Here is a 52,672-nt window from a genome sequence, read left to right on the forward strand (position 1 = left end):
GCTCTCGGCGTGCCGGGTGCAAGCCCTCGTACTGGATGTACTTGGGCTTGTGCCCGGTGCGGCGAGAGTGCGTGCCGGGCGACGCGACGGGGCGAACGTTGCCTGACGCGGCACTAGGTCAGTGGCCCACGATGGCCCGGGCCGTGTACGACCGTTCCAGCTCCTCGATCTCCTTCTCGCTGAGGGTCAGTTCCACCGCCGCCACCGCGTCCTCGATGTGCTGCGGCCTGGCCGCGCCGACGATGGGGGCCACCACCGGGTCGCGGTGCAGCAGCCAGGCCAGGGCCACCTGGGCGCGGGGGACGCCGCGGTCGTTCGCGACGCGGGTCACGGCCTCGACGATCGTGCGGTCGCTCTCCTGGTAGAGGTGGCTGCCGAAGTCGTCGCTCGCGCTGCGTCCGGTGACGGTGCCCCAGTCGCGGGTGAGGCGGCCCCGGGCCAGCGGGCTCCAGGGCAGGACGCCGACGCCCTGGTCCACGCACAGGGGCAGCATCTCGCGCTCCTCCTCGCGGTAGAGGAGGTTGTAGTGGTTCTGCATGGAGACGAACTTGGTCCAGCCGTGCCGCTCCGCCGTGTACTGCATCTTGGAGAACTGCCAGGCGTACATCGAACTCGCGCCGAGGTAGCGCACCTTGCCGGCCTTCACGAGGTCGTGCAGCGCCTCCATGGTCTCCTCGACCGGGGTGTGCGGGTCGAAGCGGTGGATCTGGTAGAGGTCGACGTAGTCGGTGCCGAGGCGGCTGAGACTGTGGTCGATCTCGGTCATGATCACCTTGCGGGAGAGGCCGCCGCCGTTGGCGCCGGGCCGCATCCGGCCGTGCACCTTGGTGGCCAGCACGTAGTCGTCGCGCCGGGCGAAGTCGGCGAGCGCCCGGCCCACGATCTCCTCGCTGGTGCCGTCGGAGTAGACATTGGCCGTGTCGAAGAAGTTGACGCCCGCTTCGAGCGCCTGACGGATCAACGGACGGGACGCCTCCTCGTCCAGCGTCCACTCGTGCACGCCTCGGTCGGGCAGCCCGTAGGTCATGCAGCCCAGACAGATCCGCGACACGTCCAGGCCCGTCGAACCGAGCTTCACGTACTGCATCGTTGCTGCTCCTGCCTTCGGGGTCGCTAACGAGGCGAGCGTACGTCGTCCGGGGTGGGGCGCATTGCTGCCCACAGGTGACCGTGCGGCGTGGGAGCGGCAATTCGGCCGTACCGGCGGCGCATTCTCGGTGCGGACGACCGGCGCCGGCCGGTCGCGAGCGTGCGGGAGGTTCGCGGTGCGGATGCGTCTGATCAGGCTGAGGACTCTGCTCGGGGCGGCCGCGCTGCTGCCGCTCGGTGTCGTCGCGCCCGCGTGGGGCGCGCCGGACCCGTCGCCCGCGCCCGCGGCCGAGGGCCCCGCGACGCTCTGCGTGCCCGCCGGGACCCTGCAGGGGCCGGGCGGACAGCGGGCCTCGGTGTCGCTGTGCCTGGGCGGCGGTACGCCGATGATGGCGGTCTCGGCGCCCGCGACCTGCCGCCGGGCCGCGCTGTCCGCCCGTCCGGTGTGCCTGACCTCGGGCACCTGGACCGCGCGGCGCGCCGGTCAGGAGGTCGCCTCCGGCACGCTGCCCGGCTCGCGGGAGTACCCGGGACCGGGCACGTACGACGTCGAGGCGGACGTCCGGGTCCGCTCCGACCCCGCCGGGGTGGACCTGCGCGGGACGGTGCGGGCCACGCTCACGCTGAGTGCCCCCAAGGCCGCGCCGACGCACCGGGTCGAGGTCGACCGGAGCACCGTGCGGCGCGGTACGGCGACGACGCTGACGTACACGGTGTACCGCGACAGCGAACACGGTGACGGCAGTGCGCGGTTCGGGCTGATCGGGGAGGAGGCTTCGGGGGTGGAGCTGGCCACGGACGACGCCCGGTGCGTCAATCCGCTGGTCGGCAGCCACCCCGCGACGACCCGGAACCTGTACGCCCTCGACTGCGCCCTGACCGACCTCCAGCCCGGCCGCCCCGCCACGGTGGTGGTCCGCGTGGCGCTGCGCGACACCTGCTCCACCGTCGTGTCCAAGCTGGGCTACTGGATGCCGAAGGGACAGGCGCTCTACACGGGCGGCATGCTGGCGGGGCCGACGGTGGAGTGCGCCGAGGCCCGCAGCGGGTCTGGGCCCTCAGCGGGTCGGTAAGTGCGTGGGTGGGCAGGCGCTGGGCGAGCGTGGCGCGCCGCTCGGGGGCGAGGAAGGCCCCGGGGCTTTCGTGGTGTCCGATCAGGGCGGCGGTTTCCGCGTCCGGCTCGGGGTGGGCCGACGAGCCGCCAGTCGGGCAGCGCGGCCGCCGTGCGTTCCAGGAAGCCGGTCAGCACCTTCTCCGGACCGGGCGGGCTCCGGACCGGGGGGGTCGGCCTGGTCGCCACCGCGGAAATCGTGCGTCCCTGTGCGGCCGGGCGAGGTGATCGGGGCCGTGGTCCGGTCCCGGCTCCCCGGGCACACCGTGTGGTCCGGTCAGCCGCCTCGTTCAGCCGGGAAGCCGGGACGCAGGCCCGCCACTCCCCCGCCGAGGACGACGACGTCGTAACCAGTCATACAAGGTCCCCGTCCAACTCCGCGGCGCGCGCCAGGAGTTCCTCGCGGCCGATGGCGTCGGTGCGGGTGGACGGGACCGTGCAGGCGTAGGCACCGGCGACGGCGCCGTAGCGGGCGCACCGGTCGGGGTCCTCGCCGGCCAGCCAGCCGAGCAGGAAGGCGGCGGCGAAGGCGTCGCCGGCGCCGTTGGAGTCGACGACCGGGGCGTGCGGCTCGACCGCGGGCACGTGCGTGAGCGCGCCGTCGGCCAGCAGGTAGGCGCCCTCGGCGCCGGCCGTGGCGACGACGACACGGGCCCGGCCGCGCGCGGCGACGTCCCGCATGGTCGCCTCGTGGTCGGCGAGGGCGGTGGTGGACACGAAGACGACGTCCGCGGCGAGGGCGAAGGGCTCGTGGTAGGGGTTGACGCCGTCCCAGTTGTGCAGGTCCGTCGAGACGGTGAGTCCGGCGTCACGCAGCACGGGCAGGGCCTGGGAGCATGGGTGGGTGATGACGACGTGCGCGTGGCGGGCGTGGGCGGCCAGCGCGCGCAGCGTCTCCTCGGGGAACCGGTCGTCCGGACGGGAGCGCGTGTCGTCGTAGAGGGACAGCCGCCGCCCGTCGGGGCCGACCAGGTTGACCGCCCGCTTGGTGCCCGCGGGCTGCGGTACGGCGGTCAGGGCGATGCCGTGCTCCTGGTGGAGGGCGCGGACCAGGTCGCCCTCCGGGTCGTCGCCGATCATGTCGAGGTGGTGGGTGCGCAGGCCCAGGGCGGTCAGGCCGACCGCGACGAAGTCCCCGCTCTGTCCGGCTCGGGTCTTGATGCCGGGTCGGATCATGTAGCTGTCGGCGTACGGGAGGGGCAGTTCGGGGACGTGGACGATCGTGTCCACGCCCGCGCCGCCCAGGACGAGGACGTCGGTCTCGATGCTCATGGGGTTGCCTCGTTCCTCTCGGCTCAGGGAGGTGAGTCAAACAGCCCGGCAGGGGTACTGCAAGAACTTGCAGGAAATTTCGGCAAGTTGGTTTCAGCTGGTGGCGTCGGTCTCGCGCGCGGGGACAGGTCGCGGCGGACTTCGGCGACCGCGCGCGGGCCGCGGTGCCCGGTCAGTTCCTCCAGCGGAAGCGGACGGCCGTCCGGACCGGCCGCGGGAAGGCGCCAGTCGGGGTACTCGTCGATGATCCCGGGCAGGTTCCGTTGCGACACCTCGGCACCGGTCTCCGTATCACCGACAACTCTGACGCCCGTCTCCTCGGCGCCTACGACTCCGACGCACCGAAGTCGGTGAGCCGGCCCTCCCGTTCCCGCGCCGCCTCCGCCCGCGCCTGTTCGGAAGGATGGGTGCGCAGTCCGAGGCTGCCGTGCTCACCCCCCGGCTGTTCCATGCAGCGTCACGCCGCCCGAGCGAGCAGGTCCAGCGCCCGTTCCCAGCCGAAGTCCGGCCGCGTGCCGTCCGGTTGGGGCTCGCCGGTGTAGGGCTCGCCGAAGCGCACGCCCATACCGCGCAGCCGTAGCAGGCTCTCCTGGTAGGCGGGGTGGACGGCCAGCGAGTCGGCAACGCAGGGCAGGGCGGCGACCGGGACGCCCAGGCCGTAGGCCTCGCACAGGGTGGCCACGGCGAGGGTGTCGGCTAGGCCCGCCGCCCACTTGTTGACGGTGTTGAAGGTGGCCGGCGCGACGACGACCGCGTCCGGCGGCGGGAAGGGGCGCGGGTCGGCGGGGGTGCGCCAGGCGGAGCGGATCGCGCGGCCGGTCAGCGCCTCGACGGCCGCCGTGTCGAAGAAGCCGTTCATCGCGACGGGCGTCGCGATGACCCCGACCTCCCAGCCCCGCTCCTGCGCGGCGGTGACGAGCTTGCCCACACCCGCGGCGATTCCGGCGGCACAGACGACGACGTAGAGGAAGGGTTTCCCGGCCTGTTCGCTCATCCGTGCACCCTACTCAACCGGCAGCGGCTCCCCCCTTCGCGCCCCGGGGATGCGCCGCTCGTGCTCCTCGATGCGGACGTCGTTGATGCTCGCCTCGCGCCGGGTCATCAGGCCGTGCTCGTCGAACTCCCACAGCTCGTTGCCGTACGACCGCCACCACTGGCCGTCGGTGTCGCGGCACTCGTACTGGAAGCGGACCGCGATGCGGTTGCCGTCGTAGGCCCACAGGTCCTTGCGCAGCGCGTACTCCCGCTCGCGCGCCCACTTCGCGGTGAGGAACTCTACGATCGCGGCGCGGCCGGTGAGGAAGGTGTCGCGGTTGCGCCAGACGGAGTCCTCGGAGTAGGCGAGCGCCACCTTGTGCGGGTCGCGGGTGTTCCAGGCGTCCTCGGCGGCGCGCACCTTCCGCGCGGCGCTGTCGTGGGTGAAGGGCGGCAGGGGCGGGCGGGCGGTCATGAGTGGCCTCCTGGGCGGACAGAGGGAGAACGCGCGTTCTCCACTACCATCGGCACGGTAGGAGAACGTGCGTTCTCACGTCAAGCAGCCGTCGTGCAGGGAGTGGCCGGAAATGGACAGCGCAACCGCCCGGGAGCGGGCACTGGACGCCGCCGAGGAGCTGTTCTACGGCCGGGGCATCCAGTCCGTCGGCATGGACGCCGTCCGTGGCGCCTCGGGGGTCTCTCTCAAGCGGCTGTACCAACTGTTCCCCGCGAAGGAGCAGTTGGTGGAGGCGTACCTGGAGCGCCGCGACGTGCGCTGGCGCGAACGGCTCGCCGCCCATGTGGCGCGAACCGACGACCCCGTGGAGCGGCTCCTCGCCGTCTTCGGCTGGCTGGAGCGGTGGTTCGGCGAGGACGGCTTCCGCGGGTGCGCGTGGATCAACTCCTACGGCGAGCTGGGCGCGACCTCCGACCGGGTGGCGGAGCGGGTCCGGGCGCACAAGCGGGCGTTCCGGGACTACCTCGCCGGTCTCGTCGCCGACGCGGGACTGCCGGAGGACCTGACCGGGCCGCTGTTCCTGCTGGCCGAGGGAGCCATGGTGACCGCGGGCATCACGGGGAGCACACGACCGGCCGCCGAGGCCCGGGAGGCGGCCCGGCTGCTGGTGGAGTCCCGCTGAGGTCAGGCCGCCGCGAGGGAGGTCACCGTCGCACGGGCGCGGGCGAGGGAGTCCTCGGCCAGTGGAGCGAGACCGGCCAGGTGCGGCATCCGCGCGGCCATGGTCAGCTCGGCCGCGACCAGGTGGAGGTTCTCCGCTGCGACGCCGAGATTGCCGAAGTAGGCCCTCAGGTACGGCGTCTGGAAGTCGTCTTGCTCGCGCGGCGTGCCCGGCCCGTAGCCCCCGCCCCGTGCCATGACCGCTACCACCCGCAGGTTGCTCAGCAGGCTCTCCCCGGTGTCCGGGGCGGTGAAGGCGCCGGGGAAGGTGACCCGGTCGATCCACGCCTTCAGCGCCGCAGGCACCGCGAAGTTGTACATCGGCACCCCGAGCAGCAGGGTGTCGGCGGCGCGCAGTTCCTCGATCAGGGGCAGCGTCAGCGCCCACTCGCGCTCCTCGGCGGGGCCCTCGATGAGGGCTGGCACCTTGTCCGGCGCTACCAGGCCGGCCCGCTGGACGCGCCGGCCGAGGGTGGCCTGGGCCGCGGTCAGCGGGGGCACCGGGTCCGCGCACAGATCGCGGTGCCGGTGCCGGCCGGTGCCGTGCGTGGCGCGCCAGGTGGTGGCGAACAGCGCGGTGAGCCGCCTGCTCACGGAGTCGGCGGCGGTGTCGGCGCTGGAGTCGATGTGCAGCAGGTTCATCACGGTCACCTCTGTCCGGCGGGATGCGTCACAGAGGTGACAGCACTCGACGAGGAAAGGTGACCCATGGCCGGGGACGAGAGGCTGGCACGGCGGTTCGAGGCGGAGCGCGGGCGCCTGCGGGCCATCGCCGGCCGGCTGCTGGGCTCGCCCGACGAGGCGGAGGACGCCGTGCAGGAGGCGTGGCTGCGGCTGGTGCGCACCGGCGACGACGGCATCGACAACCTCTCGGCCTGGCTGACCACGGTCGTCTCCCGGATCTGCCTCGACATGCTCCGCGCGCCCTCCGCACGGCGCGAGGAGCCGTTCGGGGTAAGGCCGCCGGAGCGGGACGCGGACACCGGCGGCCCGGAGGACGTGGCGGTCCTCGGCGACTCGGTGGGCCTCGCCCTCCTGGTCGTCCTGGACCGGCTGGGCCCGGCCGAGCGGGTCGCGTTCGTGCTGCACGACCTCTTCGGCGTGCCCTTCGACCGGATCGCCCCGATCGTGGGCCGTTCGCGGCCGGCGGCGAAGAAGCTGGCCAGCCGCGCCCGCCTCAAGGTGCGGGGCACACCGGTGGTGCGCGGCGCCGAGCTCGACCGGCACCGACGGGTCGTGGAGGCCTTCCTGGCCGCCGCCCGGGGCGGGGACGTCGGCGCCCTGCTCGACGTCCTCGCCCCCGGCGTGGTGCGTCACGCGGACCCCGCCGCGCTGCCGCCCGGGATGGCGTCCGAACTGCGCGGCGCCCGGGCCGTGGCGGAGGGAACGGTGCTGCTGCGGGACCGCGCCCGGTGGGCTGCGCCGGCCCTCGTCGACGGCCGGGTCGGCCTCGTCGTCGCCCCGCGCGGCCGGCTGCTGCTCGCCCTGAGGGTGCGGGTGGAGGGCGAGCGGATCGCCGGGTACGAGGTGATCGCCGCCCCGGAGCGGCTGCGCGACGTCGAGGTGGCCGTCCTCGATCCCGAGGGAGCCGCATGGGACCACCGGGACGGGTGAAACGGCCACCCTCGGCCTGGAAAGGGCCGCATCGGACCACCTGAAGGATTGAGTCGCCGTGGCCGCCCTCGGCCCGAAGGAGCCGCATCGGACCACCGGGACGGATGAACGCCAAGACGGCCACCCCCGGCCCGGAAAAGGCCGCATCGGACCACCCGACGGATTGAGTCGCCGTGGCCGCCCTCGGCCCGAAGGAGCCGCATCGGACCACCCGACGGGTCGAGTCGCCGTGGCCGCTCTCGGCCCGAAGGGACCGCGTCGGACCACCTGACGGGGGGATGTCGAGATGACCGCCTTCGGTCTTGAGAGGGCCCCCTCGGACCACCGGGACGGATGAAACGCGCACGCATCTGTGTTGAAGGGGATTGCCAGTCGCACGAACACGACGATGGGACCGATGCCATGCCTCTCGAGGGCGAGTACGAACCCAGCCCGACCCAGTGGGTGCGCGAGCAGGTGGAGCTGTACGAGAGCTCCGGCGGCACCCGGGGGACGACCCTGCGGGACACCGGCCTGCCGGTGATCCTGCTGACCACCCGGGGTGCCAGGAGCGGCAAGCTCCGCAAGACGCCCTTGATGCGGGTCGAGCACGAGGGCCGGTACGCGGCGGTCGCCTCGCTGGGCGGGGCGCCCAAGCACCCGGTCTGGTACCACAACGTCAAGGCCGAGCCCTTGGTGGAGCTCCAGGACGGCCCGGACAAGCGGGACATGACGGCCCGTGAGGTCACCGGCGCGGAGAAGGCCGCGTGGTGGGAGCGCGCGGTCGCGGCCTATCCGCCGTACGCGGACTACCAGCGGAAGACCGACCGCGAGATCCCGGTGTTCGTGCTGGAGCCGGGCGAGGGCGACTGACCGTCCCCGGAAAAATCTTGTTCCGGGGACGCATGAACCCGTGTCCGCCGGGCACCCGCGTGTCAGGCCCCGCCGCGTTCCCCCGTCGCGGCGGGGCTTTCCGCTGCCTCCTGGGCGGCACGGTCGGTGATGTCCAGGAAGATCTGCTCGGCCTCCGGTACGGCGTCGGCGACGGACCGCTTGATCCGCACGGCGACCTCCTCCACCTCTTCGCTGTCCAGCCCCGGCATCAGGTCCACCCGGGCGGCCACCAGGACCGTCTCCAGACCGGTCTTCATGGTGAACAGCGCCTCCACGCTGTCGATCTCCGGCTGTTCCCGGAGCAGGGACCGGATCCGGTCCGCGGCCTCGGGGTCGGCGGCCTCGCCGATCAGCTGGGCCCGGGCGTCACGGCCGAGCCGGTAGGCGACGTAGACGAGCAGCGCCCCGATCGCGAGGGAGGCGGCGGCCTCGTAGACGACCTGGCCGGTGACCATGTGCAGGGCCATGCCGGTCAGGGCGAGGGTCACGCCGAGTACCGCGGTGCCGTCCTCGGCGACGACCGTGCGCAGCGCCGGGTCGCGCAGGCCGCCCGCGGTGAGGCCGCCCTGCCGTTTCGCCTGGTACAGGGCCCGGGCCAGCGAGGCCCCCTCGGCAAGGAGGGCGACGGCGAGCACGATCATTCCGGCGACATAGCCCTCCAGCTTCTCCTCGGTGCCGTTCCGCAGGGCTTCGAGGCCCTGGAAGAAGGAGAAGCAGCCACCCATGACGAAGATCCCCACGGCGGCGAGCAGCGACCAGAAGAAGCGTTCCTTGCCGTAGCCGAAGGGGTGCCGCCGGTCCGGGGGGCGGCGGCTGCGGCGCAGCGCGGCGAGCAGGAAGACCTCGTTCACGCTGTCGGCGACCGAGTGGGCCGCCTCCGACAGCAGGGCCGGTGACTGGGCGAGCAGCCCGCCGACCGCCTTGGCCACCGCGATGACCAAATTCGCCGCCAGCGCCACCAGCACGGTGACCCGCGTCCTGTGGTCCGCTGTCCTCTCCTTGTCGCTCATTCCCGCCGGATGCCCTGCGAGGAGCCGATCACACCGTGCCGTCGGCCGAAAACGGGGGACCCGGGGAGTGTCCGAGAGGGAGGAGCACGTCATGCCCGACGACGGCAACGCGGCCTACGGCCACAAGTCGTTCACCCGGTCCAAGAGCCATTTCGCGGACCGGATCACCGCCGACGGCCGGGACGGCTGGCCGGTGGAGGCGGGCCGCTACCGGCTGGTCGTCAGCCGTGCCTGTCCCTGGGCGAGCCGGGCGGTGATCTCCCGGCGGCTGCTCGGCCTGGAGGACGCGCTGTCGCTGGCCGTGGCCGACCCGATCCAGGACGACCGCAGCTGGCGCTTCACCCTGGACCCGGAGGACCGTGACCCGGTGCTCGGCATCCGTTTCCTCGCCGAGGCCTACGACGCGCGCGAGCCGGACGCGCCCGGCGGGGTCAGCGTGCCCGCGATCGTGGACGTGCCGAGCGGGAAGCTGGTCACCAACGACTACCAGCGCATCACCCTGGACCTCGCCACCGAGTGGGCGGCCCTGCACCGGAACGGGGCTCCCGATCTGTATCCGGCCGGGTCGCGGGAGGAGATCGACCAGGTGATGGCGGAGGTGTACGAGGACGTCAACAACGGCGTGTACCGGGCCGGGTTCGCGGTGGAACAGGAGGAGTACGAGGCGGCCTGCGCGGGCGTGTTCCGGCGGCTGGAGCTGCTCTCGCGGCGCCTCGGGAAGCAGCGCTATCTGGTCGGGGACGCCATCACCGAGGCGGACATCCGGCTGTTCACCACGCTGGTGCGGTTCGACGCCGTCTACCACGGTCACTTCAAGTGCAACCGGTGGAAGCTGACGGAGGACCCGGTGCTGTGGGCGTACGCCCGGGACCTCTACCAGACGCCCGGCTTCGGTGACACCGTCGACTTCGATCACATCAAGCGGCACTACTACCAGGTGCACACCGGTATCAACCCGACCGGTGTCGTGCCCCTCGGACCGGACCTGTCCGGCTGGCGGAGCCCGCACGGGCGCGAGAAGCTGGGCGGTCGACCCTTCGGCACGGGAACACCGCCCGGGCCTGTACCTGCGGCGGAGCGGGTAGCGGACCGAGGACGACCCTGAGGCCTGAGGACAACCCCGAGGGCCGAGGACGACCCTGACCATCAAGGAGGCAGACGTGGCCAAGCAGAAGCAGCAGAAGCTCAAACTCCCCCTGGCCTACAAACCCATGGGATTCGCGATGGGCTGGGCGGGCGGCGCGCTCGCCGGACTGGTCTTCAAGACGACCTGGAAGGCGATCCGGCACGAGGACGACGCCCCCGACGCCCTGGACCGGGAGCGCGGCTGGGGCGAGGTCCTCCTGGCGGCCGCGATCCAGGGCGCCATCTTCGCGGTGGTCCGCAGCGCCCTGAACCGCACCGGCGCCAAGGCCGTCGAACGGTCCACGGGCGTGTGGCCCTCCGGCGACGAGATCAAGAAGGCCAAGGCCAAGGCCGAGGCGCATGCCTGAGGCCTGGCTCTAGCCCTGTTTCGGTGCCGTGGGTGTCACCTTGCGCAGGGTGAAGGAGTGGCCGGCCGGGTCGGCGTAGCCGCGTTCCTCGAAGGGACTCGAGACATCCTTGGTGTCCAGCGGCCGCCCGCCCAGGCCGACCACCCTGCGCTCGGCCTCGTCCAGGTCCTCCACCACGAAGTCCAGGTGGGCCTGAAGGGAGTTCTCCGGGCGGGGCCAGCTCGGCGGCGTGGCGTTCACATCCCGGCGGAAGGCCAGCCGGGTGCCGTCGGCGCCCCGGATCTCCACCCGGTTGGCGTTCGCGTCCGTCTGCTCACCCTCCAGCAGTTCCGTGTAGAACACGGCGAGCTTCTCGGGCTCGGCACAGTCGAGCACCAAGACCCCCGCTTTCACCAGTGCCATGTCTCCTCCGTAGGTATCCGGACGCGAGGCCGAACTGCCTCGCCGCCCTTTACCGTCCGGATATCCCGGCCCGCCGAAATCAGTCCGCGCCCCGTCAGTCCGCGACCAGCCACGCCCCGTCGCGCATCAGCTCGCGCCCGGCGAGCTCGTTCGCCTCGCGCCACGCCTGGACACGCAGCGGCCGGACCCGGAAGTACAGGTAGGCGGTGGTGAGTTCGCGCGGGTCGAAGCCGGTCGCGGCGGCGAACCGGTCCCCCTCGCCCGCGCGCAGCTCGGCCGGCGTGAGCGCCTCGACACCGCCCTCGATCATCACCACGTCCCGGGTCGGCCCGAGCCCCAGCCGCACCACTCCGGTCGCCTTCAGGTTCCGGCCCGTGGGGCTCGCGGCCGGGGTGGCGAGGAGCAGCGTCTCACCGTCCCACAGGAAGGACAGGGGTACGAGATAGGGCGCTCCCCCGTCGGGGGCCGCGGTGGCGACCCACACGTCCTCGTCGTGCTCCAGGCGGTGCAGGGTGTCGAGCTTGCGCTGCTTCGCGGGACGTGCGGGCGGTGGGGTCATCGCGGGACTGCCTCCAGACGAGAGCGTGTTCGGTGCGGACCAGTCTCGCAGCGGATGATCACGCACGTCCCCGGATTTCCGCCAGTTCCGCCGCCGCCGCGCTCAGCAGCAGCTCCAGCGCCGCCGGATAGGAGCTGCGCCGCATGTCGGCGACGAGATGAGGGGCGGTCGCGGCGATGTGCGGGTGGGTGTCCGCGGGCAGCCGCGCGTACGTCGCCTGCCATACGGCGTACTCGGCGTCCCGGGCCGCCTGGGGCAGGGCCGTGCTGGCGGAGTCCAGGGCGCCGAAGGCGAGGGCCTGGTCGACGAAGGCGTGGTAGACGCGCACCGCGTCGGCGTCGGGGAAGCCGGCCAGGCGCAGCACGCCGAGCCCCGTCTCCACGGCCTTGATCTCGTGCGCGCGTCCGGTCACCCGGTAGGCGCTGAGCACGGCGGCCCGGGGATGGGCGAGCGCGCCGGCGTGCATACGCAGGCCCAGGTCGCGCAGGTCGGCCCGCCAGTCGCCGGTGCGCCGCCAGGTCCGCAGCGTCCGTCCGATCAGCTCGTCGGCGATGGCGAGCATCAGGTCGTCGGTGTGCCGGAAGTAGCGGTAGAGGGAGCTGGGGTCGGCGCCGAGGGCGCGGCCCAGGCGGCGCACGGACAGGGCCTCGGCGCCGTGTTCCTCGATCAGCCGCAGCGCGGTGGCGACGATCAGCTCCTCGGACAGCACGACGCCCTGTTTGGTGGGGCGCCTGCGCCGCCGGTCGGCGGCCGGGACGACACGGTCGGTCATGCTGCCTCCCTCGGTCGGTGGCCGCACCTTATGACAACACCGTTGACCTGTGAAGTGGCCGGCCAGTTTCATGTGCGGTCACCGGGGCCGAACGCGGCCCCCTGGTGCGAGCGGAGCCCGCCATGACCGACACACCCCCAGCCCAGGACCCACCCGCGCTGCGCAGATCCCTCGGCGTCCTCGACGGCGTCGCCATCGCCGCCTCCAGTACGGCGGCCACCACCAGCATCGGCATCGGCCTCGGGGTCACCGCCGGAGTCGTCGGCCTGCATCTGCCAGCGATCATGCTGCTGGCCTTCCTGCCGGTCCTGGGCATCGCGGGCGCCTACGCACGCCTCAACCGGGTGGAGCCGAACGCGGGCAACGGCTATGTGTGGGTGGGCCGTTCGCTGAATCCCTGGCTCGGCTTCATGGTCGGATGGGTGACCCTCGTGGCGACGGTGGCCTTCCTCGCCTACACCACGGCGGTCACCGGCTCGGCGATCATCCAGCTCGCCGGGGACGCGGGCGTGCACCGGATCGGCGGCCTGGACCTGGACCCGGGGTCCACCGCGCAGACCACCGCGGTGGGCATCGGCGTCCTGGCGGCGGTCACCGTCACGGCCGTCACCGGCGTCCGCAAGGCGGCGCGCCTCCAGGGCTGGCTGCTGGTCTTCGAGTACGCCGTCCTGCTCGGCTTCTGCGGCTACGGCATCGTCACCGGGCCGCACGACTTCAGCCTGAGCTGGTTCGACCCGTTCGCCCTCCCGTCACCGACGGCGCTCGCCCAGGGTCTGCTGCTGTCGGTCTTCTGCTACTGGGGCTTCGAAGCCGCTTTCACCGTCAACGAGGAGGTGCGCGACCCCCGGGAGGCGTCGAAGGCCGGCTTCACCACCCTGTTCACCATGCTGGCGCTGTTCCTGCTCGGCTCGGTCGCCTTCCAGCGCGTCCTGTCCGAGGAAGAGTTGGCCGGTCATGGCGCCGAGGGCCTGGCCTTCTTCGGTGAGCGGCTCGCCGACCAGCCGCTGGCGGCGCTGCCGTTGGTGGCGCTGATGTTCTCCGCGGTGGCCTCGCTCCAGGCGGGCGTGATCCCGGCGGCCCGGGGGATGTTCGCGATGAGCCGGGACCGTACGCTCGGACCGGTGTGGTCCAAGGTCAGCCCCCGGTACGGGACTCCGGCCGCCGGGACGCTGCTGATCGGCGCGCTCGCGGCCGCGGTCGCGACGCTCGCCCTGGTCATCCCGCGGCTCGCGGACATGATCATGGCGACGGTGAGCGCCGTGGGCATCGTGGTCGCCCTGTCCTACGCGCTCACCGCGCTCGCCGCCGCCGTCCGCTTCCGCACCCTGCTGCGCGAGGACTGGCGGCAGGGGATCCGCGCGGTGGTGCTGCCCACGCTCAGCGCGCTGACCCTGCTCGGGCTCGGCGGCTATCTCGGCTGGTCCTTCGCCACCTCCGCCGACCACTTCGAAGTCAGCGCGGACAACGGCTGGTTCCTGCTGGCCACCCCGCTGGCGATGATCGCCTCCGGCTTCCTGGCCGCCGCCTGGGCACGCTTCGTGCGCAGATCGCCGTACTTCCGCACCGGCCGGGGCACCGACTCCGAGGCCCCGCAGTTGATCCCGACCCACCACTAGGTGCTCCGCCGGGCGGGTGCGACCCACGGCGGACTTCACCGACCCAACCCAGGAAACGGAAAATGCACGCAGATCTGATCTTCACCGGCGGCCCCGTCCTCACCCCCGAGGGCCGGAGGGCCACCGCGGTGGCCGTCAACGGCGACCGCATCACGGCCGTAGGAGGGGACGAGGTACGGGAACTCGCCGGGCCGCGCACCGAGGTGGTCGACCTCGCGGGGCGGCTGCTGCTGCCCGGGTTCCAGGACGCGCATGTCCATCCCGTTCCGGCGGGCCTCGAACTGACGCAGTGCGATCTGACCGGGGCGAAGACGGCCGCCGAGTCGGTCGCCGCCGTACGGGCGTACGCGAAGGCGCACCCGGAGCGGGAGTGGATCACCGGGGGCGGCTGGTCGATGGAGGCGTTCGAGGGCGGTACGCCGACGAGGGAACTCCTCGACGCGGTGGTGCCGGACCGGCCGGTGTATCTGCCGAACCGCGACCACCACGGCGCCTGGGTCAACAGCCGGGCCCTGGAACTCGCCGGGGTCACCCGCGACACGCCCGACCCGGCGGACGGGCGGATCGAACGGGACGCGTCCGGCGCGCCGAGCGGCACGCTTCAGGAGGGCGCGATGCAGCTCGTCGGGCGGCTCACTCCCCCGGCCTCGGCCGAGGACCGGCTCGCCGCGCTGCTGCACGCCCAGCGCCATCTGCACGCGCTCGGCATCACGGCCTGGCAGGACGCGCTCGTCGGGGACTTCCTCGGGATGGACGACCCGGCCGAGGCCTATCTGGCGGCGGCCCGTGACGGCTCGCTGACCGCGCGGGTCGTGGGCGCCCTGTGGTGGGACCGCGGCCGGGGCGCCGAGCAGATCCCCGAACTGGTCGAGCGGCGAGCGGCGTTGAGCCTCGGCCGGTTCCGCGCCGGGACCGTGAAGCTGATGCTGGACGGGGTCGCCGAGAACGGCACGGCCGCGCTGCTGGAGCCGTATCTGGACAAGTGCGGCTGCGCCACGGCCAACCGGGGCACGAGCTTCGTCGACCCGGATCACCTGCCCAAGTACATCACCGAGCTGGACGCGCTCGGTTTCCAGTGTCACTTCCACGCGCTGGGCGACCGGGCCGTACGCGACGCGCTGGACGCGATCGAGGCGGCGCGGTCGGCCAACGGGCCGAGCGACACGCGGCCCCACCTGGCGCATCTTCAGGTCGTGCATCCCGAGGACGTGCCGCGCTTCGCGGCGCTCGGCGCCACGGCGAACATCCAGCCGCTGTGGGCGGCGCACGAGCCGCAGATGGACGAGCTGACGATCCCGTTCCTCGGGCCCGAACGGGCCGGATGGCAGTATCCGTTCGGCGCGCTGCTGCGCTCCGGTGCCCGGCTCGCGGCGGGCAGCGACTGGCCGGTCAGCAGTCCCGATCCGCTCCAGGGCGTCCATGTGGCGGTGAACCGGGTGGAGCCCGGGGGCTCGGGTCCGGTGTTCCTGCCGGGCGAACGTCTGGGGCTCGCCGAGGCGCTGACGGCGTACACGGCGGGATCGGCGTATGTGAACCATCTCGACGACACCGGCCAGGTGCGCCCGGGGGCGCTGGCGGATCTCGTGCTCCTGGACCGCGACCCCTTCGCAGGGCCCCCGGAGGAGATCGCCTACACGCGGGTGGTGCAGACCTTTGTCGGGGGCGCGCGAGTATACGCAGCTCAACAGGGTTGAGCAGTAACGGAGATCACGGCATGGTCACGGTGTAGATCGTTTTCGGCCTGGGAAGCCTCGTTCCGCTTCTCGATTCAACTTGCGTATCGGGAAAGCGAGTTCGAAAGGACCCCACCCCCATGCCCCAGGACGTCAGGTTCGACCTGCCCTTCGGCACGCCCCCGGAATCGACCGGCCGACCGCCACTCGGCCGGTCGATTCCCTTGCCAGGAACACCGCTTGAAGGGAACCCGGTGTGAGATCTCGAGTCGTAGGCAGTGATCCGGAGATACCCACCGGCGGTTCCGTCCCGGCCCGGCCCGGCGTCCTGCTCCAGCCGGCGGAGGCGGGCGGCGCCCTGGCCCGCCTCTTCGCACAACACGCCAACGGGCGCACGGAGGAGTTCCGAGATCGCGAGGACGCCGCGCGGCGGCGGCTGGAGGCACTCGGCTCCCCCCACACCGGCACCACGCTGCATGTGGAGGGAGCCCTCCGGCTGGCGCCGGGCCCGTTTCTCCCGCCCGACGAGGAGGGCCACGCCAGGCTGCGCCGGCTCGACACCAGCCTGCGCCTGATCGAAGCGGCCTTCCCCCAGGTCAGCACCGATGCCGAGGTCTGCCGACTGACCTGCGCGATGCTGGAAGGGGCCTGGCGGAGCCGGGCCCTCACCCCGCCGCGCGAAGAGGAGCGGACCGACGTCTGCGACTGCGCGCTGTGCCGTCGGCTGCCCACGCCCCCCGAACGCACGCTGGCCGACTACGGCTGGCGGCAGAGCGCCGGTCGGCCCCTCGCCGTCAAGACCTGGCCGTACCACCGGGAACTCGACAGCGTCCTGACGGGCGGCTGGGTCCTGGCCCGGCTGATGAACGACCTCGAAGGGGACCTCGGCTACCGCCACCGCTTCGAGGACGACATCCTGCTCTTCCACGAGTACAAGCGCGTGATCGACACCATCGACACCGCGCACCTGACCCAGCTCATCGAAGGCCGCCTGGCGGAGAACTTCAGCACCAACACCGCACGGGCCCTGGTCTGCGGACTCTTCGCGGCCCACAAGCGGTCCGTCGACGAGTACTGGCTGCAACAGCACGAGGCGGGCAGCGTCGCACTCCCCCAGACCAACCCGCTCGGCCAGAGCACCTACTCGCTCCTGCAGATGATGGACTGCCTCTTCTGGCACGTCTCACCCGACACCGAGCTCTGGCAGGAGGAACACCTCGCCTCCCTGCTCCTGTGCCGGGTCGTGGACGACATGTCCGACGTCCGGGCCGACGCCCTCACCGGCGAGATCAGCAACTTCTGGCTCGCCGACATGCCAACCCACACCAAGGCCCTCTACGCCGCCAGTGCCATCGCCCTGATCAAGTACGGCTGCATGCCCGAGGCGCACGAGCCGATGTGGAACTCGTGGCTGATGCCCAGCACCATCGTCTGGATGGGGCTGACGGGGCGCCACGCCCTGTGGTTCGACGGCATCACCGGGGGCCTCCCGCCGGCCGAGGATTGCCCGCTGTGCGACCTGCAGCCCAACGCGTGCACCGGCATTCTCACCCACGGAACGACTCTCACCATCGCCCCGCGGCCCACCGCGCCGGCCCTGAGCCCCGGAACCTCGGAGCTGTCCGCACGCTGCCGGGTCCAACACCCCGGGACGTGGGAGCTCTTCGACGCCGAGCTCCGTGCCTTCGAAGCGCTGCACGGCCCCTGGCACGGCAACGTCGACACGACCTGGGACATCCTGCGCCGCACGTACATCGCCGCCGTGGAGGCGGCCGGCGCCGGAGCGTCCACGGCCCGCGCCCGCGAGGTCCAGGAGGACTCCGGCGCGGTCGGATCCGAGTACTACCACACCCTGCACGACCCGCGGACGGGGCGGGAGGACACCGCACTGCTCGCCTACATGTTCGGCTGCGCCCATCCGCACTTCCTCTGGAACGCCACGGGACACCGTCCCGGTGACGTGGCGGGCGACTGGCTCGACGGCTGACGCCGGGCTCTGACCCGGAGACGGGACGACGCTGCCCGGCCGGGTCATCCGGCCGGGCAGCGTCGTCCCGGTCCTATACGGCGAACTCGACCGGCAGGCTGTCCAGCGGGGACATCCAGGTGGACGCGGTCGAGGTGAGCTCCTCCGGCGGCACGGCCAGCCGCAGGCCCGGCAGCCGGTGCAGCAGGACGTCCACCGCGACCTCGATGACGGACATCCCGATGTTCTGCCCGGGGCACTCGTGGGGTCCCGCGCCGAACGCCAGGTGGGCCTGGTTGCCGTGCACCGAGACGCTCGGGTCGGGCCGGATCTCGGGGTCGAGGTTGCCCGGGGCGAGACCGAGCACGAGCAGGTCGCCCTCCTCGATGCGATGCCCGCCCAGCTCGACGTCGCTGACGGCGAAGCGCCCCGGCAGGACGGCCAGCGGCGGGGAGTTCCACATGGCCTCCTCCACCACCGCCGAGATGTTCAGCTGCCCGCTGATCAGCCCGGAGAGCCGGGAGGCGTCGGTCAGTACCAGTTCCAGCACCCGGGCCAGCAGGCTGGTCGTGACGTGCGCGGCGATCAGCACCGCGCGCAGGTGGAGCACGACCTCGTCCTGGTCGAGCGCCGCGTGATGCTCCAGCAGACCGGTGGCCAGGTCGGAGCCGGGTTCGGCCCGCCTGCGCTCGGCGAGTTCACCGAAGATCTCCCGGATCACACCGTCGTGCATGACGGCGTCCTCGCCGCCCTTCATCACCTGGGCGCAGGACTCGACCAGGCGGCGCCCCTCCGCCTCGGCGAGCCCCAGCACGCGGGCGATCACGAGCATCGGCAGTAAGTCGGCGTAGTCCGCCACCAGATCGGCTCGGCCGGTGTCCGCGAACGCGTCGATCTGCTTGTTGGCGAAGTGCGTGGCGTGACGCCGGATACCGCGGTCGGCGGCGGACTGCAGTCCGTCCTTGACGGCGCCGCGCAGGCGGCGGTGGGCCTCGCCGTCCTGGGACACGCAGTCGGGGCGCCAGGCCAGCATCGGAATCAGCGGGGAGTTCTCCGCGATCCGGCCCTCCCGCCAGTCCCGCCAGATCCGCCCGTCCCGGGCGAACTGGCTGGGGTTGTCGAGCACCCGTCGGCTGTCCCGGTAGCCCAGGACCAGCCAGGCGGGGATGTCGCCCTCCAGCAGCACCGGGGCGACGGAGCCGTGTTCCTTGCGCAGCCGCTCGTAGATGGCGCGCGGGTCGGTCGCGGCCTCGGGCCCGTACAGCCGGACCAGTTCGGCCGAACCGTGCGCGACCGGGCAGCCGCGGGGGGTGTCGGGAGTGTCGGGGTTCTGGTCGTTCATCGGGGCTCCAGGGCGACGACGGAGCGTTCCTTCAAGTGACGCATCAGAGTGATCAGCACGTCACGGCTGGAGGCCCGGTCGCGGGCGTCGCAGACCACGATCGGGGTGTGGGGGGAGATGTCCAGGGCGTCCCGGATCTCCTCGATGGGATGTTCCTTGGAGTCGGGGAAGACGTTCAGGGCGATGACGAAGGGCACCTCCTGGCGCTCCATCTCCTCGATCGCCCGGAAGCTGGAGGCGAGCCTGCGGGTGTCGACCAGGACGACCGCGCCGAGCGCGCCCTTGAACAGGCCGTTCCACAGGAACCAGAACCGTTCCTGGCCGGGGGTGCCGAACAGGTACAGCATCAGGCTGTCGTTGATGCTGATCTTGCCGAAGTCGAGACTGACGGTGGTCTCGGTCTTGTCGGCGACCCCGATGAGGTGGTCGACGTCGGCGCTCGCCTGGGTGAGGGTCTCCTCGGTGGTGAGCGGCTTGATGTCGCTCACCGAGCGGACCATCGTGGTCTTCCCGGTGCCGAACCCGCCGGCGATCATCACCTTCACCGAGCGGGTGGCCCCGGAGGCCGGCCCGTCGGGGTGGTCAAAGCCTTTCAAGTCCACTGAGTACCTCCTCAAGGAGCGCGAGGTCGGGCCCGCGGCCGGCGCCGTGCACCGGGATGGGGTCACGGGCTTCGACGCGGCCTGCCTCGAGCAGATCCGCCAGCAGCACCGCGAGAATGTTGAAGGGCAATCCGAGATGGGCGCCGAGTTCGGCCACCGACAGCGGATCGCGGCAGCGCCGGAGGATCTCCTCGTGCTCGTGCTGCATCCCCGGGACGGGAGCCGTCAGGGTCACGATGAGGGTCGCCACGTCAAGGCTGGACGCCGAACCGCCCGGTCCGCTGCGCCCCTTGGTGAGGACGTAGTAGCGCTCGAGACCTTGGGGGTCCCCCCAACTCGAGCGGAGCCGAGAGCTTGGGGGAGGGTCCGTGGGCCGGCGGGGAGCACTCATCCAGAGTGCTCCTCCAGGCGCGGAGTGGTGCCGAGCAACTCGCCCATCCTGCGCGCCAGGTCCCTCATCTGATGTCCGAGCAGCCCCTGGTCGAGGCCCTCGCGGGCGAGGACGCCGAGATACGTCTCGACGCCGGCCCGCACGACGAACAGGTGGCCGCCGTCGACCTCGATCATGGCCAGCCTGAGCTGCCCCGCGTAGGCGGGGAACTGCTCGGCGACCGGCTGGGCCAGCGCCTGCAGCCCCGCCACCACGGCGGCGAAACGGTCCACGTCGTCGGGGTCTTCGGCGCCGTAGGAGGTGATGGCCTTGCCGTCGCTGGAGGCCACCAGGGCGAAGCGGATCTCGGGGATGGACTCCACCAGATCGCGGAGCGCCCAGCTCACGTCGGTTCCCTGCTGCGTCATGCGGACTTGTCGCTCTCTTCGGTCTGGGGCTCGGTGGACTCGCGTCCCGCGGTGGCGTCGGGGCCGTCGCCGGGCACGCCCGCGTCGGGCTCGCGGCCCGCGGTGGCGAAGGCGGCCAGGCCGGCGAAGGACGCGTCCGGCGGGACGGCCGCGACCGGGGCCCCCTCGCTGCGTTCGGTGCGTTCGGCGGGCTCGTGGCGGGCCGCCTCGCTGCGCCTGCTGCGGCGCCTGGGCAGGCCACCGGGCGTGGTCTCCACGTCGTCGCCCACGTCCGCCCCGGCCGGGGCGGAGGCGACGGCGGCGCGGACCGGGAGGCCGGTGGCGGTCGCCGGGGTCCTCGGCGCCGGGACGGTCGGAGCGGCGGACGCGGTGGGTGCGGCAGGCACGGCGGAGGCGGCCACCGGGCTGAAGTACTTGTGCGGGACCACGACGACCACCGAGGTGCCGAGCCAGGGCGAGTCCGCGTAGGTGACGCGGATGCCGTAGCGGCGGGCCAGGGTGCCGACGACCCGCAGGCCGATGCTGGCGTCCTCCGAGATGCCGCCGAGGCCCGCGCCCGCGGCGGTGCCGGCCAGGGCGTGCTCGGCCTCGCGCTTCTTCTCCTCGCTCAGGCCCTTGCCGGAGTCCTGGATCTCGATGCCGACGCCGTTGGGCACCTCCTTGCCGGAGACGACCACCGGCTCGGTGGGCGGCGAGTAACGGGCCGCGTTGTCCAGCAGGTGGGCGAAGATCAGCGTGAGGTGGTCCACCAGGCCGCCGTCGACGCCGAGTTCGGGCAGATGGCGTACCTCGACCCGGTGGAAGTCCTTGATCCGGCCGATGCCGCCGCGGACCACGCTGAGCAGGCGCTGCGGCTCCTGCCACTGCCGGCCCGGGCGGTCGGAGCCGCCGAGCACGCCGACGCTGGCGGCGAGACAGTCGGCGGGGCCGATGGCCTGGTCCAGCTCCATCAGGCCGCGCGCCACGGATGGCAGACGTCCGTGCTCGCCCTGCATCTCGTGCAGCCGGCCGCGCAGCTTGCTGGTCAGGACGTGGATCCGGTTGCCGATGCTGATCACGGCCTGTTCGGCGGAGGTCGAGCGGTTGAACTCCGCCTCGACGCCGATCAGGGCGGTCCTGAGGACCTTGCGCAGCTCGGCCTGGAGCTCGGTGCTGACCTTGGCGCACTGGTTCGTGACCGGCAGCAGGTCGTCGACCGCCTCGCCGGCGCGCAGCCGCTCCAGCGCCTCGGGCAGCTGCTCCCCGGCGAGCCGGGCTACCGCGTCGTGCTGGTGGCTCAGCTGGTCCTTGAACACCTCGGCCTGGTCGGCGAGCTGGGCCTCGTAGGACTGGGCCTGGCCTGCCAGCCGCTCCTCGAACGCCCTTGCCTGCTGCGCGAGTTGCGCCTCGTAACCAGCCGCCTGCTCGGCGAGCCGGCCTTCCGCGGCGGCGCGTTCGGCGTCCTGGGCGACCCGCTCGGCGGCGAACTTCCGTTCCAGGCCCGCCACGTGCTGCTGCCACTGCTGCGAGTGCTCGGCCTGCGCGGTGCGGAATTCACTTTCGGCGCGGCCGGCCTGCGTCCGGGTGCGGATCAGCAGCCGTACGCACACGCTGCTCGCCGCGGTGGCCGCGGCACCCGCGACGGCGGCGGTTATGCCCTCGGAGCTCATGAAGGTCGCGGCGACCGTCCCGCCTCCTAAAGCCAGCGGCATCAGCCACCAGCTGTACCAGGCGACAGGGGCCCGCGCCGCCGGGGGCGGAGTGGCGAGTTCCATCTGCATCCTTCGAACCAACGCGATCGAACAGGGGGGTGTGCAAGGGGGCCGCACTCATGAGTACGCACCACGGGAGACCCACGCGACCGGGTCAACTCGCGGCGCCGTGAGGGAGCTTATCGGGTTGGAGGGCAAAAGGATCAACCATGCCCGGTCCATGGAGGTGAGGGTTCCGTCACTCTCCGCCAGGAATCGGTCATAAACATTCCTGGACAGTTGTCCGGCTATTATGGACACCTGTCCAACGACAAAGGAGTGCAATGATCATGGAAGCGGTGGCGAACGTGCTGGTGGGCCTGGTGGCCGCCCTGCACGTCTACATCCTGGTGATGGAGATGTTCCTGTGGCAGAAGAAGCCCGGACGGTCCCTGCACGGCTTCGGTCCCGACCTGGCCCGCACGACCGCTCCACTCGCCGCCAACCAGGGCCTGTACAACGGCTTCCTGGCCGCCGGCCTGGTCTGGGGGCTCATCGCGGACGACCCGACGGGATTCCGCGTCCAGGTCTTCTTCCTGGTCTGTGTGGTGATCGCGGGCGTGTTCGGCGCGGCCACCGCGAACCGCCGCATCCTGGTCGCGCAGGCCCTGCCCGGCGCGCTCGCTCTGGCCGCCGTCCTGGTCGCCGGATGAGCACGCCCCCGCCCGCGGACCCGAGGACCGCCCGCACCCGGGAACGGCTGCGCCGGGCCCTGCTCGACGAGTGCGCCGAACGGCCGCTGACCCGGGTCTCGGTGGCCGCGGTGGTACGCCGTGCCGAGGTCGGACGGGCTACCTTCTATCTGCACTACGACGGCCTGGAGGCACTGGCCGTCGACGCCTGCGCGGACATCGTGCGCGAGGCCGTGGAGGCCCTGCACGCCTGGCGGGGCCGCCCCGACCCGGTGCACGCGCCGCCCGCGCTCGTGGAGTTCTTCGCCTCCCTCGCCCCGCACACCGCGCTCTACCAGGAGTTGCTCGCCCCGGGCGGCGGCGGCCCGCTCGGCCGTGTCCTGCACCGCGACCTCAGGGCGTACAGCCTGCGCGAGCGGGAACTGGCGGGCGCGGCGGACGCCCCCCTCGTCGCGTCCGCCGTCGCCGCCACCTTCGCCGGGGTGCTGGCCGACTGGCTGCACGGCCTGATCGAGGCAACCTCCGAGGAAGTGGCCCACCAGGTCTGGCAGTTGCTGGTCGCCCTGCACGCGAGCCGCTGACCGCTACTTGCAGCCGAAGCCGTCCGCCAGCCGCGGCCAGGCCTCCACACCGTCAGGGGTGCGGACGTACACCTTCGCCGGCTCGTCCTGCACCAGCCACAACTCCCGCTCCTCGTAGCGGTATCCGGTGTCACGGGCGTCGGCGGGCATCCGGACGTCACCGTCGTAGGGGGAGGTCAGGGCGCCCGGCGGCAGTACCCCGGCGGGATCGCGGGCGTAGGTCTCGGCGTCCACGCCCCGGCCCATCGCCAGGAAGTGGGCCCGCTGCCAGTCGCAGTGGTCCGGTCCCGCGCTGCTGTGCACCGTCGTGATCGGCACCCGTCGGCCGTCCCGGTCGGTCCAGATCTCGTACCACTGGGAGTCGGTGAAGCTCGCGGGGAGTTCGGCCGGGTCGCAGGAGGCGCTGGTCTCCGGACCCCAGCCGGGCCGGTTCTCCCCGTCCTTGGCGACGACGACCGCGACCTTGGTACGGCCCTCGACGTCGAGGGAGTACAGCACCCGGTCGCCCTCCCGGCGCTCCTCGCGGTAGCCGGTGCGCGGCAGGTCGGGCTGCTCGATGTCGAAGTACGCCCGAAGCCCCTCCGCCGGGCTCGATCCCCCGTCCCCCTCGCTCCACCGGTCGGCGCCGCCGCCGGAGTAGATCTCCCCGTCGCACTCCAGGGCGCGGCCGGCGGCGCCGGACCCGACCCGGGCCGCTTCCGGGCTGTCCTCGTCGAGGTTCCGGACCGGCACGTGCAGCGGTCCGTCGTACGGCGTGGCCGGCGTCGCCCCCTCGACGACCAGGCCCTCCCCGTCGTCACCGCAGCCCACCGCGGTCACGGCCACCGCGAACGCCACCACCAACAGCCTCGCGCGCATCCCCACCCCTTGTCCGCCGTTCGGTTCCTCGCTCCTCCGACGCGGCGGCGGTCAAGAACGTTCGGCGGCGGCGGGGAACGTTCAGCCCCGGCCTGCGGACTCCTGGAAGGTGCGGCGGTAGGCCTGCGGCGAGACGCCGATCGCGGCGTGCAGGTGCTGGCGAAGGGAGGCGCCGGTGGCGAAGCCGACCTCGCCGGCGATGTGGTCCACCGGCAGGTCGCTGGCCTCCAGCAGGTGGCGGGCGCGGGCGACGCGCTGCTGGATGAGCCAGCGGCCGGGGCTGAGGCCGACCTCGTCGTTGAAGCGGCGGGCGAAGGTGCGTGCGCTCATCCGGGCGTGGGCGGCGAGATCGGCCAGCGTCAGCGGTTCGCCGAGGCGTTCCAGGGCCCAGACACGGGTGGCGGCCGTACTGGCGGCACCCGGCTCCGGGACGGGCTGCGGGATGTACTGGGCCTGGCCGCCGTCGCGGAACGGCGGGACGACACAGGAGCGGGCGACCAGATTGGCCAGTTCGCTGCCGTGGTCCTTGCGCACGATGTGCAGGCAGACATCGACGCCCGAGGCCGCGCCGGCCGAGGTGAGGATCCGGCCGTCGTCGACGAAGAGGACGTCCGGGTCGAGGTCGATGTGCGGGTAGCGGCGCCGGAAGAGGTCGGCCAGGTGCCAGTGGGTGGTGGCCTTGCGCCCGTCGAGCAGTCCGGCCGCGGCGAGGACGAAGGCGCCGGTGCAGATGGAGACGATGCGTGCCGTCGGAGGGATCAGCGCCAGGGCGGCGTCGAGCTCGTCGGTCAGCTCGACGGGGATGCGGTACGGGTCGATCGCCGCGATCACCACGGTGTCGGCGGTGGCCAGGATGTCGGGGCCCTGTTCGACGCCGATGGTGAAGTCGGCGTTGCTGCGCACCGGCCGGCCGTCGACGGAGCAGGTCAGCACCTCGTAGCGGCCCATCGCCGCGCCGAGGATCCGGGCCGGGATGCCCAGCTCGAAGGGGTAGACCCCGTCCAGCGCCAGGACGACCACACGTTCCTTTCTCATGGCACGATCCTATCGAATGATGGCCATCTTGCCATTTTCCGCGCGGGCGGCGCCCGGCACGCTGGTTGACCATGAGCACTGTGAACACCATGCGAGCCATCACCCAGGACGTCCTCGGCGGTCCCGAGGTCCTCAAGGAAGCCGAGCTGGAGCGCCCCGCGCCCCGTCCCAACGAGATCCTGGTCCGCGTCCGGGCGGCCGGGCTGAACCCCACCGACTGGAAGCACCGCGAGCACGGCGGTTTCCTCGGGCAGCCGCCCTTCGTCCTCGGCTGGGACGTCTCCGGCGTGGTCGAGGCGGTCGGTATCGGCGTCGCCCGCTTCCAGCCCGGCGACGAGGTCTTCGGCATGCTGCCGTACCCGTTCGGCCACGGCTCGCACGCCGAGTACGTCACCGGCCCGGCCCGCGCCTTCGCCCTGAAGCCCGCCGTGATCGACCACGTCCAGGGCGGCGCGCTGCCCCTGGTCTCCCTCACCGCCTGGCAGGCGCTGGTCGAGACGGCCGACCTGCGGCCGGGGCAGCGGGTGCTGATCCACGCGGCGGCCGGCGGGGTCGGGCACGTGGCGGTGCAGATCGCCAAGGACCGCGGCGCGTACGTCATCGGCACCGCGAGCGAGGGCAAGCACGACTTCCTGCGGAAGCTGGGCGCGGACGAGCTGATCGACTACCGGTCGACCGACTTCGCCGAGGCCGTGCGGGACGTCGACGTCGTCCTGGACACCATCGGCGACGACTACAGCCTGCGTTCGCTGCGGGTGCTGCGTCCGGGCGGGCTGCTGGTGTCGATCCTGCCGGTCGGCTCGGACCAGCTGTACACGGAGGCCGAGCGCCTCGGCGTGCGGGCACTGCGGATGCTGGTGGACGCCTCGCACTCCGGGATGAAGGCCGTCGCCGGCCTCGTGGAGCGGGGTGCCCTGCGCGCCACGATCGCCGGCACCTTCCCCCTGGCCGAGGCCGCCGAGGCGCACCGGCTCGGTGACACCGGCCGGACGGCCGGGAAGCTGGTCCTGGTGGTCGACTGATCTGAGCGGTACGCGGTCGGACCAGCGGCACGGGTCCGACCGCGGGCGCCCTGTGAGAGCTCTCATTCGATGGAGAGCTCTCATTCGATATTCACAGACATATGTCAATCGAACATGCTCAGATTCACTCCATCGAGGGTAACTTGCAGTGCGGGGAACGGTTTTGCTCTCACTCGGCGCCCCGGTGACGGCCCTGCGCTCGTACGCTCGCTGCACGATGTCACCCCGGCCCCCGGTGACCTGCAACCCCGCCGCCACAGGAGCAGGTTGGAGGCGATGTCGTCGTGCCGCAGGAGCCTGCGCCGCTCACCCGTCACTTGCGCGTACGCCAGGACCGCGGCCATACGGTGCTGGAGTTCCACGGCGAGATCGACCTCGCCGCGGCGGTCGAACTCCTCCCCTCCCTGGACCGGATGACGGCCCGCCCGCACGCCAGGATCGTCATCGACCTGCGTCCGGTGGAGTTCTTCGACTGCTCCGGGCTGCGGCTGCTGTACCGGGCCCGCACCCGGGTCCTGGACCACGGCGGACAGCTGCGGCTGGTCTGCGTCCATCCGCTCACCCTGCGCGTGCTGCGGCTGACCGGCCTGGCCCGGCTGCTGCCCCCGCACCCGACGCTGGACGCGGCCCTGGGCCAGCCCGAGGCCACGTCCGGGCCGGTGTGAGGGACGTCCCTACTTCACGATCCTGGTGACCTGCCCCGCTCCGACGGTCCGCCCGCCCTCCCGGATCGCGAACTTGAGCCCCTCCTCCATCGCGACGGGCTGGATCAGCTGGACGTACATCGTCGTGTTGTCGCCCGGCATGACCATCTCGGTGCCCCTGGGCAGCGTCACCACACCCGTGACGTCGGTCGTGCGGAAGTAGAACTGGGGACGGTAGTTGTCGAAGAACGGCGTGTGCCGGCCGCCCTCGTCCTTGGAGAGGATGTACGCCCGGGCCTCGAACTCCTTGTGCGGGGTGACCGATCCGGGCTTGATGACGACCTGCCCCCGCTCGACGTCCTCCCGCTTCACCCCGCGCAGCAGCAGCCCGACGTTCTCCCCGGCCCGGCCCTCGTCGAGCAGCTTGCGGAACATCTCGACACCGGTGACGGTCGTCTTCGTCTTCTGCTCGTGGATGCCGATGATCTCGACCTCGCTGTGGACGTGCAGCGTGCCGCGCTCGATCCGGCCCGTGACGACGGTCCCGCGCCCGGTGATGGTGAAGACGTCCTCGATCGGCATCAGGAACGGCTTGTCCACGTCACGCTGCGGTTCCGGCACCGCCGAGTCGACGGCGTCCAGGAGGTCGAGCACCGACTGCGTCCACTGCTCGTCCCCCTCCAGCGCCCGCAGCGCGGACACCTTGACCACCGGCACCTCGTCGCCCGGGAACTCGTACTCGGTGAGCAGCTCGCGCACCTCCAGCTCGACCAGTTCCAGGATCTCCTCGTCGTCGACCATGTCGGTCTTGTTCAGCGCCACGACGATGTACGGCACGCCCACCTGGCGGGCGAGCAGCACATGCTCCTTGGTCTGCGGCATCGGCCCGTCGGTCGCCGCGACGACGAGGATCGCGCCGTCCATCTGGGCCGCGCCGGTGATCATGTTCTTGATGTAGTCGGCGTGGCCGGGGCAGTCGACGTGCGCGTAGTGCCGGTGTTCCGTCTGGTACTCGACATGGGCGATCGAGATGGTGATGCCGCGCTGCCGCTCCTCGGGCGCCTTGTCGATCTGGTCGAACGGCGTGTACGGGTTCAGGTCGGGGAAGCGGTCGTGCAGCACCTTGGTGATGGCCGCCGTGAGCGTGGTCTTGCCGTGGTCGATGTGACCGATGGTGCCGATGTTCACGTGCGGCTTGGTCCGTTGGAACTTCGCCTTCGCCACTGCGGGCCCTCCTCGCCACGGGAGTGAGGCCGGGCCTTGCCCGGCTACCTCCTGTCTATTCGCTGCGTGGCGCGTCGAACAGGGCGCTGACGGACTCACCGTTGTGAATCCGGCGTACAGCCTCGGCGAGCTGGGGGGCGACGGTGAGCACCCGCAGCTTGTCGGTGCGCTCCTCCTCGGGCACCGGCACGGTGTTGGTGCACACGATCTCCAGCACGTCCGGCTGCTCGCCGATCCGCTTGAGGGCGCCGGAGGTGAACAGACCGTGCGTGCAGGCCACCCGGATCGAGCGCGGCCCCAGCTCCCGCAGCCGGTCGAGGAGTTCGAGGACGGTGCTGCCCTTGGCGATCTCGTCGTCCAGCACGATGACATCGCGGTCCGCGACCTCGCCGATGACGGAGTTGATGCTGACCCGGTCGTCCGCGAACCGCTGCTTGGCGCCCGCGGCCACCTGGGCGCCCAGCATCCGGGCGAAGGCGGCGGCCTCCTTGGCGTTGCCGAGGTCGGGCGAGACGACGGTCGTGCGGGTCAGGTCGTACTGGCGGAAGTGGGTGGCCAGTTCGCGCAGCGCGTGCAGGTGGTCGACCGGGACCGAGAAGAAGCCGTGCACCTGCGGCGAGTGCAGCGTCATGGCGAGGACCCGGCTCGCGCCCGCCGCCACCATCAGGTCGGCGACCAGGCGTCCGCCCAGGGAGATGCGGGGCTGGTCCTTCTTGTCGGAGCGGGCGTAGGAGTAGTGCGGCATGACCACGGTGATCCGCCCGGCGGAGGCCCCGCGTGCCGCGTCGCACATCAGCAGCAGCTCGACCAGGTTCTCCTGGACCGGGGCGACCAGCGGCTGGCACAGGAAGACGTCCCGCTCCCGGCAGTTGGCCTGAAGCTGCACCTCCAGACAGTCGTTGGCGAACCGGCTGACCCGGGTCGGGCTCAGCGGCACCCCCAGATGCGCGCAGACCTCCGCCGCCAGCTCGGGGTGGGCGCTACCGCTGAACACGGCGATGTCTCGCACGAATCCGCTCCTCGCATGATCATTTAGGCTGCCGGCCTCATGCTACTGAGCGCGCGCGGCACCTCGCCGGGCGGATGTGCCCAGGTGACCAGGGAGGGTGCCGTCCCGCTCTCGTGTGCTACGCGGTCCGCCTCACCACGACACGGGCAGCCGCCGCGGGCTCCGGGTGATCCGGCCCTCCCGCCAGTGGAGGGTCTCGGCCGTGAACTCTGCGCGCAAGCCGGGGAATCGGGCGGCCAGCCGGTTGAGCGCGAGGCCGAGCTCCAGCCGGGCGAGCCAGGCGCCGAGGCAGTGGTGGGGACCGGCGCCGAAGACCACGCTGGGGGCGGTCAGCGGCGCGAAAAGGTCGGGGGGACCGGTGCCGGGCGGAAAGACCTCGGGATCGCGGCTCGCGGAGTTCGTCTGGACGGCGACCACACCTCCCGCGGGGATCGTCACGCCGCCGATCTCGGCGTCCTCGACGGCCCGGCGGATCAGTCCGGGCAGCAGCCGGCCCTCGCTGAGCGGGACGACGCGCAGCAACTGCTCCACGGCCGTCGACGCGTCGTCCTGGTCCGCGCCGAGCCGGTCCCAGGCCTCGCGCCGGTCGGTGAGCAGATAGACCAGGATGTTGCCGAGGGCGGTCATGGTGGTCTCGTGGCCCGCCACGACCAGGGCGCAGACCAGGGAGGTCAGCCGCCGGTCGTCGACGCCGAGTCCGTCACCCGCCACCACCAGCGCGCTGACCAGGTCGTCGCCCGGCCTCCGCCGCCGCTCGGCGACCAGTTCCGCGGCGAACGCGCCGAACTCGCCTATCACGGCCGTCACTTGCTCCGGTGTGTGCGCGCCGCCGGACAGGGCGTGGTCGGCCCAGAAGCGGATCCGGTCGCGCTCCATGTGCTCCAGACCCATCAGCCGGGAGATCACCGAGACGGGCAGCGCCAGCGCGAACCCGTCCACGAGATCGGCGGGCCGGGCCCGCTCGGCGAAGGCGTCCAGCAGCTCCTCGACGACCGACGCCACCCAGGGCCGCCAGCGGGCGACGGCACGCGGGGTGAACGCCCGCTGGACGGTGCCGCGCAGCCGCTGGTGGGCGGGGCCGTCCTGGTTGAGCAGCCCGTCGGGGTCGTCGAGCAGATTCGGTACGGCGAGCAGCGGCGGCGCGTCCGGGGCGTGCAGGGACCCGCGGTCGAAGCGGGGGTCCATGAGGACCTGCCGCACCTCGGCGTGCCGGGTCACGAGCCACACCGGGGTGCCGGTGGCGAGGGTGGTCAGCCGGGGCGGGCCGGACTCGGGGAAGGGGACGCGGTGCATGGGGCAAAGGGGCCGGGAGGTGCTGTCTTGGCTCATCCGGGTCTCCTGGCCGAGGGCGGCGCGGGCTTCGGTGAGGGCGGCCCCTCACGCTAATGCGCCCCACCCGACTCCGTCAGGGGCACCAATCGGCCAACCGACCCGTCTCGCCCGGCGATTGGGGGGCATCCGAACAGTAGGAAGGAGGGCCGTCGCCATGACGACTCCCATCAGACGCCTCCCCAGGCGCATGCCCGGCTGGGCGAAGGCCGTGAGCGCCGTCGTGCTGGTGCTCGCCGTGCTGTTCGCCGGGATCGGGCTGAGCGTGATCCCGGGCCTGAAGGACGTGTTCGGCACGGAGACCCATGACCGCTCGGGTCCCGCGCTGCTCCAGTCCATCCAGGACATCAGCCGCTACGACGCCGCCTCCGGCAACTTCCAGGTCGTCGTGGACCTGGAGAAGGACGCCAAGTACCTGCCCGACGCCATCCGCGGCAGCCGCACGCTGTACGTGGGGGCGGGCACCGTGGACGCCTACGTCGACCTCGGCAAGGTCGGCGAGGACGACGTGACGGTCAACGAGGACCGTACGTCCGCCACGCTGAGGCTGCCGCACGCGGCGCTCGGGAAGCCCGCGCTCGACCCCGACCGCTCCTACGCGGTCTCCAAGCAGCGCGGGCTGTTCGACCGGATCGGTGATCTCTTCTCGGACAACCCCAACAGTGAGCAGGCCGTGCAGAAGCTCGCCGCGAAGCACATCGGTGCGGCCGCGAAGGAAAGCGCGCTGACCAAGCGCGCCGAGAGCAACACCTCCGCGATGCTCAAGGGGCTGCTGCACTCGCTCGGCTTCAAGGAGGTGAAGGTCGTCTACCCGGCCGCCTGATTCAGGCGGTCAGGACCCCGGGCAGGGCGAGCGCGCCGAGCACCACGGCGCCGACCAGCAGCCAGGCCACGTAGTCCCCGACGTGGCCGGACTGCAAGCGCCGGAGCGGGTCCGCCCAGGCCGGTGCGGCGAGCCAGGCCGGGCGGGCCACGGCGAGCACCGCGAGCACCGCGGCCAGCAGGGTCGAGATCAGGTCCAGCAGCACGCCGGCCGGGGTCCAGTGCAGGGACGGGACGACGGCTCCCGCCGAACCGGCCTCGTTCACCGCGTGCGCGACGACGTCGGCGAAGCCGGGGCCGACGCCCACGGCGAGCGCGGCGGCGAGCAACAGCGCGGGGACCGCCGTCATGGAGTCCGGGACCCGGCTGAGCCGCCGCCGGGTCTCGGGCTCCTCGCCGGAGCCGGTCGTCTCGTACGTGCTCGTGTCCTCCGGCTCGGGGCCGAGCCCGTAGAACACGCGGGCGGCGACCCGCAGTACCGCTCCGGCGGTCAGCGCGGACGCCGCGACGTACAGGACGGTGAGCGGTCCGCCGACGGCCTCCTCGGTGAGGGCCTTGCCGAGGCCGGTGCCGAAGGGCGGCAGCCCGGCGAGGGCGAGCGCGCCGATGACGAACAGGACGCCGACCGAACGCAGTTGCACGGCCCTGCCGTGCAGGGCGTGCTCGTCGACGTTGCCGTACCGGTCCAGCAGGATGCCCGCGCAGGCGAACAGGGCGGCCTTCACGCCGGCGTGGCCGATGACGTACAGCGCGACGCCGTCGTCGGCCTCGGGGGTCAGCACGCCGACGCCCATCAGGAAGAGTCCGGTGTGGGCGACGGTGGAGTAGGCCAGGAGGCGTTTGATGTGCCGCTGGTACCAGCACATGACGGCGCCGATCACCGCGGTGAGCGCGCCGAGGGTGACCAGCACCCGCTCGAAGTCGGCGGGCGGGACGCCGCCGGGGCCGGCGAAGACGGTGCCGTACATCCGCCAGACGCCGTACACGCCGAGTTCGACCATGACGCCGGAGAGCAGCATGCACACGGGCGTGGGGGCGACGGCGTGGGCGTCGGGGAGCCAGAAGTGGAAGGGGACGGCCGCCGACTTGACCAGGAGACCGGTCAGGACGAGGACGAACGCGGCGAGGACCAGCGCGTCCGGCGGGCCGTGGGCGTCGAGTCCGCGTCCGATCTGGCTCAGGGCGAGTTCGCCGGTACGGGCGTACAGCAGGGCGATGCCCATGAGCATGGCGTACGCGCCCAGCGAGGTGACGACGGCGAAGGTCAGGGCGCCCTGGACGGCCTTGGCCTCCTCGACCCGGTGACCGGTCAGGGCGTAGGCGACGACGCTCATCAGCTCGAACCAGACGAAGGCGTTGAACAGGTCGCCCGCGATGGCGAAACCGCACATGCCCGCCTGGAGCAGCAGCATCAGGGCGGGGAAGGACCCGGCGTGCCCGCGCGGCGGTTCGGCGAAGTAGCGCCAGGAGTACGCCAGGGCCGCGAGCGTCAGCAACGAGGCGAGCGCGGCCATGCCGAGCCCCACCCCGTCGCCGACCAGCACGATGCCGACGCTGCGGCCGTCGACGGGGGTCCAGCCGCCGACCCATTCGACGTACGGCGGTGAGGAGTTCAGCAGCAGCACCAGCGCGAGTCCGGCCGTAACGGCCGAGACGAGGCAGCCCAGGGTCTCGGCGGCCGCCCGGGGCAGCAGGCGCCCGCCCGCGACGAGCAGGGCGGCGCCCAGCAGCGGGAGGGCGACCAGCAGCGGCAGCAGGTCGCCCATCAGCCGCGCAGTTCGGAGAGCTCGTCGGGGTCGACCGTGCCGTGCCGTTTGGCGATCTGCACGACCAGGGCGAGCAGCAGGGCGGTGACGGTGGCGCCGACGACGACGTCGGTGAGGGTGAGCGCCTGGACGACGGGGTCGACGACCGGACGGCTGCCGGGCTCGATGTCGGAGAAGACGGGCGCGGTGGCGTCGTCGCGGTAGCCGACGGCCAGCAGCAGCACGTAGGTGGCGGACTGGCACACGCTCAGACAGCCGACCGCGTGGATCAGATTGCGGCTGGTGGCGAGGCCGTGACAGCCGATCAGGAAGATCCACGCGGCGACCAGGTAGGGGAACACGTCCATCACGTGCCGTTGTCCTCCTCGATCTCGACGGCCTGGTCCAGGAACCGGGCGAGCAGTACGACGACGGCGCAGGCGACCTCCATGCCGACGGCCGCGTTCAGCAGGGGCACGGTGCCGCCGGAGGACAGTGTGTTGAACGTGCCGTACGGCAGCAGGGTGTTGGCGAGGAAGGAGCCGGCGCCGATCAGACAGGCGAGGCCGGTGACGAGGTAGGCGGAGACGGCGAGGGCGTCGCCGACCTCGAACAGGCCGACCGGGCGGACGCGTTCCAGGGCGCGGTAGTCGGCGCCGAGGTAGAGGAGGTGCAGGGCCGTCGCCGCGACGATCCCGCCCTGGAAGCCGCCGCCGGGGCTGAGCTGGCCGTGGGCGATGACGTAGAGGCCGGTGAGCAGGGCCACGGGCAGGGCGGCGAGGGCGTAACGGCGCACCGGTCGGGCGACGACGGCGGAGGCGGGGCGGGCGCGGTGCTCGTCGCGGGTCTGGCGGAGCAGGACGACACAGCCGAGGACGGCGGCGAACAGGACGCTGATCTCGCCCAGGGTGTCGAAGGCACGCTGGTCGAAGTTGACGGAGGCGATGGTGTTGGCGGTGTCGCGGGCGAGGGACTCCTGCACCGCGCGGTCGCCGTAGGGGTGGCGGTCGCCGCCGAACTCGGGGAGGTCCCAACTGGCCGCGGCCAGCAGCGCGGCGAGTCCCGCGACGCCGACGGCGACGAGGAGGAGTCGGGTGCGCCGGTTCATCGCTCACGCCCCTTGTGGCGCGGGCGTTTGACCTTGCGGACGGTCAGGAGCATGAGCAGCGGGGTCAGGGCGGAGCCCACCGCGAGCTGCGACAGCGCGACGTCGGGTGCCTGGACCACGGTGAACAGCACGGCGAGCGCGGTGCCGAGGACGGCGAGCACCGGGGCTTGGCGGACGGGGTCGCGGACCAGGACCGCGGTGGTCGCGCAGGCGGCGACCAGCAGCAGCGCCACGACGATCATCGCACCTCCTGCGGGAAGCCGCCGGACAGGGCGCGGGAGGCGACGGCGTTGCCGACGACCAGCAGTACTCCGACGACCAGGAGTCGCACCATCTCCCGGCTCGGGCCGACGGCCGCGCACAGCACCGGCACGACGACCGCGGTCAGGGCGACCGCGGCCAGGGTCGGGCCGCGGGCGCTCGGTGGGTCGACGGCGAGTTCGTCGGCGAGCAGCCGGGCGAAGACGAGGGTGCCGACGGGGCCCAGCAGGGCGAGGACGAGCGCGAGATCGACGTAGGCGGGGCGGTCGTAGGCCTGGGAGAGGAGCAGCAGGCCGGGGCAGGCGATGGCGGTGAACAGGTTCTGGGCGACGACGCGGCGGCGCAGCCCTCCGGTGGCCACCCCGTACAGCGTGGCCGCGCCCCCACCGCCGAGGACCGCGCCCGCCGCGACCAGCCAGCCGTTCACGGCCCCGTCACCACCCTGCGCGCGGCGGTCGCGGCGAGCGCGCCGACGGCGGCGACGCCGGTCCCGACCGCGAGTTCCAGGGCGTCCACGGCGGTGACGAGGATCAGCCACAGCACGAGCAACGCGGCCCACCAGGCCAGCAGCTCGGCACCGGCGAGCAGAGCCGCCCTGCGCGTCATACGCCACCTCCTTCACCGGCGCGGCGAGATGTCCGTTTGCGCCGTATCCGCGCCATCCAAACACCGTGCCCGGCGCGGGGCGTGACGGCGCGCGGGTCCTCGCCGGAGTGCCCCGGCAGCTCGTCAGGAAACGGCCCCCGGCGAAAGGGCGGCCGCATTGTCGGGCGTTCCGCGGGTAACCGCACTGCTACTAGGGGAAGTTGAAGACTGGAGGACCGCATGGCCCGTGCAGCATTGCGTTCCCGCGCCGGTGTGCTCCGCCCGCGCGTCCGCAGGTCCGCGCCGCCGCCCGAGGCCGAGAAGGCACCCCGATCCGCCCGCGGGCTCTTCCGCCGGACCGCGCCGCCGCCCGCACCCGAGAAGGAGCGCCGGTCCGCCCATCCCCTGCGGTTCCTGGGCCGGTTACTGGCGATGGTCTGCGCGTTCACGCTGATGGTGGCGTTCGCGGTGGTGCTCGCCAAGCTGACCCTGGAGCCCTCGCCCGCCTCGGAGTCCCTGACGCACACCAACATGCGCCCGGGGAAGTCGCTGCGCGCCTATCTGGACCAGCCCGAGCTGCGCGACGCGGTCAAGCAGATCGGCGGGAACGTGCTGCTGGGCATCCCGTTCGGGGTCCTCGCGCCGGTCCTCGCGCCGCGGGCACGCGGACTGCTGCGGGTGCTGCTGCTGACGGCGACGGTGATGCTGCTGGTGGAGTTCGCCCAGGGCGCTCTGGTGACCGGCCGCGCCTTCGACATCGACGACGTCATCCTCAACACCACGGGAGCGCTCATCGGCTACCTGCTGCTGGGGCGGCGCGTGAGCCGGGCGGTGCACACGACGGAACGCCGCTCCTAGGGCGCCGCCGTCGGTCTCCCGCCGTCCGCCCGCCGGGCAGGCGGGAAACCGACGCCAGGGCCTACCCGCGCCCGCCTACGGCTCGGTGGTCCACCGGGTGGTGGGCCAGCCAGTGGGCGACCGCCGCCGAGATCGGCTGTCCGGTCTCCAGTTCGACGAACCCGAACTGGCCGCCCTGGTTGCACTCCAGGAACCACCAGACGCCGTCCTCGTCCTCGGCGAAGTCGAAGGCCGCGTACGCCAGCGAGGAGAGCCCGACGTATTCGCGCACCGAGCCCGCGATGCGCCCGGGCACGGTGACCGGCTCCCAGGCGTGCCCGGTCTCGCCGAAGCGTCCGTCGACCTGGCCGGGTTCGGCCCTCTTGCGCGCGGCGAACAGCCGCTCGCCGACGCAGGTCAGCCGGATGTCGGCTCGCTTGGGCACGTACCGCTGGAGCAACACGGGCCCGGCCGCGACGGCGGCGAAGTCCGCGTCGGGGCCGATCAGCGTCGTGGGCAGGGTCACGCCGGGCTCACCGGGCGGCGGGCCGGAGGCGGACTTCACGACCACGTCCCGATGCTCCTCGGCGAACTCCCGCGCCAGCCGCGGCGAGGTGGTGAACACGGTCGGCGGTACGGCGAAGCCGCTGAGGTGGGCGACCCGCAGCTGCCACGGCTTCAGCCGGGCCCGGTCCGCGTCGCGCGGGTGATTCATCCAGCGCGCCGGAGCGGAGTAGAGCATGCCGTACAGCGCCTGCCGGGTCTCGGCGGTCAGCCACGGCGAGGAGTTGGCCGCGTGGGCCGCCGGTTCGCCGGGCCTGCGCATCCAGACGGAGCGCAGGCCGCCCATGCTGAGCACGTGTCCGTTGACCGAGAGATGGCCGGCGAAGTCGCCGTGCGCGTAGTCGGCACTCAGCACGGCCTTGCCAGGCAGGTCCGCGGGGTTCAGGCGCAACACGGGAGTTCCGGTCCCGTGCAGCCTCGCCACCACCATGTCGGCGGTGACGTCCTCCTCGGACGTGAGGATCAGTACGGTCATGCGACGGCGGGTCCTCAGTCGTCGAAGTGCGTCTGGGAACCGGCGGTGGACGTCGTCGTACCGGCCGCGAGCAGAAGTTCCCGGTCCATGACCGCCGGACGGCCGTCGGGCAGCACGTTCAGCTGACGCGCGGCGTCGAAGCGATACGGCGTCACCATGGTCGTATGCCCGCTGGGGTGGGCGTAGTTGAGGGTGAACGGTCGCACTCGAAAAACCTCCAAGGGTCGCACGTTGTCTGCGTACATTCCCTTACGCGCCTGTTGCGTAAGGAATTCATCACTTTCGGCTACATGAGGGTGAAGGTCGTCACATCATCCGCATCAACTACCTCAGATGCACCGTGAGTTATCACCTACCCCACACATAACCCATCGGATGGCCCGCACCAGGTGTCACTTCGTCACGACGGGTGACGAGTCCCTCACGCACCCGATGAAGGGCCGGACACCCGGGTCGACAACTCCTGGTCCGTACCAAGGTATTGACGACTCCTTACCTCACGCCTTAAATCAAGAGGCGACACCTTCACCCCCCACCTCGGTCGGCGCCCACACCCCACGGGGCACCGACAGAAGGGAGAGTCGTGCCCTCTTCCCGCAGACTCCGCGCCTGGCTGCTGGCCGCGCTCTCGGCCGCCCTGGTCGCCACCGCCGCGACCGGCCCCGCCCGGGCCGAGGAGGAGACGGACACCGGCGCCACAGCGGTGACCTTCTCGGACACCTTCGACGGACCCGCCGGAGCCGCCGTCGACTCCGCCAAGTGGCAGATCGAGACCGGCGACAACGTCAACAACCACGAGCGGCAGTACTACACGGCCGGCAACCGCAACGCCGCGCTCGACGGCCAGGGCCATCTGGTCATCACCGCCCGCCGCGAGAACCCGGCCAACTACCAGTGCTGGTACGGGACGTGCCAGTACACCTCCGCCCGGCTCAACACCGCGGGCCGGTTCACCGCGCAGTACGGGCACGTCGAGGCGCGGATGAGGATCCCGCGCGGCCAGGGCATGTGGCCCGCGTTCTGGATGCTCGGCACCCCGGTCAACTGGCCGGACTCCGGCGAGATCGACATCATGGAGAACGTCGGCTTCGAGCCCTCCACGGTCCACGGCACCCTGCACGGCCCGGGCTACTCCGGCTCGGGCGGCATCGGCGCCGGATACTCCCTCCCGGGCGGGCAGGCCTTCGCTGACGCCTTCCACACCTTCGCGATCGACTGGGCACCCGACTCCATCACCTGGTCCGTGGACGGCAACGTCTACCAGCGGCGCACCCCCGCCGACCTGGGCGGCCGGACCTGGGTGTTCAACAAGCCGTTCTTCCTGATCCTCAACCTGGCGGTCGGCGGCTACTGGCCCGGCGACCCGGACGGCTCCACGGTCTTCCCGCAGCAACTGGTGGTGGACCACGTCACCGTGACCACCGGCGACACCCCCACCGGCGGCGCGATCAGCGGCCTGGCCGGCAAGTGCGTCGACGTCGCCGGGGCGAACCCCGCCAACGGCACCCCCGTACAGCTCTACGACTGCAACGGCACCGCGGCACAGCGGTGGACGGTCGGCGCGGACGGCACGATCCGGGCGCTCGGCAAGTGTCTGGACGTGACCGGGAACGGCACCGCGGACGGCACGCCCGTCCAGCTGTGGGACTGCACCGGCGGCCCCAACCAGCGCTGGACCGTCACCGCGGCGCGGGACATCGTCAACCCCCAGGCCGACAAGTGCCTGGACGTGACCGGCAACAACTCGGCCAACGGCACCAGGCTGCAGATCTGGTCCTGCACGGGCGGCGCCAACCAGAAGTGGACGGTCGGCTGAGCCGTCGCTCTAGTGACGGGTCCAGGTGAACTTGTCGCCGCCGACCCAGCGCACCACGTCCGGGTCGTCCAGATCATGGACGGTGATGCCGAACGCGGCGGCGGCCGACAGGACGTCGGTGACGGCTTTCGCCTCACCGACCACAATGCCGTCGATCTCCACGATGCGGAACGGCGGTGTGCCGGGCTGGACCCCGAGCACCATGATCCGTGGATGGGAGATGTACGGTGCTGCGATTTCGGTCATGCAATAGAGCGTAAATCGCATCCGCCGATTGCGAACCATGAGCTCCGTCCCGGTCCCACGGCAGCCTGCTCAGGGGCGGCGCCACGCGTCGCCCTGCAGGTGGGAGCCCGCCTGCGGCCCCATCCGCAGCATGCCGCCGTCCACGCTCCAGGAGGCTCCGGTGACGTAGGAGGCATCGGATCCGGCCAGAAAGGCGATGACGGCGGCCACCTCGCGCGCGTCGCCCGGCCGGCCGAGCGGGACTCCGGGGCGGGGCTCGGTGCGCACGTCGGCGTCCTCCTGTCCGGTCATCGGGGTGGCGATCTCACCGGGAGCGACCGCGTTCACGGTGATGCCGTACTCGGCGAGCTCCAGCGCCATCACCTGGGTCAGCAGACCCAGCCCGCCCTTGGCCGCGCAGTAGGGAGCCGCGCCGACCCTCGGCTGGTGCTCGTGGACGGAGGTGACGTTGACGATCCGGCCGCCCTCCCCCTGCCGGATCATGTGCCGGGCGGCTCGCTGACCGCACAGGAACGGGCCGATCAGATCGACGTCGAGCACCTCGCGGACGGTGTCCAGCTCCAGGTCGAGGAAGGGCGTCATGGTGCCCGTGCCGGCGTTGTTGACCAGGACGTCGAGCCGGCCGAGCCGCTCGCACAGCTCGTCGACCGTGTCGGCGGCGACGGGCAACCGGGTCAGGTCCATCCGGGCCACCGCGGCCCGCCGCCCGTGGGCGCGCACCTCCTCGGCGGTCTCCTCGGCGCCCTTCAGGTCGCTGTGCCAGGTGATGCCGATGTCCAGCCCCGCCTCGGCGAGCCGGACCGCCGTGGCCCGGCCGATGCCGGAGTCGGCGCCGGTGATCACGGCCACCTTGGTGCGGGAATCGGCGGGGACGGACATGACCGGCCTCCTCCTGGTCGCTCACGGGGACGGGCATCGCAGTACCCGGGCGGACGGCGGACAAACGGCGGCCGCCGTCGTGCGGCCCCCGGGGCACTGGGGAACTCTGGAGGGGGAGGTGGTCATGGATCCCGTAGAGGCACTGGAGCGGATCGCCTTCCTGCTGGAGCGGTCCCTCGCGCCGACCTACCGGGTACGGGCCTTTCGCAACGCGGCCCGGGCGCTGGGTGCGCTGTCGGATGCGGAGCTGCGGGAGCGGGCCGAGGCCGGGACGCTGGAGGCGCTCGGCGGGGTCGGCCCGAAGACGGCGCAGGTGGCCCGTGAGGCGTTGGCCGGACAGGTGCCGGGCTACCTGGAGAAGCTGGAGGGCGAGGCCGGGAAGCCGTACGCGGGGGCCGGGGCGGAACTGCGGGCGCGCCTGCGCGGCGACTGCCATCTGCACTCCGACTGGTCGGACGGGGGCAGCCCGATCGAGGAGATGGGGCGGGCGGCGGCCGCGCTCGGACACGAGTGGGCGGTGCTCACCGACCACTCCCCCCGGCTGACGGTGGCCCGCGGCCTCTCACCCGAGAGGCTGCGCGAGCAGTTGGAGGTGGTGGCGACGCTCAACGAGACCTGGGCGCCGTTCCGGCTGCTCACCGGCATCGAGTGCGACATCCTCGACGACGGCTCGCTCGACCAGGAGCCGGAGCTGCTGGACCGGCTCGACGTCGTGGTGGTCTCCGTGCACTCCAAGCTGCGCATGGACGCCCGCTCCATGACCCGCCGCATGGTGGCCGCCGTCCGCGATCCGCACTCCGACGTGCTCGGCCACTGCACCGGGCGGCTGATCACCGGCAGGGGACGGCCGGAGTCCGAGTTCGACGCGGACGAGGTCTTCGCCGCCTGCGCCGAGACGGGCACGGCGGTGGAGATCAACAGCCGGCCCGAGCGCCTGGACCCACCGCGGCGGCTGCTGCGCCGGGCCGTGGCGGCGGGCGTGCTGTTCTCGGTCGACACCGACGCCCACGCCCCCGGCCAGCTGGACTGGCAGGTGCTCGGCTGCGCCCGCGCCGAGGAGTGCGAGGTGCCGGCGGACCGCGTGGTCACCACATGGACGCGGGAGGAGCTGCTGGCCTGGACGCGCGAGCGGCGCCTGCCCGCGCGGGTCGGGGGCTCGTGAGGCGGTACGGGAATCCCGAGGTGGTACGGGGGTCCCGACGTGGTACTCGGGCGGCTGACGTGAGAGACACCAGGACGGCGAAAGGACCGGCGCATGGGACGCGCGGCCGTGTTCGACGTCGACGGCACGCTCGTCGACACCAACCATCTGCACGTGGCGACCTGGTGGGAGGCGTTCCGGCAGGCGGGCCACCGAGTCCCGATGCACGCCATCCACCGCGCGGTCGGCCTCGGCTCGGACGACCTGATCGCCCATCTGCTCGGGGACGACCGGGACAAGGACCGCGACGAGGAGCTGAGCGCCGCGCACAAGACGCTGTACGGGCAGTACTTCGACCGGCTGCCTCCCCTGGCGGACGCCGGACGGCTGCTGCGGCGGCTGCACCAGGACGGCTGGACGGTGGTCCTGGCCACCTCCGCGGGCGGCGCGGAACTGGGGGCGCTGCGGCGGGCCATCGACGCGGACGACGCGATCACGGCGACGGCGAGCGCCGACGACGTCGAGCAGGGCAAACCGGCCCCCGAGCCCGTCGAGCACGCTCTGGACCTGGCCGGGGAGACCGCCGAGCGCGCGGTGTTCGTCGGGGACACGGTGTGGGACATGCGCGCGGGCGCGCGGGCGGGGGTGCGGTGTGTCGCCCTGCTGTGCGGGGGCATTCCGCGGGCCGACCTGGAGGAGGCGGGCGCGGAGGCGGTCTACGACGATCCGGCGCATCTGCTGGCCGCGCTCGCGAAGAGCCCGCTGGCCGCGGAGGAGTGAGCGCAGCGGAGGGCCGGCCGCGAGGTGACACGCGTCACCCGAGGCCGTGGAACAGCCGGGGGTGGTTGCCCGTTGAACAAGGCGTGGGTACGGATGGGACAGTGTCCCCGGGCCTCACCTTTTGCCCACAGGGACGATCGTTCGGCTGAAGCCCTGTGGAGCCTTTCGCCGAGAGGCGACCGCCATCCGTGCCCACCCTTCGGGCCGCCCCGACCGTGATTCCCCCGTCGCGGTCGGGGCTTCTTCCTTCCCCTCCCTGGGTACTCGGGATCCCCACCCGCGGAGAGGAGCCGACGGTGAGCAGCACACAGGGCAGCAGGATCGTCGTCACCGGCGCCACCGGGAACGTCGGCACGAGTTTGGTCCGTCTCCTCTCCGAGGATCCCCAGGTCGAGTCGGTGCTGGGCCTGGCCCGCAGGCTCCCCGAGTGGTGGCCGCCGAAGACGGAGTGGTCGACGGTGAACCTGGCCGCCGAGGACACGGACTTGGCCGAGGAGTTCGCGGGCGCCACCGCCGTCGTCCATCTGGCCTGGGCGTTCCAGCCGACGCACGATCCGGCGACGACCTGGCGCACGAACGTGCTGGGCTCGATCCGGGTCTTCGACGCGGTGGCCCGGGCCGGGGTGCGGACGCTGGTGCACGCCTCGTCGGTCGGCGCGTACTCGCCGGGGCCGAAGGACGAGACGGTCGACGAGTCCTGGCCCACGCACGGCTGGCCCGACGCCGCGTACTGCCGGGAGAAGGCCTACCTGGAGCGGACCCTCGACACCTACGAGCGACAGCACCGGAAGGTTCGCGTGGTGCGGATGCGGCCGGCGTTCCTGTTCAAGCGGGAGTCGGCGAGCGAGCAGCGCAGGATCTTCGGCGGCCGCTTCCTGCCGGGGCCGCTGGCCCGCCCGGAACTGCTCCCGTTCCTGCCCGACGTCCCCGGGCTGCGGGTCCAGGCGCTGCACACCGACGACGCCGCCGAGGCATACCGGCTCGCGATCGCCGCGGACGTGAAGGGCGCGTTCAACCTGGCGGCCGAGCCTCCCGTGGACGCGGCACTGCTCGCCCAGATGTTCGACGCCCGCCCGGTGCGCCTTCCGCGTACGGCGGCTCGCTCGGCGATCGCCGCGGCCTGGGGCCTGCACCTGCTCCCGGCCTCCCCGCACCTGTTCGACGCGGTCCTGCGCCTTCCGCTGATGGACTGCACCCGAGCCCACAAGGAACTGAACTGGCACCCCCGCCACACGGCCCCCGAAATCCTGGAGGAGTTCATACGAGGCCTCCAGGAAGGCGCGGGAGCGGAGACGGAACCTCTGCGCGGCCGGAAGGCAAGCTAGTGCCGCGTCAGGCAACGTTTGCCCGTCAAGGAGCGGCGTCCGGTGCGTGCTCTCGGCGTGCCGGGTGCAAGCCCTCGTACTGGACGTACTTGGGCTTGTGCCCGGTGCGGCGAGAGTGCGTGCCGGGCGTCGCGACGGGGCGAACGTTGCCTGACGCGGCACTAGACCTCACCCGCGCGTTCCTGGGCCGCCATCACCTCGTCGCCGTGTTCGAAGGCCCACGCGCCGAACGCCTCGATCGCCGGGAGCAGAGTGCGGCCCAGGTCGGTGAGGGCGTAGTCCACGCGGGGCGGTGAGCCGGGGTGGGAGCGGCGGGTCAGCAGGCCGTTGAACTCCAGGCGGCGCAGGGTCTGCGTCAGGACCTTGGGGCTGATGCCGCCGATCCGCTCGCGCAGCGCCCCAGGGCGCTCCGGGCCCTCCCGCAGCGCCCAGATCACCACCGCGTTCCAGGTGTTGGCCAGCAGGTCGAAGGCCAGTCGGGCACGGCAGTCGGCGAGGAAGCTCTGGTCGGCGCTCACTTACCGAATGGTGCCCGAACCGGTGCCTAATGTCCTTTCCCGAGCGACGACTTGGGAGGGAAGCGATGAGAATCGGGATCATCGGAGCCGGGGCCATGGCCGAGGGGCTCGGTGAGCAGTGGGGTCGGGCCGGGCACGACATCCTCATCGGGGCGCGGGACGAGGAGCGCGGGAAAGCGGTCGCGGCGCGGATCGGCGCACGCGCCGCAAGCCCGCGGGAAGCGGTCCTGCACGGCTCGGACGCGGTACTGCTCGCCGTGCCGTACGCGGCGGCCGTCCCGGTGGTGACCTCGCTGGCCGACGGCCTCGGCGGCAGGACGCTGGTCGACTGCACCAACCCGGTCGGCGCCGGTTTCCGGCTGCGGACCGAGGGCGGGCCCTCGGCCGCCGAGCGGATCGCCGCCGCCGCGCCGGGCGCGCACGTCGTCAAGGCGTTCAACCTCTGCCACGCGAGCGTGTGGCGACTGACCCCGCCCGTCTTCGACGGCCGCCCCCTCGCGGTCCCGCTGTGCGGCGACGAGGCCACGGCCCTTCGGTCCGTACGACGGCTCGTGCGCGACCTGGGCTGTGAGCCGGTGAACGGCGGCGGCCTGGAACGGGCGGGCCTGCTGGAGGCGACGGCCGCGTTCCTGATCGGCCTGTGGGTGGGCGAGGGCGCCGACGCCCAGGCCATCGCGCCGCCGCTGCGGTACGCGGGGGTGCGGGGGCGGCCGTAGCGGGCCGCCCCTGAAGGCGACGCCGCTTCGGCCGAGGCTCAGTCGGCCGAAACGGCGTCTGCCCGCATTCTGCCGCACACCGGGGCGCACCGGCCCGGGAGTCGACAACAGGCACTCCCGTACCGCTACTTGGCCCGGTACCGCCGCATCTTCGCCCGCGCCCCGCACACCCGCATCGAGCACCAGCGGCCGCGGCCGGCGGGGCTGCGGTCGTAGTACGCCCAGTGACAGTCGGCGGCCTCGCAGGCCTTCAGGCGGGACCAGGTGCCCGCGACCAGCGACTCGGCGACCGCGGCGGCGACGCGGGAGGCCAGCGGGCCGGAATCGGCGGGGGTCAGGGAGGCCGAGCCGTCGCCCTCGTCGACCGTGACGCGGAGGGGGGCGCGGGAGAGCAGGTCCGTCAGGGGGATCACCTCGCGGTGCGGGAGGTGACCGGCGTGGGCGAGCAGCGTCGCGCGCAGGGACTCGCGCAGCTCCCGGGCCGCGGGGAGCTCCTCCTCGGTCAGCCCCAGGCGTGCCCGGCCCTCCGCCGTGTCCAGCGCGTCGGCACCCGACTCCAGGTCCAGGGTGTTGACCAGGGACTCGACGAGTTCCAGGCCGCCGGGCGCGGGCAATCGGTCGTTCATGGTTGCGACGTTACCTCCAATGCGGGAGCATGCAGTAACGGCGTTACCGGATAACACGCTTTGCCGGTAACCACTCTTCGAGGAGGAGTCATGGCTCTCGCCACACTGGACGTCGTCGTCCTGGACTGCCCCGACCCGCGCGCCCTCGCCGGCTTCTACGCGGGCGTTCTCGGCGGCACCATCGAGGACCAAGGCGACTGGGTGGACCTCAGGCTCCCGGGTGGACGGCAGCTCGCCTTCCAGGAGGCGCCCGGCTTCGTACCGCCGAAGTGGCCCTCGCCGGAGCACTCCCAGCAGTTCCACCTCGACCTCCAGGTCGACGACCTGGACACCGCCGAGAAGGGAGTCCTGGAACTCGGCGCGAAGCCCCTGGACGCGGAGGACCGCGAGCGCACGTTCCGGGTCTACGCGGACCCGGCGGGTCACCCCTTCTGCCTCTGCGCCGGCTGACCGGGCAGGGGCCGTCGCGGCCATGGCACGGTTTCCGTTCCGTGCTGATCGACTGCCCGCGGAGCGCTAGGCGTCCAGTTCCGCGATCTTCGCCCCGGACGGCTCCCGCCGCTCCTGTGCCGCCCGGGCCGTGAAGTCCGCCGTGCGCAGGACCCGCTGGACGTTGCCCCAGGTCAGCAGGGCCAGGTCGGTCTCCGTCCAGTCCCGGCGCAGCAGCTCGGCGATCAGGTGCGGATAGCACCCCGCGTCGGCCAGGTCCTGCGGATGCGCCGTGCCGACGTCGTACGTGCCGGACAGGCCCACGCACTCGGTACCGGCGACCGCGCGCACATGGTCGAGGTGGTCGGCGACGTCCCGCACCGACGGACCGGTCTGCTCGGCGGTGAGCGGCACCATGCACAGCCCCTTGGCGGCGCCCAGCTCGGCCAGCAGGTCGTCGGGGAGGTTCGCCGGGTGCGGGCGCAGCGCGCGGGCCGCGGAGCGGGTGCACATCACCGGGGTCCTGGACGCGGCCAGCGCCCGGCGGATCGTCTGCTCGGAGGCGCCGGAGAGATCGGCGAGGACACCGAGCCGGTTCATCTCGCGGACCACCTCCTCGCCGAAGCGGGTCAGCCCCGCCTCGCTGGCCCAGGAGGTCCCGGCCAGGGTGAGGACCCGCAGGCCCACACTGTGCAGGACGCGCAGGATGCCGAGCGAGTCGTCCAGCGCGGCGGCCGTGGCCGGGCCCAGCAGCACCGCGGCGCGTCCGCAGTTGCGGGCGTCGATGACCTGGCCCGCGGTGCGCGCGAGCCGTAGCCCTTCGGGGTGGGCCGCGATGACCGTGCGCACCAGGTCCAGCTGCTCCAGGGTCGCTGCGACCGCCCGGTCCGCGGCCAGCCCCTCGGGCAGGTGCAGGGAGCAGAACAGGGCGCCGACATGACCCTGCCGCAGCCGCGGTACGTCGGTGTCGACCGCGCTCTCGCCCAGTTCCAGGTCGTACCAGGGCAGGTGGCGCAGCGCCCAGGGCAGCCCGCTGTAGCCGTCGGCGACGGGGTGCGCGGCGAGCAGGGCCCGGGCGCGTTCCAGGGGCTCGGCGTCCGGGTCGGTGCCGAGCGGGGCGGGCGGCTCCACCGAAAAGGGGTCGGCCAGGGGCAGCTCGTCGAGCGCGCCTACCTCGGCGGCGGGGTGCAGGTCGTCCTGGAGGTCTGCCATGGCGGGCTCCGTACGTGCGCGGTGATCGCTGTACGGCCACCGTCGCACGCGGTACCCGGTCCTTCCTGGTGGACGGGGCGTTCGGGGGTCCGCCGGTCCAGCGACCCCCCGTGCGGGGCGGGGACGGGTTTCCTCGCCCCCGCTCCCGGCGAGTTCACGCGTCCAGTGACTCGATCGTCGCGTGGGAAGGCGCCCGCGTGGCCCGCAGGTCGCGGGCCACGTCCTCCGCCGCGCCCAGCACGCGTACGGAGTTCTGCCAGGTCAGCTTGGCCAGGTCGGCCGTGGACCAGCCGCGGTCCAGCAGTTCCGCGAGCAGGTTCGGGTAGCCGGAGACGTCGTTCAGGCCGTCCGGGGTGAAGGCCGTGCCGTCGTAGTCGCCGCCGATGCCGAGGTGGTCGATGCCCGCCACCTCGCGCATGTGGTCGAGATGGTCCGCCACCGTCGACACGGTCGCGACCGGACGCGGATGGCGCTCCTCGAAGGCGCGGTGCACCTTCATCGCCTCGGCCGTGGTGTCGAGGTGGTGGAAGCCGTGCTCGCGCATGTTCTCGTCCGCCGCGGCCGTCCAGTCGACGGCCGCCTGGAGCACGAACTTCGGCACGAACGTCACCATCGCCACCCCGCCGTTGGCGGGCAGCCGCTCCAGGACGTCGTCCGGGATATTGCGCGGGTGGTCGCACACGGCCCGCGCGGACGAGTGCGAGAAGATCACCGGCGCCAGGGTGGCGTCCAGCGCGTCCCGCATCGTCGTGGCCGCGACATGCGAGAGGTCGACCAGCATGCCCTCGCGGTTCATCTCCCGCACGACCGCCCGGCCGAACGCCGACAGACCGCCGACGCCGGGCTCGTCGGTCGCGGAGTCCGCCCAGTCCACGTTGTCGTTGTGGGTGAGCGTCATGTACCGCACACCGAGGGCGGCCAGCGCGCGCAGGGTGCCGAGGGAGTTGGCGATCGAGTGCCCGCCCTCCGCGCCCATCAGCGAGGCGATCCGGCCCTCCCGCCGGGCCGCCTCCAGATCGGCGGCGGTCAGCGCGGCCCGCAGGTCGGCCGGGTGCCGGTCGATCAGCCGCCGTACGCAGTCGATCTGCTCCAGCGTCGCGGTCACCGGGTCCGGCAGGTCCGAGCGGACGTACACCGACCAGTACTGCGCCCCGACCCCGCCCGCGCGCAGGCGACCGAGGTCGGTGTGCAGATGCGCGCTCTGGTCGGCGGCGATGTCCCGGGCGTCGAGGTCGTAGCGGACCTGCTCGCGCAGCGCCCAGGGCAGGTCATTGTGCCCGTCGACCACGGGGAACTCCCGCAGCAGTTCCCGGGCGGCCGCCACGGATCCCACGGCCGTCACTTCCCGAAGCCGAAGCCGTTGGACCCCTCGACCTTGGCGCGCAGCCGCCTGCCCTTCTCGGTCGCCTGGTCGTTCAGCTCCTGCTGGAACTCCCGCATCCGGCCGAGGAGCTCCTCGTCGGAGGTGGCGAGGATGCGGGCGGCGAGCAGCCCGGCGTTGCGGGCACCGGCGACGGAGACGGTGGCGACGGGGACCCCGGCCGGCATCTGCACGATCGACAGCAGGGAGTCCATGCCGTCCAGGTACTTCAGCGGCACCGGCACACCGATCACCGGCAGCGGGGTGACGGAGGCGAGCATGCCCGGCAGGTGCGCGGCACCGCCGGCGCCCGCGATGATCACCTTCAGACCCCGCTCGGCGGCCTCCTCGCCGTACGCCACCATCTCGCGCGGCATGCGGTGGGCGGAGACGACGTCGACCTCGTACTCGATCTCGAAGTCGTCGAGCGCCTGAGCGGCGGCCTCCATGACGGGCCAGTCGCTGTCCGACCCCATGACGATGCCTACAACGGGGCTCATTCGGTGATCGTGCCTCTCAGATAGCCGGCAGCGTGACGGGCGCGCTCCAGCACGTCGTCCAGGTCGTCGCCGTAGGTGTTGACGTGGCCGACCTTGCGGCCGGGCTTCACGTCCTTGCCGTACATGTGGATCTTCAGCTGCGGGTCGCGGGCCATGCAGTGCAGGTACGCGGAGTACATGTCCGGGTAGTCGCCGCCGAGGACGTTGACCATGACCGTCCACGGGGCGCGCGGGCGCGGGTCACCGAGGGGGAGGTCGAGGACCGCGCGGACGTGGTTGGCGAACTGGGACGTGATCGCGCCGTCCTGGGTCCAGTGGCCGGAGTTGTGCGGGCGCATCGCGAGCTCGTTGACGAGGATGCGGCCGTCACGGGTCTGGAACAGCTCGACGGCGAGGTGGCCGACGACGCCGAGTTCCTTGGCGATGGTCAGGGCCATCTCCTCGGCCCGCAGGGCGAGGGCCGGGTCGAGGTCCGGGGCGGGGGCGATGACCGTGTCGCAGACGCCGCCGACCTGCTGGGACTCCACCACCGGGTAGGCGACGGCCTGGCCGTGCGGGGACCGTACGACGTTGGCGGCGAGCTCGCGGACGTAGTCGACCTTCTCCTCGGCGAGGACGGGGACCCCGGCCCTGAACGGCTGCTCGGCCTCCTCGGCCGAGTCGACGACCCAGACGCCCTTGCCGTCGTAGCCGCCGCGGACGGTCTTGAGGACCACGGGGAAGCCGTCGCCCTCCTCCGCGAAGGCCACCACGTCGGCCGGGTCGCTCACGATCCGGTGCCGGGGGCAGGGGACGCCGATCGAGTCGAGTTTCGCGCGCATCACCCCCTTGTCCTGGGCGTGCACGAGCGCGTCGGGCCCCGGGCGCACGGGGATGCCGTCCGCCTCCAGGGCCCTGAGGTGCTCGGTCGGTACATGTTCGTGATCGAAGGTGATCACATCGCACCCGCGGGCGAAGTCGCGCAGCGTGTCGAGGTCGCGGTAGTCGCCGATGACGACATCGCCGACGACCTGCGCCGCGGAATCCTGGGGGGTGTCACTGAGGAGCTTGAACTGGATGCCCAGCGGGATGCCTGACTCGTGCGTCATACGCGCGAGCTGGCCCCCGCCGACCATGCCGACTACCGGGAACGTCACGCCCCTAGGGTATCGGCCACGCCGACGCGGCTGGTTTGCGTGCCTGTATGCCGGTCCACGGGCAATCGCGCGGAGGGGTGGTTAGCATGGCTTGGTTGACGAAACCGACCGACGGGGGCTTTCACTCCATGGGACGTGGTTCCTCCGAACTGCTGCGACGCTATGCGCACGAGGTCGCCAAATTCGGCGCCGTGGGCGGAGCGGGGCTGCTGGTCAACCTCGGCGTCTTCAACCTGGTGCGGCACGTCACCGACCTTCAGGTGGTGCGGGCCAGCGTCATCGCGACGGTCGTCGCGATCGCCTTCAACTACGTCGGTTTCCGCTACTTCACCTACCGGGACCGTGACAAGAGCGGCCGCACCAAGGAACTCTCCCTGTTCCTGCTGTTCAGCACGGTGGGCCTGGTGATCGAGAACGGCGTGCTGTACGCCGCGACGTACGGCTTCCACTGGGACAGCCCGCTGCAGAGCAACATCTTCAAGTTCCTCGGCATCGGTGTCGCGACCCTGTTCCGCTTCTGGTCCTACCGCACCTGGGTCTTCCGCGCCCTGCCCGCCCGGGAGGCGGTGGCCAGCGCCGAATCGTTCCTGGAGGAGGCGCCGCGCCAGCGCCGGGGCCGCGCTCCCCAGGCCGTGGGCCGCCGCCCCTGACGTCCGACGTCACCGTGGTCGGCGGCATCCGACGTCACCGCACGGTCGGGGTCGCGTCTCCCGTCGGTTTCGTGGGGGTGCGGGACAGGAACAGGCCGAAGACGGGGGGCGCGGCCTGGAGCATCTCCAGGCGGCCGCCGTCCGCCTCGGCCAGGTCGCGGGCCACGGCCAGGCCGATGCCGGTGGAGTTGCGGCCGCTGATCGCCCGTTCGAAGATGCGCGCTCCCAGGTCGGCCGGGACTCCCGGGCCCTCGTCCGTCACCTCGATCACGGCCTGGTTGCCGGTGACCCGGGTGCGCAGCGCCACCGTCCCGCCGCCGTGCATCAGGGAGTTCTCGATCAGCGCCGCCAGGACCTGGGCCACCGCCCCTGGCGTGCCCACCGCCTGGAGGTGGCGCTTGCCGGAGCTGACGATCGCCCTGCCCGCGCTGCGGTACGCCGGACGCCACTCCGCCAGCTGCTGCTGGATCACCTCGTCCAGGTCGAAGGTGACCGCCGAGCCCGTGCGCGGGTCCCTGGAGTTCGTCAGGAGGCGTTCCACCACGTCCGTCAGGCGTTCCACCTGCGTCAGCGCGATCGTCGCCTCCTCCTTCACCGTGTCCGGGTCGTCGGTGAGGGTGATCTCCTCCAGCCGCATGGACAGCGCGGTCAGGGGCGTGCGGAGCTGGTGCGAGGCGTCCGCCGCAAGCCTGCGCTCCGCCGTCAGCATCCGCGCGATGCGCTCGGCGCTGGCGTCCAGGACGTCGGCCACCCGGTCCAGCTCCTGGACGCCGTAGCGCTTGTGGCGCGGTCGTGGGTCCCCCGAGCCGAGGCGTTCCGCCGTCTCGGCGAGGTCCGTCAGGGGCGAGGCCAGTCTGTTCGCCTGCCGCAGGGCCAGCAGCACCGCCGCGATCACCGCCAGCAGCGCCACCGCCCCGATGATCAGCAGTGTCCGTCCGACCTCACGCGTCACCGTCGAGCGGGGCTCCTGGACGGTGACCGTCTCGCCCTCCTCGCCCGTGGCGGTGGAGCTGGTGGTGTCGCCGGTCGGCTTCTCGCCGATGGCGATGGGCTTCTCACCGGGCACCCGGATCACCGCGTACCGGTCCTTGGGCACCTGGTCGCGCAGCATGTCCGCGGTGACGGCTCCGGTCGCGATCAGCCTGCTGTCCACGATGGACGCGAGCCGCACCGCCTCGGAGTCCACCCGCTCCTGCGCGGTGCTGCTGATCGTGCGGGTCTCCACGATCACCAGGGAGACCCCGAACACGGCGATCACGACGAGCACCACGGCGAGTGTGGACTGGATCAGTCGGCGGCGCATGGAACTCGCTTACTCAGCTCTTCTCGAACCTGCCCGGCTCTCCCGGACCCGCTCAGCTCTTCTCGAAACGGAAGCCCACGCCACGCACGGTCGCGATGTACCTGGGGTTCGCCGCGTCGTCGCCGAGCTTCTTGCGCAGCCAGGAGATGTGCATGTCGAGGGTCTTGGTGGACGACCACCACGTGGTGTCCCAGACCTCGCGCATCAGTTGGTCCCGGGTCACCACCCGGCCCGCGTCCCGGACCAGCACCCGCAGCAGGTCGAACTCCTTGGCGGTGAGCTGGAGCTCCTCCTCGCCCATCCACGCGCGATGCGACTCGACGTCGATGCGCACGCCGTGCGTGGCCGGCGGCTGCTGCGGCTCCGCGGCGCCCCGCCGCAGCAGGGCCCGGACCCGGGCGAGCAGCTCGGCGAGCCGGAAGGGCTTGGTGACGTAGTCGTCGGCGCCCGCGTCGAGCCCGACGACCGTGTCGACCTCGTCGGCCCGCGCGGTCAGGATGAGGATCGGGACGCTGTGGCCCTCGGCCCGCAGCCGCCGCGCCACCTCCAGGCCGTCCATGCCGGGCAGCCCGAGGTCCAGCACCACGAGGTCGACGCCGCCCTTCATACCGGCTTCCAGCGCGGTGGGGCCGTCCTCGCGCACCTCGACCTCGTACCCTTCCCGGCGCAGTGCGCGGGCCAGCGGCTCCGAGATGGACGCGTCGTCCTCGGCGAGCAGTACACGGGTCATGAGCTGATGGTAGTCCGCCCATGACAAGAGCCGGGGCGGGATGGCGGGGAGTGATTCTCACCTCGCGCCTAACGGGCTCTTACCTTGGTATGAACCATTGGTCACCTGGTGCGATCCTGGTAATGACCTTCGAATGAGTGTGCGCGGTTCCCTCGACACCTGTGATCCGTGTCTCAAGTCCTTCCATTTCAGGCTCTGTCCTGCCGTATGGTGATTGAACGCCTGTAGCACCGCGGGGACCTTTGGCGACGTATCTGACGCTGAAGGTCTCTTTTGTGTGCGGGCCGGCTTCGGCCGGCCTCGAAAGGAATGACCTGTGGCCGGGCCTCGTAGCGCATCGTCGCGCGCAGAGGCGTGGATCCCGGTGGTCGGCGTCCTCCGCTCCGTGACCCGGAGCGGATTCCCCTGGGCGTGGGGTGGACGGTCCGGCCGTGCCGGTGCCGGCCGCCCCACCGGGCGCGCAACGCTCCAGCCGCGCGTCCCGACCAGCAAGGAACGAC

General features: G+C 72.2%; 60 protein-coding genes. 22 read left to right on the forward strand and 38 right to left on the reverse strand.

All coding sequences use genetic code 11. From position 1 onward, the window contains the following. Nucleotides 1–118: 118 nt before the first annotated feature. The gene (locus ACWDRW_RS34045; RefSeq protein WP_451730401.1) at nt 119–1,087 is read right to left on the reverse strand and encodes an aldo/keto reductase; all 969 of its coding nucleotides are present in this window, start codon (nt 1,085–1,087) and stop codon (nt 119–121) included. Between the two features lie 184 nt (nt 1,088–1,271). Between ACWDRW_RS34045 and ACWDRW_RS34050 the strand changes: the two genes are divergently transcribed. Continuing rightward, nucleotides 1,272–2,162, forward strand: coding sequence for a hypothetical protein (locus ACWDRW_RS34050; protein WP_451730404.1), 891 nt, complete (start codon nt 1,272–1,274; stop codon nt 2,160–2,162). A 392-nt stretch (nt 2,163–2,554) separates the two neighbouring features. Here ACWDRW_RS34050 and ACWDRW_RS34055 read toward each other — a convergent pair whose 3' ends face one another. The 4 genes from ACWDRW_RS34055 to ACWDRW_RS34070 all read right to left on the reverse strand — a co-directional run bounded on the left by ACWDRW_RS34055 (nt 2,555) and on the right by ACWDRW_RS34070 (nt 4,922). Continuing rightward, nucleotides 2,555–3,472, reverse strand: a complete 918-nt coding sequence (locus ACWDRW_RS34055; protein WP_451730407.1) for an adenosine kinase — start codon at nt 3,470–3,472, stop codon at nt 2,555–2,557. A 325-nt stretch (nt 3,473–3,797) separates the two neighbouring features. Continuing rightward, nucleotides 3,798–3,923, reverse strand: a complete 126-nt coding sequence (locus ACWDRW_RS34060; protein ID WP_451730410.1) for a hypothetical protein — start codon at nt 3,921–3,923, stop codon at nt 3,798–3,800. 6 nt (nt 3,924–3,929) lie between these two features. After that, entirely contained in the window at nt 3,930–4,466 is a 537-nt protein-coding gene (locus tag ACWDRW_RS34065; RefSeq protein WP_451730412.1) for a flavoprotein, read from the reverse strand. A 9-nt stretch (nt 4,467–4,475) separates the two neighbouring features. Next, nucleotides 4,476–4,922: a nuclear transport factor 2 family protein gene (locus ACWDRW_RS34070; RefSeq protein ID WP_451730415.1), complete on the reverse strand. Its 447-nt coding sequence runs from the start codon at nt 4,920–4,922 to the stop codon at nt 4,476–4,478. A gap of 112 nt (nt 4,923–5,034) precedes the next feature. On the opposite strand from ACWDRW_RS34070, the gene ACWDRW_RS34075 reads away from it, so the two are divergent. Next, nucleotides 5,035–5,586: a TetR/AcrR family transcriptional regulator gene (locus ACWDRW_RS34075; RefSeq protein WP_451730418.1), complete on the forward strand. Its 552-nt coding sequence runs from the start codon at nt 5,035–5,037 to the stop codon at nt 5,584–5,586. 2 nt (nt 5,587–5,588) lie between these two features. Here ACWDRW_RS34075 and ACWDRW_RS34080 read toward each other — a convergent pair whose 3' ends face one another. Beyond that, nucleotides 5,589–6,266 (reverse strand): FMN-dependent NADH-azoreductase, encoded by a 678-nt coding sequence (locus ACWDRW_RS34080; protein ID WP_451730421.1) that lies wholly within the window; start codon nt 6,264–6,266, stop codon nt 5,589–5,591. Nucleotides 6,267–6,332: 66 nt separating this feature from the next. Between ACWDRW_RS34080 and ACWDRW_RS34085 the strand changes: the two genes are divergently transcribed. Continuing rightward, a complete protein-coding gene (locus ACWDRW_RS34085; protein WP_451730423.1) occupies nt 6,333–7,238 on the forward strand; it encodes a sigma-70 family RNA polymerase sigma factor in 906 nt (301 codons plus the stop codon). A gap of 402 nt (nt 7,239–7,640) precedes the next feature. Further along, complete coding sequence (locus tag ACWDRW_RS34090) at nt 7,641–8,090, forward strand: nitroreductase family deazaflavin-dependent oxidoreductase (protein ID WP_451730426.1); 450 nt, start codon at nt 7,641–7,643, stop codon at nt 8,088–8,090. A 62-nt stretch (nt 8,091–8,152) separates the two neighbouring features. On the opposite strand, the gene ACWDRW_RS34095 is transcribed toward ACWDRW_RS34090, so the two are convergent. Beyond that, nucleotides 8,153–9,076 (reverse strand): cation diffusion facilitator family transporter, encoded by a 924-nt coding sequence (locus ACWDRW_RS34095; RefSeq protein ID WP_451730551.1) that lies wholly within the window; start codon nt 9,074–9,076, stop codon nt 8,153–8,155. A 136-nt stretch (nt 9,077–9,212) separates the two neighbouring features. Here ACWDRW_RS34095 and ACWDRW_RS34100 point away from each other — a divergent pair, with 136 nt between their 5' ends. Continuing rightward, on the forward strand, nt 9,213–10,226 hold the full coding sequence (locus tag ACWDRW_RS34100) for a glutathione S-transferase family protein (protein ID WP_451730428.1): 1,014 nt from the start codon (nt 9,213–9,215) through the stop codon (nt 10,224–10,226). A 106-nt stretch (nt 10,227–10,332) separates the two neighbouring features. Continuing rightward, entirely contained in the window at nt 10,333–10,614 is a 282-nt protein-coding gene (locus ACWDRW_RS34105; RefSeq protein ID WP_451730553.1) for a DUF4235 domain-containing protein, read from the forward strand. Between the two features lie 9 nt (nt 10,615–10,623). Here ACWDRW_RS34105 and ACWDRW_RS34110 read toward each other — a convergent pair whose 3' ends face one another. The 3 genes from ACWDRW_RS34110 to ACWDRW_RS34120 form a co-directional block, all read right to left on the reverse strand. Continuing rightward, nucleotides 10,624–11,016: a VOC family protein gene (locus ACWDRW_RS34110; RefSeq protein WP_451730431.1), complete on the reverse strand. Its 393-nt coding sequence runs from the start codon at nt 11,014–11,016 to the stop codon at nt 10,624–10,626. 94 nt (nt 11,017–11,110) lie between these two features. Continuing rightward, a complete protein-coding gene (locus ACWDRW_RS34115) occupies nt 11,111–11,575 on the reverse strand; it encodes a pyridoxamine 5'-phosphate oxidase family protein (protein WP_451730434.1) in 465 nt (154 codons plus the stop codon). Nucleotides 11,576–11,633: 58 nt separating this feature from the next. Further along, nucleotides 11,634–12,347, reverse strand: coding sequence for a helix-turn-helix domain-containing protein (locus ACWDRW_RS34120; protein WP_451730437.1), 714 nt, complete (start codon nt 12,345–12,347; stop codon nt 11,634–11,636). Nucleotides 12,348–12,469: 122 nt separating this feature from the next. Here ACWDRW_RS34120 and ACWDRW_RS34125 point away from each other — a divergent pair, with 122 nt between their 5' ends. From ACWDRW_RS34125 to ACWDRW_RS34135, 3 genes are all read left to right on the forward strand, one after another. Continuing rightward, nucleotides 12,470–13,963: an APC family permease gene (locus tag ACWDRW_RS34125; RefSeq protein ID WP_451730440.1), complete on the forward strand. Its 1,494-nt coding sequence runs from the start codon at nt 12,470–12,472 to the stop codon at nt 13,961–13,963. A 62-nt stretch (nt 13,964–14,025) separates the two neighbouring features. Further along, the gene (locus ACWDRW_RS34130) at nt 14,026–15,657 is read left to right on the forward strand and encodes an amidohydrolase (protein WP_451730443.1); all 1,632 of its coding nucleotides are present in this window, start codon (nt 14,026–14,028) and stop codon (nt 15,655–15,657) included. A 235-nt stretch (nt 15,658–15,892) separates the two neighbouring features. Beyond that, nucleotides 15,893–17,623: a hypothetical protein gene (locus ACWDRW_RS34135; RefSeq protein ID WP_451730445.1), complete on the forward strand. Its 1,731-nt coding sequence runs from the start codon at nt 15,893–15,895 to the stop codon at nt 17,621–17,623. A 73-nt stretch (nt 17,624–17,696) separates the two neighbouring features. On the opposite strand, the gene ACWDRW_RS34140 is transcribed toward ACWDRW_RS34135, so the two are convergent. Genes ACWDRW_RS34140 through ACWDRW_RS34160 form a run of 5 tightly spaced genes read right to left on the reverse strand, consistent with a single transcriptional unit; the run spans nt 17,697 to nt 22,098 of the window. Then, nucleotides 17,697–18,944, reverse strand: a complete 1,248-nt coding sequence (locus ACWDRW_RS34140; protein ID WP_451730447.1) for a cytochrome P450 — start codon at nt 18,942–18,944, stop codon at nt 17,697–17,699. Beyond that, entirely contained in the window at nt 18,941–19,546 is a 606-nt protein-coding gene (locus tag ACWDRW_RS34145; protein WP_451730450.1) for a GTP-binding protein, read from the reverse strand. Before ACWDRW_RS34145 ends, ACWDRW_RS34140 begins: the two co-directional genes overlap by 4 nt. Then, nucleotides 19,527–19,937, reverse strand: a complete 411-nt coding sequence (locus ACWDRW_RS34150) for a DUF742 domain-containing protein (RefSeq protein ID WP_451730453.1) — start codon at nt 19,935–19,937, stop codon at nt 19,527–19,529. Before ACWDRW_RS34150 ends, ACWDRW_RS34145 begins: the two co-directional genes overlap by 20 nt. Further along, nucleotides 19,934–20,344 carry a roadblock/LC7 domain-containing protein gene (locus ACWDRW_RS34155; RefSeq protein ID WP_451730456.1) on the reverse strand — a complete coding sequence of 137 codons (411 nt, stop codon included), beginning with the start codon at nt 20,342–20,344 and terminating at the stop codon, nt 19,934–19,936. The genes ACWDRW_RS34150 and ACWDRW_RS34155 overlap by 4 nt, the downstream gene beginning before the upstream one ends. After that, the gene (locus tag ACWDRW_RS34160) at nt 20,341–22,098 is read right to left on the reverse strand and encodes an ATP-binding protein (protein WP_451730458.1); all 1,758 of its coding nucleotides are present in this window, start codon (nt 22,096–22,098) and stop codon (nt 20,341–20,343) included. Before ACWDRW_RS34160 ends, ACWDRW_RS34155 begins: the two co-directional genes overlap by 4 nt. Nucleotides 22,099–22,364: 266 nt before the next feature. Here ACWDRW_RS34160 and ACWDRW_RS34165 point away from each other — a divergent pair, with 266 nt between their 5' ends. Continuing rightward, complete coding sequence (locus ACWDRW_RS34165; protein WP_451730461.1) at nt 22,365–22,727, forward strand: DUF1304 domain-containing protein; 363 nt, start codon at nt 22,365–22,367, stop codon at nt 22,725–22,727. Continuing rightward, nucleotides 22,724–23,287 carry a TetR/AcrR family transcriptional regulator gene (locus tag ACWDRW_RS34170; protein WP_451730464.1) on the forward strand — a complete coding sequence of 188 codons (564 nt, stop codon included), beginning with the start codon at nt 22,724–22,726 and terminating at the stop codon, nt 23,285–23,287. Before ACWDRW_RS34165 ends, ACWDRW_RS34170 begins: the two co-directional genes overlap by 4 nt. A gap of 3 nt (nt 23,288–23,290) precedes the next feature. Here the strand turns inward: ACWDRW_RS34170 and ACWDRW_RS34175 are convergent, their stop codons facing one another. Both ACWDRW_RS34175 and ACWDRW_RS34180 read right to left on the reverse strand, forming a co-directional pair. After that, a complete protein-coding gene (locus ACWDRW_RS34175) occupies nt 23,291–24,145 on the reverse strand; it encodes a hypothetical protein (protein ID WP_451730466.1) in 855 nt (284 codons plus the stop codon). Between the two features lie 81 nt (nt 24,146–24,226). Then, nucleotides 24,227–25,180, reverse strand: coding sequence for a GlxA family transcriptional regulator (locus ACWDRW_RS34180; protein ID WP_451730469.1), 954 nt, complete (start codon nt 25,178–25,180; stop codon nt 24,227–24,229). A 71-nt stretch (nt 25,181–25,251) separates the two neighbouring features. Here ACWDRW_RS34180 and ACWDRW_RS34185 point away from each other — a divergent pair, with 71 nt between their 5' ends. Together ACWDRW_RS34185 and ACWDRW_RS34190 are read left to right on the forward strand one after the other, a co-directional pair. After that, nucleotides 25,252–26,202, forward strand: a complete 951-nt coding sequence (locus ACWDRW_RS34185; RefSeq protein WP_451730472.1) for an NADP-dependent oxidoreductase — start codon at nt 25,252–25,254, stop codon at nt 26,200–26,202. Between the two features lie 284 nt (nt 26,203–26,486). After that, a complete protein-coding gene (locus tag ACWDRW_RS34190; RefSeq protein WP_451730475.1) occupies nt 26,487–26,867 on the forward strand; it encodes an anti-sigma factor antagonist in 381 nt (126 codons plus the stop codon). A gap of 9 nt (nt 26,868–26,876) precedes the next feature. Here the strand turns inward: ACWDRW_RS34190 and tuf are convergent, their stop codons facing one another. The 3 genes from tuf to ACWDRW_RS34205 form a co-directional block, all read right to left on the reverse strand. Continuing rightward, nucleotides 26,877–28,070, reverse strand: coding sequence for an elongation factor Tu (tuf, locus tag ACWDRW_RS34195; protein ID WP_451730477.1), 1,194 nt, complete (start codon nt 28,068–28,070; stop codon nt 26,877–26,879). Nucleotides 28,071–28,125: 55 nt separating this feature from the next. Beyond that, a complete protein-coding gene (locus ACWDRW_RS34200; RefSeq protein WP_451730480.1) occupies nt 28,126–29,079 on the reverse strand; it encodes a ribose-phosphate diphosphokinase in 954 nt (317 codons plus the stop codon). A gap of 132 nt (nt 29,080–29,211) precedes the next feature. Beyond that, complete coding sequence (locus ACWDRW_RS34205) at nt 29,212–30,408, reverse strand: cytochrome P450 (protein WP_451730483.1); 1,197 nt, start codon at nt 30,406–30,408, stop codon at nt 29,212–29,214. A gap of 157 nt (nt 30,409–30,565) precedes the next feature. Between ACWDRW_RS34205 and ACWDRW_RS34210 the strand changes: the two genes are divergently transcribed. After that, nucleotides 30,566–31,231 (forward strand): DUF4230 domain-containing protein, encoded by a 666-nt coding sequence (locus ACWDRW_RS34210; RefSeq protein ID WP_451730486.1) that lies wholly within the window; start codon nt 30,566–30,568, stop codon nt 31,229–31,231. A gap of 1 nt (nt 31,232) precedes the next feature. Here ACWDRW_RS34210 and ACWDRW_RS34215 read toward each other — a convergent pair whose 3' ends face one another. From ACWDRW_RS34215 to ACWDRW_RS34240, 6 genes are read right to left on the reverse strand one after another with little or no spacing between them, the layout of a single operon-like run. Beyond that, entirely contained in the window at nt 31,233–32,996 is a 1,764-nt protein-coding gene (locus ACWDRW_RS34215) for a complex I subunit 5 family protein (RefSeq protein ID WP_451730488.1), read from the reverse strand. Continuing rightward, nucleotides 32,996–33,343 (reverse strand): sodium:proton antiporter, encoded by a 348-nt coding sequence (locus ACWDRW_RS34220; RefSeq protein WP_451730556.1) that lies wholly within the window; start codon nt 33,341–33,343, stop codon nt 32,996–32,998. Before ACWDRW_RS34220 ends, ACWDRW_RS34215 begins: the two co-directional genes overlap by 1 nt. After that, complete coding sequence (gene mbhE, locus ACWDRW_RS34225) at nt 33,343–34,083, reverse strand: hydrogen gas-evolving membrane-bound hydrogenase subunit E (protein ID WP_451730491.1); 741 nt, start codon at nt 34,081–34,083, stop codon at nt 33,343–33,345. Before mbhE ends, ACWDRW_RS34220 begins: the two co-directional genes overlap by 1 nt. After that, nucleotides 34,080–34,325 (reverse strand): Na(+)/H(+) antiporter subunit B, encoded by a 246-nt coding sequence (locus ACWDRW_RS34230; protein ID WP_451730494.1) that lies wholly within the window; start codon nt 34,323–34,325, stop codon nt 34,080–34,082. Before ACWDRW_RS34230 ends, mbhE begins: the two co-directional genes overlap by 4 nt. Continuing rightward, nucleotides 34,322–34,771 carry an MrpF/PhaF family protein gene (locus tag ACWDRW_RS34235; protein WP_451730497.1) on the reverse strand — a complete coding sequence of 150 codons (450 nt, stop codon included), beginning with the start codon at nt 34,769–34,771 and terminating at the stop codon, nt 34,322–34,324. Before ACWDRW_RS34235 ends, ACWDRW_RS34230 begins: the two co-directional genes overlap by 4 nt. Next, a complete protein-coding gene (locus ACWDRW_RS34240; protein WP_451730500.1) occupies nt 34,768–34,950 on the reverse strand; it encodes a hypothetical protein in 183 nt (60 codons plus the stop codon). Before ACWDRW_RS34240 ends, ACWDRW_RS34235 begins: the two co-directional genes overlap by 4 nt. 219 nt (nt 34,951–35,169) lie before the next feature. On the opposite strand from ACWDRW_RS34240, the gene ACWDRW_RS34245 reads away from it, so the two are divergent. Continuing rightward, nucleotides 35,170–35,787: a VanZ family protein gene (locus ACWDRW_RS34245; RefSeq protein ID WP_451730503.1), complete on the forward strand. Its 618-nt coding sequence runs from the start codon at nt 35,170–35,172 to the stop codon at nt 35,785–35,787. A 61-nt stretch (nt 35,788–35,848) separates the two neighbouring features. Here ACWDRW_RS34245 and tgmB read toward each other — a convergent pair whose 3' ends face one another. Together tgmB and tgmA are read right to left on the reverse strand one after the other, a co-directional pair. Continuing rightward, entirely contained in the window at nt 35,849–36,805 is a 957-nt protein-coding gene (gene tgmB / locus ACWDRW_RS34250; RefSeq protein ID WP_451730506.1) for an ATP-grasp ribosomal peptide maturase, read from the reverse strand. 14 nt (nt 36,806–36,819) lie between these two features. Further along, on the reverse strand, nt 36,820–37,011 hold the full coding sequence (gene tgmA, locus ACWDRW_RS34255) for a putative ATP-grasp-modified RiPP (RefSeq protein WP_451730508.1): 192 nt from the start codon (nt 37,009–37,011) through the stop codon (nt 36,820–36,822). 377 nt (nt 37,012–37,388) lie between these two features. Here tgmA and ACWDRW_RS34260 point away from each other — a divergent pair, with 377 nt between their 5' ends. Continuing rightward, complete coding sequence (locus tag ACWDRW_RS34260; RefSeq protein ID WP_451730510.1) at nt 37,389–38,621, forward strand: ricin-type beta-trefoil lectin domain protein; 1,233 nt, start codon at nt 37,389–37,391, stop codon at nt 38,619–38,621. 9 nt (nt 38,622–38,630) lie between these two features. Here the strand turns inward: ACWDRW_RS34260 and ACWDRW_RS34265 are convergent, their stop codons facing one another. After that, nucleotides 38,631–38,867, reverse strand: coding sequence for a hypothetical protein (locus ACWDRW_RS34265; protein ID WP_451730512.1), 237 nt, complete (start codon nt 38,865–38,867; stop codon nt 38,631–38,633). A gap of 69 nt (nt 38,868–38,936) precedes the next feature. Next, entirely contained in the window at nt 38,937–39,746 is an 810-nt protein-coding gene (locus ACWDRW_RS34270; protein WP_451730514.1) for an SDR family oxidoreductase, read from the reverse strand. Nucleotides 39,747–39,870: 124 nt separating this feature from the next. Between ACWDRW_RS34270 and ACWDRW_RS34275 the strand changes: the two genes are divergently transcribed. The 3 genes from ACWDRW_RS34275 (at nt 39,871) to ACWDRW_RS34285 (ending at nt 42,992) form a co-directional block, all read left to right on the forward strand. Continuing rightward, nucleotides 39,871–40,908 (forward strand): PHP domain-containing protein, encoded by a 1,038-nt coding sequence (locus ACWDRW_RS34275; RefSeq protein WP_451730517.1) that lies wholly within the window; start codon nt 39,871–39,873, stop codon nt 40,906–40,908. A gap of 93 nt (nt 40,909–41,001) precedes the next feature. Continuing rightward, nucleotides 41,002–41,667, forward strand: a complete 666-nt coding sequence (locus ACWDRW_RS34280) for an HAD family hydrolase (RefSeq protein WP_451730519.1) — start codon at nt 41,002–41,004, stop codon at nt 41,665–41,667. A gap of 296 nt (nt 41,668–41,963) precedes the next feature. Next, entirely contained in the window at nt 41,964–42,992 is a 1,029-nt protein-coding gene (locus ACWDRW_RS34285; RefSeq protein WP_451730521.1) for an SDR family oxidoreductase, read from the forward strand. 161 nt (nt 42,993–43,153) lie between these two features. Here the strand turns inward: ACWDRW_RS34285 and ACWDRW_RS34290 are convergent, their stop codons facing one another. After that, complete coding sequence (locus ACWDRW_RS34290) at nt 43,154–43,510, reverse strand: winged helix-turn-helix transcriptional regulator (RefSeq protein WP_451730523.1); 357 nt, start codon at nt 43,508–43,510, stop codon at nt 43,154–43,156. Nucleotides 43,511–43,575: 65 nt separating this feature from the next. On the opposite strand from ACWDRW_RS34290, the gene ACWDRW_RS34295 reads away from it, so the two are divergent. Further along, nucleotides 43,576–44,226, forward strand: coding sequence for an NADPH-dependent F420 reductase (locus tag ACWDRW_RS34295; RefSeq protein WP_451730526.1), 651 nt, complete (start codon nt 43,576–43,578; stop codon nt 44,224–44,226). Between the two features lie 125 nt (nt 44,227–44,351). Here ACWDRW_RS34295 and ACWDRW_RS34300 read toward each other — a convergent pair whose 3' ends face one another. Next, complete coding sequence (locus ACWDRW_RS34300; protein ID WP_451730529.1) at nt 44,352–44,852, reverse strand: CGNR zinc finger domain-containing protein; 501 nt, start codon at nt 44,850–44,852, stop codon at nt 44,352–44,354. Between the two features lie 90 nt (nt 44,853–44,942). Here ACWDRW_RS34300 and ACWDRW_RS34305 point away from each other — a divergent pair, with 90 nt between their 5' ends. After that, entirely contained in the window at nt 44,943–45,302 is a 360-nt protein-coding gene (locus ACWDRW_RS34305) for a VOC family protein (protein ID WP_451730532.1), read from the forward strand. A gap of 66 nt (nt 45,303–45,368) precedes the next feature. Here the strand turns inward: ACWDRW_RS34305 and ACWDRW_RS34310 are convergent, their stop codons facing one another. From ACWDRW_RS34310 to ACWDRW_RS34325, 4 genes are all read right to left on the reverse strand, one after another. After that, nucleotides 45,369–46,493, reverse strand: a complete 1,125-nt coding sequence (locus tag ACWDRW_RS34310; protein ID WP_451730534.1) for a dipeptidase — start codon at nt 46,491–46,493, stop codon at nt 45,369–45,371. 154 nt (nt 46,494–46,647) lie between these two features. Continuing rightward, entirely contained in the window at nt 46,648–47,826 is a 1,179-nt protein-coding gene (locus ACWDRW_RS34315) for a dipeptidase (protein WP_451730536.1), read from the reverse strand. A 5-nt stretch (nt 47,827–47,831) separates the two neighbouring features. Next, nucleotides 47,832–48,353: a 5-(carboxyamino)imidazole ribonucleotide mutase gene (gene purE, locus ACWDRW_RS34320; RefSeq protein WP_451730538.1), complete on the reverse strand. Its 522-nt coding sequence runs from the start codon at nt 48,351–48,353 to the stop codon at nt 47,832–47,834. Continuing rightward, on the reverse strand, nt 48,350–49,489 hold the full coding sequence (locus tag ACWDRW_RS34325) for a 5-(carboxyamino)imidazole ribonucleotide synthase (RefSeq protein ID WP_451730540.1): 1,140 nt from the start codon (nt 49,487–49,489) through the stop codon (nt 48,350–48,352). Before ACWDRW_RS34325 ends, purE begins: the two co-directional genes overlap by 4 nt. Before the next feature lie 128 nt (nt 49,490–49,617). On the opposite strand from ACWDRW_RS34325, the gene ACWDRW_RS34330 reads away from it, so the two are divergent. Next, nucleotides 49,618–50,139, forward strand: a complete 522-nt coding sequence (locus tag ACWDRW_RS34330; RefSeq protein ID WP_451730542.1) for a GtrA family protein — start codon at nt 49,618–49,620, stop codon at nt 50,137–50,139. Nucleotides 50,140–50,173: 34 nt separating this feature from the next. Here ACWDRW_RS34330 and ACWDRW_RS34335 read toward each other — a convergent pair whose 3' ends face one another. Continuing rightward, nucleotides 50,174–51,442 carry an ATP-binding protein gene (locus ACWDRW_RS34335; protein WP_451730544.1) on the reverse strand — a complete coding sequence of 423 codons (1,269 nt, stop codon included), beginning with the start codon at nt 51,440–51,442 and terminating at the stop codon, nt 50,174–50,176. Between the two features lie 52 nt (nt 51,443–51,494). Then, entirely contained in the window at nt 51,495–52,172 is a 678-nt protein-coding gene (locus ACWDRW_RS34340; RefSeq protein ID WP_451730546.1) for a response regulator transcription factor, read from the reverse strand. Nucleotides 52,173–52,672 lie beyond the last annotated feature (500 nt).

The organism is Streptomyces sp. NPDC003635, from assembly GCF_053587635.1.

What these genes read in the sequence shown, in the direction of transcription:
- ACWDRW_RS34275 (WP_451730517.1), top strand. Translation starts at nt 39,871, where the DNA reads ATGGATCCCGTAGAGGCACTGGAGCGGATCGCCTTCCTGCTGGAGCGG.
- tgmB (WP_451730506.1), bottom strand. Translation starts at nt 36,805, where the DNA reads ATGACCGTACTGATCCTCACGTCCGAGGAGGACGTCACCGCCGACATG.
- ACWDRW_RS34050 (WP_451730404.1), top strand. Translation starts at nt 1,272, where the DNA reads ATGCGTCTGATCAGGCTGAGGACTCTGCTCGGGGCGGCCGCGCTGCTG.
- ACWDRW_RS34265 (WP_451730512.1), bottom strand. Translation starts at nt 38,867, where the DNA reads ATGACCGAAATCGCAGCACCGTACATCTCCCATCCACGGATCATGGTG.
- ACWDRW_RS34335 (WP_451730544.1), bottom strand. Translation starts at nt 51,442, where the DNA reads ATGCGCCGCCGACTGATCCAGTCCACACTCGCCGTGGTGCTCGTCGTG.
- ACWDRW_RS34185 (WP_451730472.1), top strand. Translation starts at nt 25,252, where the DNA reads ATGAGCACTGTGAACACCATGCGAGCCATCACCCAGGACGTCCTCGGC.
- ACWDRW_RS34245 (WP_451730503.1), top strand. Translation starts at nt 35,170, where the DNA reads ATGGCCCGTGCAGCATTGCGTTCCCGCGCCGGTGTGCTCCGCCCGCGC.
- ACWDRW_RS34230 (WP_451730494.1), bottom strand. Translation starts at nt 34,325, where the DNA reads ATGATCGTCGTGGCGCTGCTGCTGGTCGCCGCCTGCGCGACCACCGCG.
- ACWDRW_RS34130 (WP_451730443.1), top strand. Translation starts at nt 14,026, where the DNA reads ATGCACGCAGATCTGATCTTCACCGGCGGCCCCGTCCTCACCCCCGAG.
- ACWDRW_RS34330 (WP_451730542.1), top strand. Translation starts at nt 49,618, where the DNA reads ATGGGACGTGGTTCCTCCGAACTGCTGCGACGCTATGCGCACGAGGTC.
- ACWDRW_RS34080 (WP_451730421.1), bottom strand. Translation starts at nt 6,266, where the DNA reads ATGAACCTGCTGCACATCGACTCCAGCGCCGACACCGCCGCCGACTCC.
- ACWDRW_RS34155 (WP_451730456.1), bottom strand. Translation starts at nt 20,344, where the DNA reads ATGACGCAGCAGGGAACCGACGTGAGCTGGGCGCTCCGCGATCTGGTG.
- ACWDRW_RS34340 (WP_451730546.1), bottom strand. Translation starts at nt 52,172, where the DNA reads ATGACCCGTGTACTGCTCGCCGAGGACGACGCGTCCATCTCGGAGCCG.
- ACWDRW_RS34215 (WP_451730488.1), bottom strand. Translation starts at nt 32,996, where the DNA reads ATGGGCGACCTGCTGCCGCTGCTGGTCGCCCTCCCGCTGCTGGGCGCC.
- ACWDRW_RS34165 (WP_451730461.1), top strand. Translation starts at nt 22,365, where the DNA reads ATGGAAGCGGTGGCGAACGTGCTGGTGGGCCTGGTGGCCGCCCTGCAC.
- ACWDRW_RS34175 (WP_451730466.1), bottom strand. Translation starts at nt 24,145, where the DNA reads ATGCGCGCGAGGCTGTTGGTGGTGGCGTTCGCGGTGGCCGTGACCGCG.
- ACWDRW_RS34210 (WP_451730486.1), top strand. Translation starts at nt 30,566, where the DNA reads ATGACGACTCCCATCAGACGCCTCCCCAGGCGCATGCCCGGCTGGGCG.
- ACWDRW_RS34090 (WP_451730426.1), top strand. Translation starts at nt 7,641, where the DNA reads ATGCCTCTCGAGGGCGAGTACGAACCCAGCCCGACCCAGTGGGTGCGC.
- ACWDRW_RS34295 (WP_451730526.1), top strand. Translation starts at nt 43,576, where the DNA reads ATGAGAATCGGGATCATCGGAGCCGGGGCCATGGCCGAGGGGCTCGGT.
- ACWDRW_RS34300 (WP_451730529.1), bottom strand. Translation starts at nt 44,852, where the DNA reads ATGAACGACCGATTGCCCGCGCCCGGCGGCCTGGAACTCGTCGAGTCC.
- ACWDRW_RS34310 (WP_451730534.1), bottom strand. Translation starts at nt 46,493, where the DNA reads ATGGCAGACCTCCAGGACGACCTGCACCCCGCCGCCGAGGTAGGCGCG.
- mbhE (WP_451730491.1), bottom strand. Translation starts at nt 34,083, where the DNA reads ATGAACCGGCGCACCCGACTCCTCCTCGTCGCCGTCGGCGTCGCGGGA.
- ACWDRW_RS34125 (WP_451730440.1), top strand. Translation starts at nt 12,470, where the DNA reads ATGACCGACACACCCCCAGCCCAGGACCCACCCGCGCTGCGCAGATCC.
- ACWDRW_RS34060 (WP_451730410.1), bottom strand. Translation starts at nt 3,923, where the DNA reads ATGGAACAGCCGGGGGGTGAGCACGGCAGCCTCGGACTGCGCACCCAT.
- ACWDRW_RS34100 (WP_451730428.1), top strand. Translation starts at nt 9,213, where the DNA reads ATGCCCGACGACGGCAACGCGGCCTACGGCCACAAGTCGTTCACCCGG.
- ACWDRW_RS34045 (WP_451730401.1), bottom strand. Translation starts at nt 1,087, where the DNA reads ATGCAGTACGTGAAGCTCGGTTCGACGGGCCTGGACGTGTCGCGGATC.
- ACWDRW_RS34205 (WP_451730483.1), bottom strand. Translation starts at nt 30,408, where the DNA reads ATGAGCCAAGACAGCACCTCCCGGCCCCTTTGCCCCATGCACCGCGTC.
- ACWDRW_RS34280 (WP_451730519.1), top strand. Translation starts at nt 41,002, where the DNA reads ATGGGACGCGCGGCCGTGTTCGACGTCGACGGCACGCTCGTCGACACC.
- ACWDRW_RS34120 (WP_451730437.1), bottom strand. Translation starts at nt 12,347, where the DNA reads ATGACCGACCGTGTCGTCCCGGCCGCCGACCGGCGGCGCAGGCGCCCC.
- ACWDRW_RS34140 (WP_451730447.1), bottom strand. Translation starts at nt 18,944, where the DNA reads ATGAACGACCAGAACCCCGACACTCCCGACACCCCCCGCGGCTGCCCG.
- ACWDRW_RS34160 (WP_451730458.1), bottom strand. Translation starts at nt 22,098, where the DNA reads ATGGAACTCGCCACTCCGCCCCCGGCGGCGCGGGCCCCTGTCGCCTGG.
- ACWDRW_RS34065 (WP_451730412.1), bottom strand. Translation starts at nt 4,466, where the DNA reads ATGAGCGAACAGGCCGGGAAACCCTTCCTCTACGTCGTCGTCTGTGCC.
- ACWDRW_RS34075 (WP_451730418.1), top strand. Translation starts at nt 5,035, where the DNA reads ATGGACAGCGCAACCGCCCGGGAGCGGGCACTGGACGCCGCCGAGGAG.
- ACWDRW_RS34105 (WP_451730553.1), top strand. Translation starts at nt 10,333, where the DNA reads ATGGGATTCGCGATGGGCTGGGCGGGCGGCGCGCTCGCCGGACTGGTC.
- ACWDRW_RS34170 (WP_451730464.1), top strand. Translation starts at nt 22,724, where the DNA reads ATGAGCACGCCCCCGCCCGCGGACCCGAGGACCGCCCGCACCCGGGAA.
- ACWDRW_RS34270 (WP_451730514.1), bottom strand. Translation starts at nt 39,746, where the DNA reads ATGTCCGTCCCCGCCGATTCCCGCACCAAGGTGGCCGTGATCACCGGC.
- ACWDRW_RS34085 (WP_451730423.1), top strand. Translation starts at nt 6,333, where the DNA reads ATGGCCGGGGACGAGAGGCTGGCACGGCGGTTCGAGGCGGAGCGCGGG.
- purE (WP_451730538.1), bottom strand. Translation starts at nt 48,353, where the DNA reads ATGAGCCCCGTTGTAGGCATCGTCATGGGGTCGGACAGCGACTGGCCC.
- ACWDRW_RS34110 (WP_451730431.1), bottom strand. Translation starts at nt 11,016, where the DNA reads ATGGCACTGGTGAAAGCGGGGGTCTTGGTGCTCGACTGTGCCGAGCCC.
- ACWDRW_RS34150 (WP_451730453.1), bottom strand. Translation starts at nt 19,937, where the DNA reads ATGAGTGCTCCCCGCCGGCCCACGGACCCTCCCCCAAGCTCTCGGCTC.
- ACWDRW_RS34070 (WP_451730415.1), bottom strand. Translation starts at nt 4,922, where the DNA reads ATGACCGCCCGCCCGCCCCTGCCGCCCTTCACCCACGACAGCGCCGCG.
- ACWDRW_RS34240 (WP_451730500.1), bottom strand. Translation starts at nt 34,950, where the DNA reads ATGACGCGCAGGGCGGCTCTGCTCGCCGGTGCCGAGCTGCTGGCCTGG.
- ACWDRW_RS34115 (WP_451730434.1), bottom strand. Translation starts at nt 11,575, where the DNA reads ATGACCCCACCGCCCGCACGTCCCGCGAAGCAGCGCAAGCTCGACACC.
- ACWDRW_RS34055 (WP_451730407.1), bottom strand. Translation starts at nt 3,472, where the DNA reads ATGAGCATCGAGACCGACGTCCTCGTCCTGGGCGGCGCGGGCGTGGAC.
- ACWDRW_RS34220 (WP_451730556.1), bottom strand. Translation starts at nt 33,343, where the DNA reads ATGGACGTGTTCCCCTACCTGGTCGCCGCGTGGATCTTCCTGATCGGC.
- ACWDRW_RS34305 (WP_451730532.1), top strand. Translation starts at nt 44,943, where the DNA reads ATGGCTCTCGCCACACTGGACGTCGTCGTCCTGGACTGCCCCGACCCG.
- ACWDRW_RS34180 (WP_451730469.1), bottom strand. Translation starts at nt 25,180, where the DNA reads ATGAGAAAGGAACGTGTGGTCGTCCTGGCGCTGGACGGGGTCTACCCC.